At 41.6% G+C, this 57,671-nt stretch carries 55 protein-coding genes and 1 pseudogene (1 of these 56 running past the window's edge); 43 read left to right on the top strand and 13 right to left on the bottom strand.

Annotated elements, in window-relative coordinates; all coding sequences use genetic code 11:
- The 5 genes from M4D81_RS28375 to M4D81_RS28355 form a co-directional block, all read right to left on the bottom strand.
- Positions 1–994, bottom strand: the 5' portion of a protein-coding gene (locus M4D81_RS28375) for a P-loop NTPase family protein (RefSeq protein WP_260068875.1). 398 nt of this gene lie to the left of the window's left edge; only the first 994 of its 1,392 coding nucleotides appear in the window; its start codon is at positions 992–994; the stop codon falls past the left edge of the window.
- A 75-nt stretch (positions 995–1,069) separates the two neighbouring features.
- On the bottom strand, positions 1,070–1,978 hold the full coding sequence (locus M4D81_RS28370) for a hypothetical protein (RefSeq protein WP_260068874.1): 909 nt from the start codon (positions 1,976–1,978) through the stop codon (positions 1,070–1,072).
- A gap of 12 nt (positions 1,979–1,990) precedes the next feature.
- Positions 1,991–2,842, bottom strand: coding sequence for a 30S ribosomal protein S1 (locus M4D81_RS28365; protein ID WP_260068873.1), 852 nt, complete (start codon positions 2,840–2,842; stop codon positions 1,991–1,993).
- The gene (locus M4D81_RS28360; RefSeq protein ID WP_260068872.1) at positions 2,839–3,321 is read right to left on the bottom strand and encodes a hypothetical protein; all 483 of its coding nucleotides are present in this window, start codon (positions 3,319–3,321) and stop codon (positions 2,839–2,841) included. Before M4D81_RS28360 ends, M4D81_RS28365 begins: the two co-directional genes overlap by 4 nt.
- 104 nt (positions 3,322–3,425) lie before the next feature.
- Complete coding sequence (locus tag M4D81_RS28355; RefSeq protein ID WP_260068871.1) at positions 3,426–4,037, bottom strand: hypothetical protein; 612 nt, start codon at positions 4,035–4,037, stop codon at positions 3,426–3,428.
- A gap of 261 nt (positions 4,038–4,298) precedes the next feature.
- Between M4D81_RS28355 and M4D81_RS28350 the strand changes: the two genes are divergently transcribed.
- Entirely contained in the window at positions 4,299–4,607 is a 309-nt protein-coding gene (locus M4D81_RS28350; RefSeq protein WP_119851401.1) for a hypothetical protein, read from the top strand.
- A 15-nt stretch (positions 4,608–4,622) separates the two neighbouring features.
- Here M4D81_RS28350 and M4D81_RS28345 read toward each other — a convergent pair whose 3' ends face one another.
- Entirely contained in the window at positions 4,623–7,082 is a 2,460-nt protein-coding gene (locus M4D81_RS28345; protein WP_260068870.1) for a type IV secretory system conjugative DNA transfer family protein, read from the bottom strand.
- Positions 7,083–7,599: 517 nt separating this feature from the next.
- On the opposite strand from M4D81_RS28345, the gene M4D81_RS28340 reads away from it, so the two are divergent.
- Entirely contained in the window at positions 7,600–8,400 is an 801-nt protein-coding gene (locus M4D81_RS28340; RefSeq protein ID WP_260068869.1) for a helix-turn-helix domain-containing protein, read from the top strand.
- Between the two features lie 166 nt (positions 8,401–8,566).
- On the opposite strand, the gene M4D81_RS28335 is transcribed toward M4D81_RS28340, so the two are convergent.
- Together M4D81_RS28335 and M4D81_RS28330 are read right to left on the bottom strand one after the other, a co-directional pair.
- Positions 8,567–9,898 (bottom strand): FtsZ/tubulin family protein, encoded by a 1,332-nt coding sequence (locus tag M4D81_RS28335; protein ID WP_260068868.1) that lies wholly within the window; start codon positions 9,896–9,898, stop codon positions 8,567–8,569.
- Positions 9,899–9,901: 3 nt separating this feature from the next.
- Positions 9,902–10,225 carry a hypothetical protein gene (locus M4D81_RS28330; protein WP_260068867.1) on the bottom strand — a complete coding sequence of 108 codons (324 nt, stop codon included), beginning with the start codon at positions 10,223–10,225 and terminating at the stop codon, positions 9,902–9,904.
- A 664-nt stretch (positions 10,226–10,889) separates the two neighbouring features.
- Here M4D81_RS28330 and M4D81_RS28325 point away from each other — a divergent pair.
- From M4D81_RS28325 to M4D81_RS28210, 24 genes are all read left to right on the top strand, one after another.
- Positions 10,890–11,882 carry a replication-relaxation family protein gene (locus tag M4D81_RS28325; RefSeq protein ID WP_148246128.1) on the top strand — a complete coding sequence of 331 codons (993 nt, stop codon included), beginning with the start codon at positions 10,890–10,892 and terminating at the stop codon, positions 11,880–11,882.
- 114 nt (positions 11,883–11,996) lie between these two features.
- Positions 11,997–12,383 (top strand): hypothetical protein, encoded by a 387-nt coding sequence (locus tag M4D81_RS28320; protein WP_148246129.1) that lies wholly within the window; start codon positions 11,997–11,999, stop codon positions 12,381–12,383.
- A gap of 14 nt (positions 12,384–12,397) precedes the next feature.
- The gene (locus M4D81_RS28315) at positions 12,398–13,555 is read left to right on the top strand and encodes a conjugal transfer protein (protein WP_260068866.1); all 1,158 of its coding nucleotides are present in this window, start codon (positions 12,398–12,400) and stop codon (positions 13,553–13,555) included.
- Between the two features lie 19 nt (positions 13,556–13,574).
- Complete coding sequence (locus M4D81_RS28310; RefSeq protein ID WP_119851408.1) at positions 13,575–13,880, top strand: hypothetical protein; 306 nt, start codon at positions 13,575–13,577, stop codon at positions 13,878–13,880.
- On the top strand, positions 13,880–14,284 hold the full coding sequence (locus M4D81_RS28305) for a conjugal transfer protein (protein WP_260068865.1): 405 nt from the start codon (positions 13,880–13,882) through the stop codon (positions 14,282–14,284). The genes M4D81_RS28310 and M4D81_RS28305 overlap by 1 nt, the downstream gene beginning before the upstream one ends.
- 35 nt (positions 14,285–14,319) lie before the next feature.
- Positions 14,320–16,965: an ATP-binding protein gene (locus tag M4D81_RS28300; RefSeq protein WP_260068864.1), complete on the top strand. Its 2,646-nt coding sequence runs from the start codon at positions 14,320–14,322 to the stop codon at positions 16,963–16,965.
- Positions 16,940–19,642: a CD3337/EF1877 family mobilome membrane protein gene (locus tag M4D81_RS28295; RefSeq protein WP_260068863.1), complete on the top strand. Its 2,703-nt coding sequence runs from the start codon at positions 16,940–16,942 to the stop codon at positions 19,640–19,642. The genes M4D81_RS28300 and M4D81_RS28295 overlap by 26 nt, the downstream gene beginning before the upstream one ends.
- Before the next feature lie 18 nt (positions 19,643–19,660).
- Positions 19,661–21,496: a glucosaminidase domain-containing protein gene (locus M4D81_RS28290; protein ID WP_260068862.1), complete on the top strand. Its 1,836-nt coding sequence runs from the start codon at positions 19,661–19,663 to the stop codon at positions 21,494–21,496.
- On the top strand, positions 21,496–21,894 hold the full coding sequence (locus M4D81_RS28285) for a hypothetical protein (RefSeq protein WP_260068861.1): 399 nt from the start codon (positions 21,496–21,498) through the stop codon (positions 21,892–21,894). The genes M4D81_RS28290 and M4D81_RS28285 overlap by 1 nt, the downstream gene beginning before the upstream one ends.
- A 989-nt stretch (positions 21,895–22,883) precedes the next feature.
- Complete coding sequence (gene ltrA / locus M4D81_RS28280; protein ID WP_260068860.1) at positions 22,884–24,767, top strand: group II intron reverse transcriptase/maturase; 1,884 nt, start codon at positions 22,884–22,886, stop codon at positions 24,765–24,767.
- A 184-nt stretch (positions 24,768–24,951) separates the two neighbouring features.
- Positions 24,952–25,263, top strand: coding sequence for a DUF4258 domain-containing protein (locus M4D81_RS28275; protein ID WP_260068859.1), 312 nt, complete (start codon positions 24,952–24,954; stop codon positions 25,261–25,263).
- Positions 25,264–25,368: 105 nt separating this feature from the next.
- Positions 25,369–25,602, top strand: coding sequence for a hypothetical protein (locus M4D81_RS28270; RefSeq protein WP_244235591.1), 234 nt, complete (start codon positions 25,369–25,371; stop codon positions 25,600–25,602).
- Between the two features lie 234 nt (positions 25,603–25,836).
- Complete coding sequence (locus tag M4D81_RS28265; protein ID WP_260068858.1) at positions 25,837–26,031, top strand: hypothetical protein; 195 nt, start codon at positions 25,837–25,839, stop codon at positions 26,029–26,031.
- 76 nt (positions 26,032–26,107) lie between these two features.
- Positions 26,108–26,368, top strand: a complete 261-nt coding sequence (locus tag M4D81_RS28260) for a hypothetical protein (protein WP_244235592.1) — start codon at positions 26,108–26,110, stop codon at positions 26,366–26,368.
- Between the two features lie 15 nt (positions 26,369–26,383).
- Positions 26,384–26,728 carry a hypothetical protein gene (locus M4D81_RS28255; RefSeq protein ID WP_119851418.1) on the top strand — a complete coding sequence of 115 codons (345 nt, stop codon included), beginning with the start codon at positions 26,384–26,386 and terminating at the stop codon, positions 26,726–26,728.
- Between the two features lie 3 nt (positions 26,729–26,731).
- Positions 26,732–27,295, top strand: coding sequence for a hypothetical protein (locus M4D81_RS28250; protein ID WP_260068857.1), 564 nt, complete (start codon positions 26,732–26,734; stop codon positions 27,293–27,295).
- 282 nt (positions 27,296–27,577) lie between these two features.
- Positions 27,578–28,099: a JAB domain-containing protein gene (locus M4D81_RS28245; RefSeq protein ID WP_260068856.1), complete on the top strand. Its 522-nt coding sequence runs from the start codon at positions 27,578–27,580 to the stop codon at positions 28,097–28,099.
- 40 nt (positions 28,100–28,139) lie between these two features.
- Positions 28,140–28,289 (top strand): JAB domain-containing protein, encoded by a 150-nt coding sequence (locus M4D81_RS28240; RefSeq protein ID WP_260068855.1) that lies wholly within the window; start codon positions 28,140–28,142, stop codon positions 28,287–28,289.
- 175 nt (positions 28,290–28,464) lie between these two features.
- Positions 28,465–28,932: a hypothetical protein gene (locus M4D81_RS28235; RefSeq protein WP_260068854.1), complete on the top strand. Its 468-nt coding sequence runs from the start codon at positions 28,465–28,467 to the stop codon at positions 28,930–28,932.
- Between the two features lie 162 nt (positions 28,933–29,094).
- The gene (locus M4D81_RS28230; RefSeq protein WP_260068853.1) at positions 29,095–29,580 is read left to right on the top strand and encodes a BC1872 family protein; all 486 of its coding nucleotides are present in this window, start codon (positions 29,095–29,097) and stop codon (positions 29,578–29,580) included.
- Between the two features lie 9 nt (positions 29,581–29,589).
- A complete protein-coding gene (locus M4D81_RS28225) occupies positions 29,590–30,717 on the top strand; it encodes a hypothetical protein (RefSeq protein WP_260068852.1) in 1,128 nt (375 codons plus the stop codon).
- A gap of 60 nt (positions 30,718–30,777) precedes the next feature.
- Positions 30,778–31,902 carry a hypothetical protein gene (locus M4D81_RS28220; RefSeq protein ID WP_260068851.1) on the top strand — a complete coding sequence of 375 codons (1,125 nt, stop codon included), beginning with the start codon at positions 30,778–30,780 and terminating at the stop codon, positions 31,900–31,902.
- Complete coding sequence (locus tag M4D81_RS28215; RefSeq protein WP_162939252.1) at positions 31,865–32,023, top strand: hypothetical protein; 159 nt, start codon at positions 31,865–31,867, stop codon at positions 32,021–32,023. Before M4D81_RS28220 ends, M4D81_RS28215 begins: the two co-directional genes overlap by 38 nt.
- 566 nt (positions 32,024–32,589) lie before the next feature.
- Complete coding sequence (locus tag M4D81_RS28210; RefSeq protein WP_260068850.1) at positions 32,590–33,282, top strand: chemotaxis protein; 693 nt, start codon at positions 32,590–32,592, stop codon at positions 33,280–33,282.
- Positions 33,283–33,824: 542 nt separating this feature from the next.
- Here M4D81_RS28210 and M4D81_RS28205 read toward each other — a convergent pair.
- Positions 33,825–35,366: a hypothetical protein gene (locus M4D81_RS28205; protein WP_260068849.1), complete on the bottom strand. Its 1,542-nt coding sequence runs from the start codon at positions 35,364–35,366 to the stop codon at positions 33,825–33,827.
- 464 nt (positions 35,367–35,830) lie between these two features.
- On the opposite strand from M4D81_RS28205, the gene M4D81_RS28200 reads away from it, so the two are divergent.
- The 8 genes and pseudogenes from M4D81_RS28200 to M4D81_RS28170 all read left to right on the top strand — a co-directional run bounded on the left by M4D81_RS28200 (position 35,831) and on the right by M4D81_RS28170 (position 43,381).
- On the top strand, positions 35,831–36,925 hold the full coding sequence (locus tag M4D81_RS28200; protein ID WP_260068848.1) for a hypothetical protein: 1,095 nt from the start codon (positions 35,831–35,833) through the stop codon (positions 36,923–36,925).
- Positions 36,926–36,988: 63 nt separating this feature from the next.
- Positions 36,989–37,696, top strand: a complete 708-nt coding sequence (locus M4D81_RS28195; RefSeq protein ID WP_260068847.1) for a hypothetical protein — start codon at positions 36,989–36,991, stop codon at positions 37,694–37,696.
- 403 nt (positions 37,697–38,099) lie between these two features.
- A pseudogene (locus M4D81_RS34885) lies at positions 38,100–38,695 on the top strand (XF1762 family protein).
- Between the two features lie 69 nt (positions 38,696–38,764).
- Entirely contained in the window at positions 38,765–39,601 is an 837-nt protein-coding gene (locus M4D81_RS28190; RefSeq protein WP_260068846.1) for a hypothetical protein, read from the top strand.
- A gap of 233 nt (positions 39,602–39,834) precedes the next feature.
- A complete protein-coding gene (locus M4D81_RS28185; protein ID WP_260068845.1) occupies positions 39,835–40,671 on the top strand; it encodes a DNA adenine methylase in 837 nt (278 codons plus the stop codon).
- A gap of 32 nt (positions 40,672–40,703) precedes the next feature.
- On the top strand, positions 40,704–41,276 hold the full coding sequence (locus M4D81_RS28180) for a hypothetical protein (protein ID WP_260068844.1): 573 nt from the start codon (positions 40,704–40,706) through the stop codon (positions 41,274–41,276).
- A gap of 44 nt (positions 41,277–41,320) precedes the next feature.
- Positions 41,321–41,521, top strand: a complete 201-nt coding sequence (locus M4D81_RS28175; protein ID WP_260068843.1) for a hypothetical protein — start codon at positions 41,321–41,323, stop codon at positions 41,519–41,521.
- Between the two features lie 123 nt (positions 41,522–41,644).
- The gene (locus M4D81_RS28170; protein ID WP_260068842.1) at positions 41,645–43,381 is read left to right on the top strand and encodes a DNA cytosine methyltransferase; all 1,737 of its coding nucleotides are present in this window, start codon (positions 41,645–41,647) and stop codon (positions 43,379–43,381) included.
- A gap of 54 nt (positions 43,382–43,435) precedes the next feature.
- Here the strand turns inward: M4D81_RS28170 and M4D81_RS28165 are convergent, their stop codons facing one another.
- The 3 genes from M4D81_RS28165 to M4D81_RS28155 all read right to left on the bottom strand — a co-directional run bounded on the left by M4D81_RS28165 (position 43,436) and on the right by M4D81_RS28155 (position 48,157).
- Positions 43,436–43,984: an RsfA family transcriptional regulator gene (locus M4D81_RS28165; RefSeq protein ID WP_260068841.1), complete on the bottom strand. Its 549-nt coding sequence runs from the start codon at positions 43,982–43,984 to the stop codon at positions 43,436–43,438.
- A 561-nt stretch (positions 43,985–44,545) separates the two neighbouring features.
- The gene (locus tag M4D81_RS28160; protein WP_260068840.1) at positions 44,546–46,273 is read right to left on the bottom strand and encodes an ATP-dependent helicase; all 1,728 of its coding nucleotides are present in this window, start codon (positions 46,271–46,273) and stop codon (positions 44,546–44,548) included.
- 9 nt (positions 46,274–46,282) lie between these two features.
- Positions 46,283–48,157 carry an ATP-dependent nuclease gene (locus tag M4D81_RS28155; RefSeq protein ID WP_260068839.1) on the bottom strand — a complete coding sequence of 625 codons (1,875 nt, stop codon included), beginning with the start codon at positions 48,155–48,157 and terminating at the stop codon, positions 46,283–46,285.
- A 574-nt stretch (positions 48,158–48,731) separates the two neighbouring features.
- Between M4D81_RS28155 and M4D81_RS28150 the strand changes: the two genes are divergently transcribed.
- The 4 genes from M4D81_RS28150 (at position 48,732) to M4D81_RS28135 (ending at position 52,933) form a co-directional block, all read left to right on the top strand.
- Complete coding sequence (locus M4D81_RS28150; protein ID WP_260068838.1) at positions 48,732–49,019, top strand: hypothetical protein; 288 nt, start codon at positions 48,732–48,734, stop codon at positions 49,017–49,019.
- A gap of 21 nt (positions 49,020–49,040) precedes the next feature.
- Positions 49,041–50,909, top strand: coding sequence for a phosphoadenosine phosphosulfate reductase domain-containing protein (locus M4D81_RS28145; RefSeq protein WP_260068837.1), 1,869 nt, complete (start codon positions 49,041–49,043; stop codon positions 50,907–50,909).
- Positions 50,910–51,000: 91 nt separating this feature from the next.
- A complete protein-coding gene (locus M4D81_RS28140; RefSeq protein WP_260068836.1) occupies positions 51,001–52,725 on the top strand; it encodes an LPD1 domain-containing protein in 1,725 nt (574 codons plus the stop codon).
- A gap of 28 nt (positions 52,726–52,753) precedes the next feature.
- On the top strand, positions 52,754–52,933 hold the full coding sequence (locus tag M4D81_RS28135) for an aspartyl-phosphate phosphatase Spo0E family protein (RefSeq protein ID WP_148246156.1): 180 nt from the start codon (positions 52,754–52,756) through the stop codon (positions 52,931–52,933).
- Between the two features lie 208 nt (positions 52,934–53,141).
- Here the strand turns inward: M4D81_RS28135 and M4D81_RS28130 are convergent, their stop codons facing one another.
- The gene (locus M4D81_RS28130; protein ID WP_148246157.1) at positions 53,142–53,378 is read right to left on the bottom strand and encodes a hypothetical protein; all 237 of its coding nucleotides are present in this window, start codon (positions 53,376–53,378) and stop codon (positions 53,142–53,144) included.
- A gap of 220 nt (positions 53,379–53,598) precedes the next feature.
- Here M4D81_RS28130 and M4D81_RS28125 point away from each other — a divergent pair, with 220 nt between their 5' ends.
- The 5 genes from M4D81_RS28125 to M4D81_RS28105 all read left to right on the top strand — a co-directional run.
- On the top strand, positions 53,599–54,870 hold the full coding sequence (locus M4D81_RS28125) for a DNA polymerase IV (RefSeq protein ID WP_260068835.1): 1,272 nt from the start codon (positions 53,599–53,601) through the stop codon (positions 54,868–54,870).
- Positions 54,867–55,196 (top strand): YolD-like family protein, encoded by a 330-nt coding sequence (locus tag M4D81_RS28120; protein ID WP_260068834.1) that lies wholly within the window; start codon positions 54,867–54,869, stop codon positions 55,194–55,196. The genes M4D81_RS28125 and M4D81_RS28120 overlap by 4 nt, the downstream gene beginning before the upstream one ends.
- Before the next feature lie 342 nt (positions 55,197–55,538).
- The gene (locus M4D81_RS28115; protein ID WP_260068833.1) at positions 55,539–56,267 is read left to right on the top strand and encodes a copper amine oxidase N-terminal domain-containing protein; all 729 of its coding nucleotides are present in this window, start codon (positions 55,539–55,541) and stop codon (positions 56,265–56,267) included.
- Positions 56,268–56,382: 115 nt separating this feature from the next.
- On the top strand, positions 56,383–56,646 hold the full coding sequence (locus tag M4D81_RS28110; RefSeq protein WP_260068832.1) for a hypothetical protein: 264 nt from the start codon (positions 56,383–56,385) through the stop codon (positions 56,644–56,646).
- A gap of 194 nt (positions 56,647–56,840) precedes the next feature.
- Positions 56,841–57,671 (top strand): DNA/RNA non-specific endonuclease (locus tag M4D81_RS28105; RefSeq protein ID WP_260068831.1); only part of this gene is annotated, 831 nt, incomplete at its 3' end.

Here is a 57,671-nt window from a genome sequence, read left to right as displayed (position 1 = left end):
AAAGCTTTAGGTCCGTGACATTCTTGACATATCTTACTCCGTCGATTGTAAATGTTGGATTTTTGAGTGTTGTTGGATTTTCAATACCTTCATAGGCAGCTTCAATTTCTACAAAATCATTTGAATCATTTGCCTCTATCAGGAGAACAGGATAATTTTCATTCGCTAAATAGTTTGCAATCATAACAGAGGTATGCGTGCAGCCTACGCCAGGCTTCACGCCGATTACAGCGATGACTGCCGTTCCAACAAATCTTTCTTTTTTGCGTTTATTGCCATTACGCAATATAGGTGCAAAATCGATATCATCTGTTCGAATTACATCTGTGCTTTTTTTCTTCTGACTCTCAATAATCAACCGTTTCTTTTCTTCAATTTTCCCGAAGAGCTTAGAGCTAGTCTCGGAGATTTGTCTCCCTATTCCCCTAGCCTTTTCCCCAATCAAAAATGCCGGTTGATTATCCTGCTCAAATTCATCTGCTCCTATTTTCTTCTCTTCGTTATTTGGATCGGGTGTTTTCTCTACTTCTTCAGGTGACTCAAACAACAAGTCATTTATTTCACTTTCCGGATTGTATTCAACGTCCTGGTTTACCACCGTCATCTGTTCCGGAACAGGGACTGGTAATTTATGTCCTAATGCCTCTAAGAGCCGGAGCTCCACGATACCTGGCTCTAGGTCCATATAATTCAAACAGGTGACACCTTCATCGTGCAGGTTAGAAATTAACTCATCATCCTCACGATGATAAACCAACATAATTGATGAATCTGGTCGTTCAGAGCGCACTTTTTTAATCAGACGTATAAATGCTTCATCCGACCTTATTACATTTTCCATAAAAATAACTACATTCGCTTCGATGGACTCCCACTGAGGTATAAAGAAGTCTAAAGAATCGATTGTCCTTACTATTTTTCCGACCTCACTTAGCTCATCAGTGAGCCATTCTGCTTCATCCCGATCCGGGGTAGCTAAGAATATGCGATTCATTTCAACCCCCTGTTTAAGTCCGTATATTAATTAATTTATTAATTTATTAATATATAAGTATTGAATAGAGAAATTTCATCCAAGATTGTAATATTGCTTTCCTTCGTCTTTAAAAAAGAAGAAGCTGGTTTTAAGGTCCTTCTCAGTATCATATAAATCCTTATCAGTAATAAACCAGACCAAATTAGTAATGCCTTCTTGTAGCAGTAGCTTTTGTGCTAATTCTGCTTTTTCGTCTGAGGATAGCAACAGGACTAAAATCCCCCCATCTTCTCCTCCACTGATATAACTTTTATAGAACTGCGCCTGGTACCTAAGTGTTTTTAGCCACTTCTCATCATCTCGATGAGCCACCAAATAGAATATTATTTTCTTACCAGCCGGTGTTTGAAGTATGTAACGTGCCATTGGTATTTGCTGGTCATCTTCTAATTTCAATATCGGGTGGAATTCAAAATGAATCATATTGAAGTTTTCACGAAGTTGTATGTACAGCTCGTTTGTTACGATGTATTTCATTCGATACAGCATCGTAGTGGGACGAGCTGCTCGCGGATCTCTGTTTCCTAAGGCTATTCCGTACCTATACTTCAAGATATCAGCACCACTAGCTCCGAGTTCGTAAAAACTTTGCCGATTTTCGGTAGGGCTTGAGTAGGTTTTCCACTGAATACGTCTAATCAGCCCATACTTTAGTAATTTCCGAACTCTCTTTTTCACCGTTTCGTCTCGCTCTGCTTCTCCAAAGAAAATCTGTTGTAGTTGTATCAATGTTATCCAACGGTGAACGAATAAAAATTTGACGATTTCAATATCCCTGTCTGTAATCCAACCATTTTTTATTTTTTCTTCGATGTAATAAAACTCATGTCTTGTTAACTGATCCATCCCGGTGATATACGCATATGGATCATCCCATACAGGTTTAGGTTGGAGTGCCATCTCTCCCGTTGTATTTATCAACGGAGACACTTGAAATTCCATAACACACTCCCCTTAATAAATTTCATGAGGAAACTTACAGATTCTTGCTTTTATCCGTCTTCTCTCAGCATCGATGCTCTTTATCTTAACACTTACATGTTTTCCGATTAATTGTCCATGTGATGGCAACCTCTTCGGAAACCATGAAAGCACTTCAATGCCAGGAGCGATTTTTACAAAAATCCCAACATTTTCGACTACCCCTGTTATCTCACCAGCATAAAAATTATCGACTCCAAAATTTTCTCGAACACGATTCCATGGATCCTCTAATAATTCTTTTCGAGATACTTTTACTTGTTGATTCTCTCGATCGATCTTTGTAATTTTCACAGTGAGAGATGTTCCCAAGGGAACTAGGTTTTTAGCGGAGAATGTCCAATCATATTCGTAATCCTGTATTGCAAGTACACATGATACCCCTTTAACCAAAATATATAATCGGCTCTCTTCCCAACCCGATACTGTACCCGTAACAACATGGCCCTCTTCTGCAGTCTCCCAGAATTCTTCCTGCAATTCTTCAATTGCTTGAACACGTGAAAGCAAGACAATTCCCTTTTCTTCATCGAACACCTGATATTGATTAGGGTCCAATCCCATCTTTTGAACATCCAATACCATAAAATCAATTCGATGATCAATAAAGCCGACTAGTGAACGAAATTTATGCTTATCAAACTGATCTTCGAAGATCAATCCCTTAAGGCCGTTATTTAATCGAACAAGTGCACATTCCATTTTTTTACCATGCGGTTCATGTACCTCGACTCCACTTACCGTGCCCTGGTGAATTTGTTTACGTCGAAGAGAAGTACGATACTCTTGCATAGGATTGGACGATAGAGCTTGAAAAGTCGTCATGCTGATTCCTCCTTAACTTTTAAATAAAGTGTACAATTACGATCCGTCAAAAATCGGAATCCTATTAACTCCACTTCTCGACGTTTTCTGTCTATAACATGGATTGCTCTTCGTTTAAACATTTGATTAAAAAGTCCCTCCTCAAGTTCAGAAGACCAAACTACTTTATACAGTCCGCCTTTGGGTAGATGTCCAGATAAATCAATACTGATTTGAATTGAGAAGTTGCTTGTTCTGATATTGCTAACCTCTGCTTTCACTCCTAATTCCTGAGCTGCTACCCTTACCATCGGGTTTTTATTAGACCATTCCTCCAATAGTTGAGGATTTATCATATTAACCGTTTTAACAAATGCGTAGACTGGGACTGATTCATTCATCATTAGACAATTGTTATAGAACGATTCTATTTTCTCCACGTTACAATGAGGATGGGTTAGAACAAATTCCAATTCTTTAATAAGATGCTCATCAAACAATCTAAAACTCCTTTCTATAAGTTCTCCTTTCTACACACTCATATCAATTTATTAAATAATATATATATTAATATACAACTATTAATCAAAAAAATGAAGGACTATTATTTCACCCTCTTTAGATGGCTACCTTTCTCTTTAAATATCCGTTTTTCGGATTTTTTCACAAGTTGGATTTCTAGCTGGGGAAATCCATATCGGTCTGAATTTTGTACCACATCATACTGCAGCCCATCGTACAAAATAAACGAGTTTCCGTCGAAGGATTCACCTTGCTGGATTTGTTCTAAAACATATTCAATAATTTCTCTTGAATAAGGTATTTCTGCTGTAATAGTAATTTCCGGTAGATTATAAAATAGCTGAATTCCTCTGGTTAATAATTTATATGGTTCATCAGTCACGGGATTATTGATTGTAATGATTTTTATTTCATCATTTGATGGGAAAACGATTTTTGCAAGCTTCTCTTCTGGGTAAATCTCAAATTGTATTATGTGACCATTGAACTTCCAGATCTGATTGATATCAAAATCAAGCGAGTACATTTTATCCAATATTGAATGAAATAACTCCTCGTAATTACTTGTTACATTATCTAAATAAATATCAGGATAACCATAATGGTGAAGTCCATGGGTCCGAACATATATAATATTTCCTGCTAAATCGGTAGTAGTAACAGGTCTGATTGAAGGATCAAAAAAATGATACATATATCACCTACTCCTCCCCAATAAATTTCATCTTATATAATTATAGTATCAACCTTCAGTTCCACAAAATATTTTCAAGAACCTCTGTATTTATTTATTTGAGTTGGGTACAATGTACTAGATAGTTAATCTTTTTGTACTGTAATAACATTGGTTTTGAGGAAATATACACCCTTTGATTACGCTAATAGATATATGTTATTTACTTATATTGTGTGTTAATATATATAATAGTAACTTGAAAGGCTCGGTGAAATAATAATGACCTTTTCCTTTGATTTATCGTCACAATTAAAGCCTTATTTAGAAACAATGATTTCCAACTTACCCAATGCTCCAAAATTAGTTATGCAATCATTGTCAAAAAAGGATTACAACAAAGAAGATTTATCGCTTGAAAGCAGAGTCCGCCGCGGAGAACTCAACTATGCTTTAATTTGGATTGAAGCGCTTGGTTTTGTACAGTATAATGCTAGTGGTCGTCAAAAACTTTATAGTCTTACACCATTGGGTATCAAGGTATATGAAGAATTCAACGATTTGTTTCACACTCTAAACGAAGAGCAATAAAGAGTAGCAGACGGATTACTCCGTCTTGCTACTCTTTTTTTCATTGCGGGATATTTGAGCATCGTTTTTGATTTGCTGCGCTAGTTTTAATGCCTTGTCGTCTATGCTTGCCGGTCTAAAGGTTACTCCTCGTGGTGATACTATACTCCCGCCCTCTTCCCCATTTGATGTATTTTCAACAGGATGGCTACTATTGTTTACTGAATCCTGTTCATCCCATAGAGGGCTTCGAACTGTTGTAGGCTCATTAATTTCTGTCTTGGTCTCAATTTCACGAGCATTTGTATGAAGTTCTTTGCGATGTTGAGCTTTCTTCTTAATATTTTCCAATTTATCATTATTATCCTTCGTTTTTATATCATCCATTTCCCCCTCCCTTTTTTCATTTTCAACCTTTATAGTTTCTTGGACATCTTCAATCTCTTCATTAATTTCATCTTCTCCCTTAACCTCGAGTGGAGTGAACAATACTTTCGGAAGCGGGTAGATTAATCCAATGACAGGGTCTAATCTGACATTATTATGTACTCCTCTAAAGAGACATTCCGCCGGATCCCCGGTTTCCGGATTATAACCCTTTAGGCTAAGAATTTCTTTCGGCATAACCGTAAACCTTTTCTCTTCTTTGATTTGGGTTTTAAACCCTGTTGTAGACATTTCATCTGTTCCACTACTCTGGCCAATCTTATATTCCTCTCCTATCATCTCTGAATAGTATTTTGCATCATTTGGATCGAGACCAGCCATTATAAACTTCTGGACAGCATTCTGTTTTACCATTGCGCCTAGCCGCTTACTTACATCATCGAGTTGTTCATTACCCTGATGGATTACATTTACAAATACTTCAAACTCCCTTGCCATTTCCATGAATGTTGAGAATTCTTCATCCGCAAACATTTCAACTTCATCAATAGTCAATTGATGTGGCCGTACATTGCCATCCATATTTCTTCTGAACGTACTCGCACGCATAAGATTTAGAAATAAACGCCCTGCAGTATATGTTAGAGTTTGAAGTGTTCCATACGCTCCATTGAAAAGGATGATTTCTCCATTCTTCATTGCTTCATCTATGCTGAAAGTTGACTTTCCACAGAACATCTTTTGAATATATTTGTTCGACGTCAATTCAGAAAGATAATCATACAAGTTTGAATATGTCTGCATTGCATGCTCTTGCATTTTTGGGGATCCAGCCATATTACGCGTATATTCTCTAAGCAATGCAACTTGGCCCTCTTTACCAAGCAGAGTTATTTCGTGAAGCACTTCTACTCTAAAATCATCATTGATGGGTTGAATCAATCTGTCTAGTTCATTGTATGTTACTTCATTTCCGTAAACTAACTTTAAAGCTTTAACCCCGACACGAAAGAGCTGTGTGGCGCGGCTTTTAAAGTAAATTTGTGCATCTGGACCTAGATATGCATGAAATGCTGCAACATTTCGCTCGATCATCGGTTCAATATCTTCACTCTCTGGGACAAAAAACGGATTAAGACAATCTGAATTAACAATTAATGGATCCAACCTATAATATTTTCTTCCGATACGATCCAAAAAATTAGCCATTCGTTTTATCAAACTTCCTTTAGGATCTATAACTGTGCTTCCGATGTAATCATTTAAAAGATCCTGTGTAATTAAGTTGGTTGCAAATAAGGTTTTACCGGCACCCGTTCCGGCAATTATTTGCCCGTGTTGTGCCCTGTCGGAACGGTTTAGCTTCATGAGTTGACTTTGCCTTTCTTTCGTTGGACGAGTATAAAAGAGTTCTAATTCACATTGCTCCGAATAGTATCTGAGATGGCTTAAGCAGCCAGGTGTATTTAAATCAATACTGTCTAGCTCATTAATTTCTTCCCAAGAAAATTTGTTCTCCGGTTTCTCCTCTCCCCTCTCCATCTCATTATGACTATTAGAAGTTTTCTTGTGATCCTTTCGAGGTTTATTTTCTTCAGCTGCAGCAGACAGTTTACTGAATATTGTTGAACTGACTCTAATACGCAAGGTGTAATATAAAGTAGTAAAAATGGTTAAGATGAATAGTACAAGAGCAATCAAAAGCCCTATTTTTCTATCCGTATAAGCAAGTATCAATTGACCGATTGCAAGAATGCTTAGTGCATTGAGAAAGGTCTGAACAAGAGGTTTAGCATACTGATTTTGATATAGAGCCGGACACGAATATATCGAGTGACCCAAAAAACATGCTAGTATGATCGGAATTGCTCTAAATACTACTGGATCGTCTACTCCATAAATTACATCCTGGTATTTACCAACCAACCATAAAAAAATAAATAAGAGCAGGATTAATAGTGAAAAAGCTTGGATGTTCCAGATAGCATTCTTGTTAGCAGGGTCTAATGTAAACCTCCGGATTGCAATGTAAATATTCTTGAAAATAAAAGCCACCATATGCCCTATTGCTGAGAATATTCCGCCGATTACCATTCCTATATACTTCAATATGACACCACCTTGATTCATGTATATTATTTAATTAATATATTACAATAAATAAGCCATAAATCTACCATACATTTCTATAATTCTTTTAAGTTGATCGGGAATTATCGAAAACCTTTTAGTCTCCTTGGACTAATGTAGCTCTCTCCCTTACGCTGGGATATCTCCTACCATGATGTAGACCCTCTCCCACTGTCCAAAACACCCCTCCAATTGTGTGAGAGAGCCCCTCCATGTATAAATGTATGCTTTTATACTTTAATTTGTAGAAGTGTTATTAGTATATGGATACATCTCTCATTATATAGATATACACATCTTATCTCTAATGAATCTATCTCTATTAGTATTAATATATACGTCTCTCTTACTAATGGAGATATATACATGTGACCATCATGGTCTTCCCGATTCTATGGGAGTCGTATATAATTCTAGTAAGAGAAGCATATTGCAGCGCATAGATACATCTCTCAATAAATTTGGAGAGGGTCTCCAATAAGAAGGGAGGGTTATTGTGAACGAAAATGTCTTTGAAAAGGCCTACACGATCAAGGAATTCAGCGATGCTACCGGAGTCCCCCAAAACACTCTCCGGAATTGGGAAGAGAAGCTTGGGGATGCCTTTATGGTTCCCAGAGATCCGCATGACAACCGTTTTTACACTGACAGACACCTAGAATTAGTGCGGTTAATTCAAAAGTGGCGGGACTCAGAATACGAATTAAGCTTCACCCAGATAAAGCAGATGCTTCTCCATATGAATGCAGCTGGCTCTACCACCGGTATGTTTATGCCTCCAAGTGGGGGGGAAGAGGGTTCCAATTCACTTGTATCTGTCTCCCAGTCGAACTCCCAATCCTTACAACTACAAGAAGTTCAGCAACTTGTAGTAGACATGGAAGCACGAATGCAACAATTTTTTGGACATCTTGATCAAGTCTTAGTGAAACACGCTGAGACTACACAAGAATTCGTACGAAACGAAATCGAAACACTAAAAAATAGCCAGGCTAGTCGTGATGAAAGTTTAATTCAACAAATCGAATCAAAATTTCATGAAAAAATCCAAGAAGAACATAAAGAAATTGTTTCTAATGTAAATTCAATGAAAGACGAGTTTAAATCCCAGGTAGAAACTACAACAGCAAATAGCAAACAACAGTTAGAGGAGCTTATGGCAACCTCCAAGAGCCAGCTCCAACAGCAGTTGGAGGAGAATATGAAGAAATGGGCAGTAATCTCCCGAGAAGATTTAGAGAACTCAAATAGAAAAAAGAGGAAAGGCTTCCTTGGATTATTCGGACGTGGAGATTAGAAGAACCAGAAAAGCGCAGCGTAACGCAGCGCTTTTTTTATGGCCAAAAATCACGTAACGACGGCCTTTTTTTAGAGCAGAGGGCACTCGTTGAAAATTAACGACGCGTTACGCGTCGTTAATTTGAGGATAAAAGAATCCCCTCTCAATGAGAGGGGAGAAGGGATCAGAGCATAAAATCATCATCGTCTTTTGCATTGGATTTGCTGCCGGTATCTCCAAAGAGATCAAACTCACTATTAACTGGTTCCTTAGTCGTTGCTACCTCGTTTTTAGCAATTGTTTTGAATGCTGAAAGATCTAAGGCAGTCTTATTCTTGCGTTCATTCTTCTTCAATTCTAATTCTTGCTCTTCTCGGTCAATCTCTTCTAGCATCTTGGCGATCCGATCAGGCAGTGCGGAGCATACGACACCTGTGTAAAGAATGGCTTTGTTTCGCTCGCCCTCATTATGTTTCCCACGGCTTGTAATCGTTCCCCAATTACTATTGTCAATTAAGCCAGAATGGGGTTTCTCTGCATTAGCAATGAAGCGGCCGAACCGTTCTTCTAATGTTCTGAATTCAGAATCCGAAATAATCGGGTTCTTGTGTTTAGGATGAATAACAGCAACGAAACCATTAACAGCATCTAATTCATAATCAAAGTCATTTGCTGTTGGGGATTCTCTAAAACTCTTTTCGATAATCGAAGTTAAGCTATTCACTTCAAGAGAATCATCTTCGTATATATAGCATTTTCCTGATGAATAGTAGCCTGGAGTACTTAATACATCAAGCAGTTCATCCTCGTCAAAGGTCTTGCTTGAAGGGAGAGAGGTCAAAAAAGCTACTTCGGTTAATAAAGCTGCGAGAGTACTATTACCGTAATCTGTCCATTCCAACCTCGTTTCTGTATCACTAAAAATACCCTCAGTCATTGTAAATAGCTTCTCGTTATCCACGATTGTCACGGATCCACATGCATTTCTCTTAATCAATTCATCAATGTGTGACAATCCCCAGCGAGCATTCTTTTTAATTCCTCGTTTTTCCCATGATCCCGGTACTGACACAATAGCACCAAACGATGGTTTACCATTAAAGGGTTTTCGTACTCTACTCAAGTTACTTAGAATGATAGGGGCTGCGGCATTTCCCGTTCCTCCGCCCATGCCTGCAATAACAAATACAAAATCCGCATCAACTACATCAGAATTACTGAGTAGTGATAACACCTTATCTCGGTTATCCTTAATTGCTGCCTGTCCACGCTCAATATCCTTAACCGCCCCATTGTAGCCATCCAACTTAATGATATTCTGAATGATTTTAAGGTCAGAGAGGTCAGATTCAGAGGTGTTTAGAGCATATACATCGTGCCCTAGACGAGCGAGCTCATCCCCTTGACGGCCACCAAACTGTCCGCATGAAATAAAGCAAAACTTTAGCTTTTTCTTATTCCCATCATCCCGGCGCATAAACCCCTCAAGTGTAATAAAACCAAGATTCATTTCCATAACTTACTCCTCCTTGTTTGGGTTGAGTTTACTATTACGCAAGTACACTGCTAACTGCTTGCCTCTGATTTCGTCTGGAACGTACTTCTTTTGCCGGCGATCGAGTGGAGAGGGGTCAACATTTACAAACCCATTCGTCTCTAAAAGAAGAAGAGCTTTTTCAACGAGATACCGATCCCCAATTTTGCTTACAAGATGTGTCCAGGTAATTCCTCCATCAGCTCTGTGATTCCATATCTCAGCAAAAACACTTGTCATTTCTCGTGGAATCCTTCCTGCGATAAACTCCAAAACTTCCGTGGGATATTGAAGGTCTTGATCATTCAATTTCAATCACCCCTTTCACGCAACGTAACGATGCGTTATTCCACTCAATCAATCCAGATTAGCGTTAAATCAGGATACATTAACGCTGCGTTACGATGCACTAAATAGTTGAATGAAGAGATTATTCACGTTGCTTTACGCGTCGTTAATTATGTAATTCGGTATTGAAGGTCTTGTTTCCTGCATATCATCTAGTTTTATATAACCTAAAACCGAAGAGTTAACGATGCGTTACGCTACGTTATTATTATTTAGCAGGATATTGTTTCCTGTCAAGTTTATAGGGAGTTATTTTTCTTTCTGGAGACCCTCATTTGAGAGATTGAAATTATCGAATGGGTTCAATTACTATATTGTTGACGAGTGGGAATTAGTCTAGAAGGGGGGCCCAAGAGAATGACCTTTTTTTATATTTGATTGATTCATACATCGTGTTTATGACGTTTCCTTCATCGATCCTTTTATCAAGTTACAAGCTGTTCACCCATTAGTTCTTTTATCTATATTTCCACCACACTCTTCATTTAATGCTAAAACGTCTATATTTTTGCTGCATTATCATGTATAGTGCATGTTTATTGTTCCTAGTAATCCCCGACTAATACCCTAAAAAGGGTAAATTCAACCCAAACCCATTCATGGGTTTTGAAGGAGATGAGGTATAATGGCTGACCAGGGGAAATTTGATCGTAATGATCAAGCAGAAGAGGGAGGTAGAAAACGCAAAAGAGGCGCGAACGATTATTCTATAGGCGAAGCAATTGACCTCTTGAATGAAAGAGAGTGGCGCTTATTGGTAGACCTCTACAAATGTAGATGTATACCACAATCAGTTGTCGTCACAACATACTTTTTGGACTCGCCAGACTTGTACTATGAAGAGTATGAAAGTGTAGATAATCATGCCAAGGCTGCTTTCGAGGAAAAGAATAGAAAGAGAGCTGTTCTAAAAGCACGTCGAACATTCAAGCGATTAAAGGATCGTGGTTTGGTTGAAGGAACCTCAATAATTCCAGATGCTGTAGATTTACCAGTGGCCCGAAGAGGAAGGGTAACTGGGGAGACTTGGTACTATCTCTCGCAGAGGGGATTACGAGTTATCGAAAAAAGATTAGAAATACCTGATGATTCAAAATTATCTAAAGTTGAAGTGGATATGGAACGGGCGAAGAAAGAGCACTACTGGGAACTCGGCAAAATATATCTCGATTTGAGATATCGTTGGATGGTAAGTTTCAATGATCTGAAGCAGTTTATTGATTGGGATTGGTATCCATCTGAAAGTGTATGGGGAGACAATGGGGTGATAGAGGTGCGTCCGGATGCTATTTTGCGAATAGGGGAACAGTTGTTTTGTATCGAGTTAGACCGCTCGACAGAACCAATTCAGAGATCTCCATTCCATACTGAACAGGTATCCATACAAAAAAAACTAGAGAGATATAGGGATGTTATAAAAGCTTCGACAAATACTATTATTCGGAATTCCATTATTGCGTTTGTAATTCCAGATGCAGTCTATAAAACAAGACTACTTAATATTGGAAAAGCTGCTGATAAAGTTTTTGGTATAAACCATCGCGTACTAATAGGTCGAAATATTGAAGATATTTTAATAGCATACTCGGACCTTGCAGGAACATCCAACAATGAGTAGAGGGGGAGACCTTTACATTTTAGAGAAAATCCCACTCCAATTGTTGTATATTAATTAATATACTTATGTGTTATTATATTGATTAATTAATATATAAGTATCGGAGGTGATTATTTGAGCAAAAACAAAAAGGTGGTCTTGGTAAGTGTTGGTGTTCTATTACTCTTGATTGCCTCAGTAATTCTATTTCGGAGCCCCACCAAAGAAACCATACCGGAACCAACTTCTCAAGAAGTACATACAGAAGTTAGTGATCCTGTTGGATCAACAACTCACTCAGGCGAATACCAAGAATCCCATGAGAGAGTGGCTAAGGTAATTGATGATGCGAAACATGCCATTTCAGAGAGAGCACCAGGCTGGTGGGACAAAATTGAATCATGGTGGGGGTGGTTCCTAGGATTTAAGACAGAGCATGCCATTATCATTGCACTTGTCGCGTTCTTCTTAATTGGAATCGTCTTTAATCCAAAGAATCGTGATCAATCCCGACATCGATAGGAGGTGAAACAAAATTGGGACTGTTTACGAAGAAGAAAAAGAAAGATGAAGTGAATGATTCTTCACCAACGAAAGAATCCGAAGGACAAGCACCTGAAAAGAAGAAAACCGATAAGTCGATTAAGGAACGTGCACCAAAATCTAGAACCGGCTTAAAACTGCTCAGAACATGCGTCTGGGTTTTCATGTGCTTCATAATTTTTAAGGGCTGCATGTCGTTTGTCCAAGGGACTCGAGTAATTAACCAAACCGTTATAAACGGGAATACGGCTCCGATCATCGAAGAAAAGGTAAAAGGTTTCGCAGCGGACTTTGCAGCTGAATACTTCACCTGGAACACAGGCAACTTCTCTGAACGATCAACACGATTATCCGGATTCATATCTGGCATAGATTCCGATGCTGGTATTAAGGCGCTCGACATCAAAGGCTCGAGTCGAGTTCTTTCAACTGAAGTTTTCGATACAAAAAAACTAAGCGATAACCAAGTTGAGGTTACGGTGATGGTCCGTAGAGAAGTTGAACCTCTTATGGACCAAACCGCATCGCAGACTCCACAATCGAAAGATGATTCTACTCAAGAGGACGCGATCATACCATTGCCGGAAAATGAGAAATCAATTAAGAAGGTTTACATGGTAGTTCCTGTAACACTGGTTGAAGAAGGTATGGTAATCCGATCATATCCGCGGTTTGTCTCCGAGATGCCCAAGGCGGAATCCGTCGAAGCGGCATCGAACGGTCCTTCAATCTCTGATACTAGCACCATTGCTTTAGCAAAAGAACTAACCAGCAGCTTTCTTAATGCGTGGTATGAGGGAAACATTAGTCAGCTTCGATATTTTTACTCTAATGCAGACGATGCTCCCAAATCCCTAAATAAATCCGCCTTTGACTTTGATCGTGTCGAGAGCCTAAACATGTATAGAAATGAATCACAAAGTGGAGTAATGAAAATTCTGGCAACAGTCATAGTGAAAAGTGATATTGGAGAATCATTCACCAATGCATGGTCTTTCGAAGTAATTGAAAAAGATGGGCGCCTCTACATGCTTGATACTGCTCAAGAGGAAGACATTATCGGAACTGAAAATCAAGAACTGACGTCCGATCCGCAGCAGACAACGGATGAGGAAAACCCAGACCAACCCGCTTCCAATAATCAAGAATAACGAAGGGATGCTTTGATAAATGAGAAAATTAAATAAGGATCTGGTGATCCGCACCACATTGCTCTCGATAGCATTAATGTTAATGGCCACGCCGGCATTTGCTAGTGGCCCTGGACAAAAATTGGGGACTTGGCTTACATCAAATATTGGTGCAGTGATACCAGGAATCCTAATCACAATTGGTGCTTATCACATGATAAAGCGAGATTGGATGAAGCTCGTCAGTTTTATGGGAATCGCACTTATTGTGGCAGTACTGATGAACTGGGAAGACGTCAAAAAATTATCCAAATATTTCTTTGATGCAATCTTCGGGGGCATTTAATGAGCGAAAAGCAATCTGAATCTCCTCGGGTGACCGTATCGAACTACTCGAAGATATGGACATGGGATTGGGTTATATATGCTTTTGAAGGTAAGAAGTTACCCGTTCCGGCGAACGTAAGAGCGATCGGCACATTCTTCGCTTGTTTAGTGTTTTGGTTTATCGTAGGAAAAATCTTATTTTTTATCCCACCGGCCTACACATATGCTGTTTTACCGTTCGTCTCAGCGTGGCTGATTATGAAGCAGAAGCTTGATGGTAAGGCTCCACACAAATGGCTGCTATCTATGATTTTCCATTGGATTAGACCGAAACACCTTAGGAGATACAAATCGATCCAGCACAATAAACGATATTCCTATGGCAGTAAAGTGGTGTATCGCACTCAAAGGGAGCGCGGGTAATCCGCGCTCCCTTTGTTAATAAGGAGGGTAGGACATTGAGCGTCGAAGCTACAAAAAAAGCGAACAAAATCAACATCGAGTTTCCTATCGCTTACTTTGAAGGGAACCTAATATTTAACCATAACAAGCAGGTCTGGGCCATTTATGAGCTAGATCCCTTCGTATATGACCATCAAAGTGACCAACAAAAAATAGACCGTTTGATAGCACAAACTTCATTTTTAAGCATGTTAACGGATCAATTCCATATACTCTGGCTACCTAAAGCCCATGATATTGCGAAACATCATGAACGCCTCAGGCAACGAAACTCCGGGCCGCTTAAAAAATGGGGAAACCGGTATGTAACCGGACTTGAAGAGTATTTGAGCGAAGCCTATGATACCTCGGAAGGATCCAACAACGCAGAGTATCGTCCATATATCATTGTCTACATCCCCAAAAACGGTGATAAGGACCTAGTAGAGCAAATTGAGACCGCGTATACCGAAGTAAAAAAATTGTTTCTTCATCCTAAACGTTTTTTCGAACATATCTCCGGTCTCAATGAACCAGAGATCTTTGAACATGAATTTCAAGCTTATATGGTAAAAGAGAGGCAAATATATGATAGGATTTCACGACGAGTAAAAGTAAAACGTGGCACTCCCGCTACTTCAGAATGGTTAATTAAACGCAATTTCTGGTGGGGAATATCCGATCCTGTATTACGTTCGACAAAAGAAAAACCCTGGTCACCAAAGAAAAGGAAAGGGAAGCGGGGTGGGCTCGATACGTTTTTGTATGATTCTAGGCAGATCATTACCTTAACCGAAGCCGAAATTGACTGTGGCACGCATCCCCGCCGACTACAAATTAGCCAGCCGCATAATGGAGAGGATCAATCTGTCTACCATACGTACCTAACCGTTTCTGAACTACCAGATAATATGGACATGCCTGGAAGTGAATGGCTCTACAGTGCCGCCACGCTCCCATTTCCAGTTCAAATGAGCATCAAAGTAGAAGTTTTGGAAGCGCCAGAGGCAATCAAGAAGCTCCTTAAGAAAAAGACTGATATCGATAACCAGGTAAAGAATGTACAGGAGGCTGGAGCTGCAGTTCCGATTGAACTCGCAGAAAAGCAAGAGAAGGCCCTGTACCTCGAAGATGAGTATAAAAAACGGAAAAACCCTACATTCATAACACATGTTACATTCGGTCTTTTCCATACCGATGTCAATTTGCTTAAGAGCAATGCAAAAATATTGCAGGATCATTTTCGAGATTTCGGTAACATTCACGTCGAAATGCCTGCCGGGGATCAATGGCTGCTCTTCAATGATTTTATCCCTGGATCACCTCGCTATGTCTCTGATTATATTCAACGAATCCCTCCAGAAACTCTGGCTTCAGGAATGTTTGGAGCGACTCAGCAGCTGGGAGACAACATCGGAGTTTATATCGGTACGACGGGAACATTACAACAGCCTGTTTATGTCGATCTTCGGCATGCAAGCCAAATTAACCGCTCACCTTCCTTCACCATCAGTGGGACATTAGGTGGCGGTAAATCGGTTTTGCTTAATCTGTTAGGTTATATCAATGCGGCCTGTGGGGGAAAAACTTTGATCTTTGACCCCAAAGGCGAGCGATCCCATTGGCCAGAAATGCTCCCAGAACTAAAGGGGCAGATCCAGGTAGCTACCTTATCCGCTTCTCATGAAGACCAGGGAAAACTCGATCCTTTCGTGATGTTGCACAACATCGAAGACGCCAAAGAGGCAGCGATGGACATCCTATCTTATCTAGCCTCTGTGAAAAGTGACCGGGTTGAATATAGTTATATTTCTCAAGCTGTGACAAGAGTAGCATCTGAACCGAATCCGTATCTGAAAAAATGTATTGATGTTCTTCGTGAAATGGGAGAGACAAGACAGCCTGCAGCTGTTGTTGCTGAAGTTCTCGATAGTTTCAGTGACTTGTCATTTGCGAAGTTACTCTTTGGCAATGGAGAGCAAAAAACCATTAACCTGGACTATGCAATGAATATCTTACAGGTCCAAAATCTTAAGATGCCTCCAGTCGAAAAACCTCCAGAGAACTATTCACTGGTTGAGAAAATGTCCGTTGCTACTATGTATTCGATCGGCCGTTTCATGGATACCTTTATTTATTTTGATCGTTCGGTTTTCACGTTAGCCGAAATGGATGAAGCCTGGGCGATCCTACGGACTCAAATCGGTAAAGAAATGGCAGACCGAGTCATCCGTACAGGCCGTTCCCTAAATGGGGGGCTTGGAATTGCAACACAGAATCCTACCGATGTAGCCGGAGATCTTGCAGGGAACATAGGAATGAAGTTTGCCTTCCGTGACTCTGATACAACAAAGATTAAAAATACACTCTCCTATTACGGACTGGAACACACCCAAGAAAATATTGACCTTATTAAAAATCTTGATAATGGTCAATGTCTCATGCAAGACATCTACGGCCGTATAGGCGTACTTACAGTCGATGTTGTGTTTCAACGACTATTTGACTGTTTTGATACTCGTCCGCCAGAGGAAGAGAGTTCTGATCAAGAAGAAGAAAGTGAGTTCTCGATTCTGGAGAAGTTCCAAGAACATTACGAGCAGTTTTCTGCAGCGGGTGATGTAGGAGGGGAGCTTGATGAAGAATATCCAGACGAAGATTAGTCGACTCAAAATTAAGAAACCTCTTGTACTGCTTGGTATAGTCGTCTGTTTTCTATTGATTCTTGTTCTTCCTACCGTAGTAGAAGCGTCATCCATTGATGAAATGGTTCCTTCCGACAACAATAAAGAAGCTATTTACAACAAGTATGGGGCCACAAATTATTCATTTCAGACGCTTCTACCTGAGCGATCCTTTTGGCAAATCGGCCAGAAAGCATCGGACGGAATTGTAAGAGTCTATGATCATATTCTAAGCTTCTTCTTTCTCGTCCTTGTTCAGATCACGCGACTATTTACGTTCTTAGCTCATCAAGCATTTACGTTTTCTTTCATGGATCAGCTGATTGATGCCATTGAAAGCATTATTCAAAACATAACCGGAGTGAATGACGGTTTATTAGGAAACGGTTTATGGGGAAGTCTGTTCGGAATTTTTGCGTCCATTACGGTCCTATATATTTTGTTCAATATGATTCGTGGGCGTTATATGGACGGTTACCAATCCGCTGTTGGTTTTATAATGGCTGTCGTTATTTGCCTTGGGTTCTTTTCAAATGCTGGCACGATTATCAAATCCTTTAACAGTATTGGAAACGAAATGGGGGGATTGGTATATTCACTCCTTGCCAAAGCAACGGGACTCAATATGGACCCCAATGCCGGCGTTGGTATAATCTCCGAACAAGTATGGAATGAGCTGGTTGTCCGACCATATAGTATGCTTCAGTTTGATGATTCGGAGCTTCGAAAAAAAGACCCTCAGATGCTTAATGAGGTACTCGCTACGGCGCCTTTTTCGGAGGAACGTGAAGCGATTTTGCAGAAAGCGCAAAGTAAGTACCCAGCAATTGGTCGTGAGAGACCTTATGAACAAATGCTTATCCTTGTCTGCTACTATATATTTTCAATATTTACGCTAGGGTTATTCACCTTCTGGGCAATTCTTTCTGTTTTCTATCGTGTGAAACTACTGATTCATGCCGGCGTAATGGCCGTAACATTACTTGTCACTCTTCTTCCAGGTCGAGAAGCGGGATTCAACTCCATGAAGCAGCAGTTTATCAAGTTAATCGGTCTTTGTGTTATGACCACCTTTGTGATGTTCTTCCTTAGTTTATCCCTTGTATTTGGACATCAATCCTATGATGTAGTCTATCAAGCGGGAGCCGGCTGGTTTACTGCAATGATCGTAGAAGCTATCGTAGTTGTCGTGGTGTTCAAATACCGTAACGAGATTGGGGATGTCTTTAGTAAAGCTGCAGGTCATATCCCAATGCCAGCTCGCGCCAAATCTACAGTTGTTGACGCATTGCAGCGTAATGTAACAAGAACCTTGTACAGTAATGCGACGGGTAAAATTAGCAGTATGTTCAATCGCAAGGAACATGAAGGGGTTCCTAGTACATTTAAACCGGCTGCACTCAGTACTGCTGATAATAACATCAATGATGCTACCACTGCGAGCATGGTGCTCCGATACCAGAGGGAGAAGAAGGCTGCCGAGCAGCTATCTAACGATACTGGCGGCCAGCCTCAATACTCGCCATTCGTGCAAAAAGTAAATGAAAACCTACAAAATGGAAGCAAAAATCCATTTCGTGGCCTGGACAAGGAATGGAAGGAAGAAAAGACTCGGTTATCGTCTGTCAAAGCTGATGGCGGGGATATGCGAAATGCAATCCTTATGCAGGGCGTGAATGAGGACATGAATGACCAAGAGGTTGCAGCAACCTTGTATTCAAATGAAAATGCGATCCGAGAGGCAAGTACTTTCATGGTTAACCGCCCTAAACATGCTGTGAACCAAATGAATAGAGCAAAAACACTTAATCGAAACCGAAAGCTGGAGACCGCGGTGGACGATTTTGTCATGGTCCAACTTTTCCAACGCTACAAAACCGAGTACAAACAAGCCGTAGATACTTCTATCGAAACTGGCGAGCCGGTGCGTCATACAGATTTTGTTAAGAACATGGATGATGGATTCAAGAAAGCAGGCCTTAATACGACCAATAAAGTGAATACCACTATGCTGTCCAGGAAAGGCCGAATTTCAGTCGCTACACATTTTCAATCCATCCCTGAATACGGAACTCAAAAAGAGAAGCTGCTGAAAGCGAACGAGTCGTTCAGAAAGGTTGCTGTGCAAAATGGTGGGATCCCAGAAACACCTAAGTTTCAGCCTCATCCGTTACAGAATCCCGCAACCATTATAAAGAGCATGCCCCCGCTTCCTTCAGCTCAAATCAGAACTGGAGGAAAGATGGATTATGCTACGCAGATTAAGCTTCCTACTTCAATCACGGCTACACCTGTGACCGAACCAAAGTTGACCGTAAACAACGTGAAGTTCAGCAACCCGGCTCTCAAGAACAAAATTGAAACTTCACGGGCAAACCTCAAAAACAACATAACAACGGAAGACTTACAAGACATGCGGTTAGAAATCGACACCAACGCGAAAACAGCAGTCGTTATGAACCTAAGAAATAAGGTCTCCGGTGAAGTATCAGGTGGACTAGATGATATGCAAGCCTCCCTTGAAATCATGAAAAAGGCTCGCGGTCAATTAAATCGTGCGGAAGTGACGACAGCGAACCGGAGTATGGAAAAGTCAGTAGCCAATAAAGCCCAGAGCGGTAGAAAGCAGACCAGGGCTTATAGACAGCTTGACTAATTGGGGGAAAAAATTATCATGCAAGATTCTAAAGCTCTCATTGGCGATATCGTAAGTGGTAGATTAAACAAGGAGAACATGAAACAACGTCTCAAAGGCGAAGTCAAGCGGCGAATACTCAATAAAGCAATGCCTTTGCTTATTAAAAACCCTATATTCTGGATTATTCTCGCAGTCCTATTAGGTGTGCTCGCCTTTTTTATGATAATCGCTACGTTAGTCTCATCAACAACGGTAGTAGCTTCATCAGCATTTATAACTGAAAGAGTTGTTCCTCCTCAAATTTATTATCGTGATTTAGATAGAATACTAACAAGTGAGTTTGGGGAGCGAACAGATCCGGTCTTTGGAACAAAAGCCTTTCACAAGGGAATTGATTTTGGTTTACCTGTCGGAACACCGATCATCAGCTCGTTTGATGGTATTGTAACAACGGTAAGCTATCCATCTAGAAACTCATCGGAAAGCAATTACAATGCCGGCATATACGTGGCGATAAAAAGTTCAGATTCTGAACTAGCAACAACTACAAGGTATCTTCATTTGAGTGAGGCATTCGTCGAGCCCGGACAAGCTGTTCGCCGCGGGGAGATTATTGGTCTTTCGGGTAATACTGGGAAGTCTACCGGCCCTCATCTACACTACGAATGGATCCCGGATGGTGAGGAGCCAGTAGATCCTACCCCATTCATAATGTTGATGTCTAAGGCAACGGATACAGCCAGTAAAGAAGCATTCAAACTATTCAATAAGGTGAAGTGGACGAAGGAAAGCGGGGATTATGACTTTTTTTCAGACAAAATGATGTATTTAAGTGGTGTATATATGGAATTTCCCGCTCCGCCATTTAGTGATATTGGAACTGTGACGATACGGAATGTGCATTCTGGAACAAGTGATTCACGAACAGGTGAGGGGACGGATACTGAAACGCCGGAGGAAGCCCCCATAGTCACGGTCCCTCCAAACTTGGGTTCTTTGACACATCCCTTTTTCATGCAGTACGCTGCTGCCGCCCAGGCTGAAGAGCGGCGAAGCGGGGTTCCTGCAAGTATTACGCTTGCTCAAGCCGCGCTCGAGTCCGGATATGGGAATCGAAGTATTTGCAATAACGTTTTTGGTATTAAGGCACAGAAAGGGTATACCGGTCCAACTTGTTCAGCTCAAACTAAAGAAGAGTACGGCGGCAAAATCGTAACAATCATCGCATCATTTCGTGCCTATTCTAGTGTAGAGCAATCCTTCGCCGATCATTCCGCATTTCTTTTAAGAAACTCGCGCTATCGTTTTGCCTTAGCTCAAGACAATCCTTACGCCTTTGCAAACGAGTTACAGCGTGCCGGTTATGCTACAGATAGTCAGTATGCCAATAAGTTAAAGAGCATCATGCGAAGTCAAAACCTCATATCCCTTGACGCCAATGGAGGAATCGATCCAGCAACGGGACAGCCGTTTAACGATGTAGCATTTGTTGGCGGAGGTAGTGGGGGAGGAAGCAGCGGAGGCGTAGGTGGCGATGGTAACGTAACCCTTGTTTTCGGCATCCAGCAATATTTTGGCTACTATGCGAAGCAGGTGCATCGATCCACATCTACGGTTACTGACCCCAAAACGGGGAAAACCGAAACAACTGAAGTAGTTACTCGAACGGATTTAATCGATCCAACCTTTAATAAGCCGATAATAAATTCGGTTAATTACAACAATGTGGTAAACTATGGTAGTTACGGTGAGACTGAATCTCCTGATCTGTATGTAAAAGATCTGCCAGCCGCCATCATAGTAACTCTTTCAAGCGGTACCGATGAGGACCTATTCGTTTCTCACGTCCAATACGTTAGGGGGACATACTAATGAATGCACTTTTAGCTAAACAGCTGCATACCGAAACATATTTTATGTTGAATTTAGAAATCACCTTCACCGGTTTAAGACAATGGTTCCTCATGGCTGGAGAACAATACGACGATGTGCTCCTCTTTCAAGCCGTCCTGATGCCTGAAAAAGCAGCACCTGAAAAGAAAGCTGAATTTGCCCAACTGGTACTGTTCCGGCACGAAGATGTGTTTTTCCAGATGCACAGAGGATTGCCTACAGATGATCCGATCCATCAATTAATGCTACGGATATTAAACGTTCGCACTCTCTATGGGGAAGAAAATGCAGTGCTAGAGCTTTGGGAGACTTTAAACCGCGATCGGATGGAAGAGCAGCCGAAATACAGATCGATTCACGAATTCTTTAGTAGTTAATATCTGGGGCAATAGATAAGGCCAATACAGCCTTCCTATTGCCCCATTTCCTTTAATAGACTATAATTAAGGTATTACGATTAAATGGATTAATTTTCTTTGCTGCTATTTTTCAGCGAAGAGGGAGTATGTTGTCTTTATACGACAACACTAAATAATTGCCTTGATGCAAAAAGGACGGAGCAGACCTTGTATTGGTGTGCTTTATTTTTGCGTTCAGGGCTTTTTTTATTTCTATTTTTGAGAAGGGGGGTAATAGAGACGTGGATTAGTGCGCATTGTTCCCAGACAATCTGCTCAGAAATGAGCAATAAAACTGGGGGATTCATATGAATCTAACTCTACATCAGAGTAGGTGGGGGAGGTTCCCACTAAAGAATGAATGTTGGCATTCTTACCCTAATACTCCGACATGCCTGGTACATTTACTGGTACAAGGTATGAAGCTCGGTGAAGGCGCTGAAAACCAGACCTGAAAAGCGGTTAGGGAAGGTAAGCGGGGGGCCATAAAGTCACTATGCCTAATGCATTAGCGTGAATTCCTGTTTGACGGCTCGAAGTCTAAGACTCACCGAATAAAAGGGAGTCGCCCATTAACATGTGGGTCAATCGTAGAAGTACACTTAATCCTTGTACTTCTATACCACTTAAACTGAGTTGGTGATCCGCGTCCTCCAACAATGGACAAAAGATTGGTTGACGGGCTAGAGGGAGAGGCTAAGGTGAAAATGTAAGGCTACGATGTAGGGAACAATGGAAGTTCGGAAGAGGGTGTTAAGGGAAGTAAATCCCGATACCTCTAGATGTTAGGAAATGACCATCTAATCCGAATGGCGGCAGCCCGTAGTAGTCAGAGATGGGGAAAGCCCGTTACAAGGCGAAGGGGCATAGTCAGTTTTTATCTACATGATCACTCAATTTGTCGAGGAAGCCGTTGTGCGTACCTGACTAACGTCAACGATCTACAGGCCTCAAAGGAGGTGGTCACGTTGACTCAAAAATTCGACTATCCGAAGACAGAGCTAGAACTCCGGGACATACTAGACAAACTTTTCGCGGAAACAAGAGACAAGATTATTTCCAACGACCTACCGAGATTCAAGGGCTTGCTAGAAATTATATCATCAGAACCTAATATTTTATCTGCGATCCATAAAATCAAGGCCAATAAGGGTAGCCAAACTGCTGGGTCAGACGGGAAGAAAATGAGGGATTCAATTCTCGAAAGAGACTACCAAGAAATCATTCTTTTGGTTCGCGAAAATCTAACGAACTACTCTCCAAGACCTGTTAGAAGGGTTTGGATTCCCAAGCCGGGAAAAGAGGATAAGAGACCTCTTGGTATCCCAACAATTCTTGACCGAATCATCCAAGAATGTGTACGAGCAGTGATAGAACCTATTCTAGAAGCGCAGTTCTTCAGACATTCGTATGGGTTTCGTCCAATGCGTGACTCACACATGGCACTCGGTAAGATAACCAATACGGTACACACCACTGGTTATCACTGGATTATCGAAGGTGACATCAGCAAGTTTTTCGACAACGTAAACCACACCATATTGCTTAAAAAGCTTTGGCACATGGGGATACGGGATAGAAGAGTGCTGATGATTATCAAGTATATGTTAAAGGCCGGAATTATGGATGAACTCCAAGTCAATGACCTGGGAACTCCACAAGGAGGAATCATCTCACCACTACTCGCCAACGTATATCTTGATAAACTTGATCAATGGATCGTGAGGGAATGGGAAGAGAAGAAGACGAGACATCATTACAAACGCCATGACAAACGCATCGAGATGCTTCGTAAAAATTCAAATCTTAAACCTGCTTATCTTATAAGGTACGCTGATGATTGGGTTCTTATTACGAGCTCCAAGAGCAACGCCGAAAAATGGAAGAAGCGTATATCATACTATCTCGAAGTCAACCTCAAACTAAAATTATCTGAGGAAAAGACTTTGATAACCAATATACGCAAAAAGCCAATAAACTTCGTTGGATTTAACTACAAGGTAGTAAAAGGAAACTCCCTTACAGGATGGGTTCCTAGAATTAGACCCAACCCAGAAAGGCTAAAATCGAAGGTTTACGAGATATTAAACGATATTAAGAACCTTGGTAAAGGACATCCAAAGCAAACGGAATTCCATTATCAACTAGTTCGCAATTTAACCATCATAAACTCGAAGATTAGGGGAGTTATTCAATACTACCGGGTCGCAACATGGGTTCACATTGATCTCAGTAAATACGCACAACTACTAAGTAGAGCAGGGTATATGAAGTTAAGGAGATACGGAGGATCGTTAACTCCTGCAAATATGGTAGACAATCTCGTTTCTGTACACAGTCAGTACAAATCTAGAATCCCAAGTATACGGCATCAGAATATGACCGTCGGGCTGACGAATCTAAGATTTGCCACATGGCAACGTGCACCATTTAAGAAACAAGAGGAAACTCCGTATTCAAAGGAAGGTAGGAAAATCTACTACGAACGTACTCAAAAGAAACCCTTACAAGTACGAGCGGATGAACTTCTGAGTATATCACTCCTGAATCTGATTGGTACACATCTGACCAATACCAGATACAATTTCGAATACTTCATGAATCGCCCTTATGCGTTTAATCGAGATAAAGGGAAGTGTCGTATTTGTGGAAGATTAGTTGAGCCATACAATGTCCACATACACCACACCAATCCCAACCTAGAACTATCCCATGTTAACCGTGTAAATAATTTAGCCACACTACATGAGGAGTGCCACAGGATGATACACTCATCCTCCAACTTCGAACATTTAGGTGGCCGAATCTGGAGAAAAATTCTGTACTTTAGAGAAATATTGAGCGAGATGTAGATAAGGATCTGATGGAGCGCCGTGTGCGGTGAAAGTCGCATGCACGGTGTGAAGCGGGGGAAAAGGGTGCCATAACGGGTAATGCCGATGCCGTCCCTTACCTATCGCTACCCATAAGGAAAACTGGCCACATGAATTAGAGTGTTTCCGGAAGGCCGTGAACGGAAGTGTCGATGGATACATCATGGAAATCGCCGATCATTATTTAAATGATCGTCTCGAAAATGAGGAGTACGAAGATCGTACATACACACAAATCGATATCGCCGTTGCGATCTTTAACGGGAAAATAATTGAAGGATATTCGAGCGAAGACAATCGAAAAAGGCCATCCCGCTCCATGAAACTAGTTACCCCAAGCCGTTTAATTCTCGGTAAGGATCTTCAGGGGAATTGGTTTATCATTGTAGTTGGATTACTTTCGAGCAAGCATTTCAGGGTGATTACTTGTTACCCACCTGGAAGGCGTTATCTTCCTTATATCGAGACTGATTAATCACCAATTTTTTTGGGGAAATCAAGTTCCGTGATACAATAAGGTCAGAAGGAGGCGTTGTGTATGACGACTCATTGTGACCGTTGCAAAGGGGAGTACGTAAATATGTTAACCACAAAGTCCCAAGTTTTTGAAGGTGGTAAGTTAACCGTATCCGACATTCCCGCTAGGAAATGCCAATGTGAAGTATTGACACAGGTTCCTGATGGTGTAATTGTCGATGGTTATAAGATGCTGCTAGAGAAACATGGAATTATCGGTGATGTAACGGTTTCGTTGGCCAAGCTCAAGGAGCATTTTACACCAATGGATTTTATCAACCCGCACATCAGCACGTGACCTGGAGACATAAAAAGAAAAGTCCCGAGTAGAGTCTAACGTTGAAAAAGCGTGATTCTCTCGGGGCTTTTTTTATTTATAAGATCATAAAAACGAAGGGTTTGATTCTAGTGCCGACTAAAAGTACAGATAAGACCAAAGTGTTGTTAATCGTTTGCTATGTCATCGGGATATGCCTGACGATAGACCGATTGATTTTTGGGTAACGATCCATCGTGAAAGGGGTTAATAGACATGAATGTATTTCAGTACCGATTTAATGGGGGGACGCTGATTGTCACGAACATTCGTGATGAAGATGCCAACTTCATGCAGACGATCGAGAAATACATCGATCTTCTCAATCAGTACAAGGTATACGGTACCGTTGAAGTTACTTTGGGAAATCTGAGACGAAGACTCAATTCAAAGTTAACTTCAATTGCCTAATGCAAACCAAACAAGGCGATAAAGAGAGCGACGACTTAATACGCTCTTTTTTTGTTGCCAAAAGGAGGCCATAAAGATGATTAAAAAGGTTTCGATTCAGCTTAACCGAAGCCTGATTTGCGGTGGGGTAGCAGTCGTTGAGAAGAATGGCATCGATGCTTGTATTTTCTTCGATGTTGTCAAATCCACCCCCATCAAAGTAATTGTCGGCAACCGTGGTAAAGAAGTGCCTGAACATGAAGCAGATGAATACGAACATGCCCTTCTGGAACTGTTCGTAAGACATAATGTACCGCTTCAAATTGGCACATATTCTGTTTACAACGACGTGCTATAGAGAGGAGTAATAGAGTTGCGATTATCCAGCCGTAAACCCATCTGTCTGCTCATGAATCTTGGAGGTTTCGAAACCCGTATGGATGAGCTGCTGACCAAGGCATTCTGCTTAGGAGAAGAAGTATTCTCGTTAACAGGCGAGGGGATCGTTCCTCTCCCAGCTCAAAGTGCCATTGTCCCTGTGAACGTAATGTCCCTTTCTTCAGGTGAGTTGCACGTCTGGTCCTCCTTGGTCAACGAGCAGTTGCAGGAGCGGGAGATGAATGTTGCGAATGTCGTCATCCTCGCTGCTGGTCGTAAATACTGTGGCGTATTGCCCCTAGGAACGATCATCTTTGAAGGCCTTCGGATTGGAGCGTGAGCGATGAAGCTGCAGAGTATCGCATTTAAATGGCATGCGGACGCACCACTGGAAACCGTAGCTCCCATATTACAGCTAGCAGGTTTCACACTGGGTAGGCAAAACATCTGGTCCCGCTCCGTGGGCCATCATAAGCTGGAAATTGAGGCCCGTGTACGGATGAATAGCCCTGATCGGTCTTATTTCTGGATCCGTTGGCTAAATGCAAGGGGTATCGTCGATAAGGGACCAATGGAGCGCCTGATAAGCGATTGGTTTTTTACAGTCAATAGTCATATTCCGATAACGGTCAACTGGCTACAAGTTAAAGTTTCGACTTCTGATTTTAAACCACCTTTATTTGGCTTTTATGAAAGCGTCCCTAACATTTGGGTGAAATCAGAAAAACAGATCCGATTTTCGTTCTATCCTATCCTTGATCATTATTACTTTGAGGTTAGAAACAGCGATATCCGGAAATCAATTCCGCATAATCATTTTTCATTATGGATTGATGAACTGAAACATAATTTACTTGGGCATCATCGTCCAGACGATCAGATCTGCCTTGATCTGAACGTGGGGTAATAGAAATTTTGATCAAGCCGGATCCATTGAATCGGCTTAAGTGATGGGTACGCTTAGGCGTCTGCCCAGGGAGCCATAAAAATACCATTATCGTAAGGAGGGAGCCCCTCTGCTGCAACTTTGGCGGGGGTGTATACCCTCAGTTGCGGTAAGGGCGATTAAAGATGAATAACAAGGTGAACCTTTATAAACTACAATGGATGTACAACCGCCGGGCACAAATGAAAAAGTATACTGTTATCGGTAAACTTTTGTCACGCTAGAGCGGGAGGTGCATTTAATATGTCAATTTCTATTTTAAATGAATCGGCAGTTAGGGAAGCGAAAAACGTCTATTTTCATTCGTGTGACGCCGGCCGTCTCTCTGCAAAAGATTTACTGACGGTTATCCTGGAACCGATTGTAAGAGAGCGATCCATCTCAGCCATGGTGGACGATATTCTGCAGAATGGATTGTCCCATCTGGGCACGCTATCCGAATTTGAATTATCTGTCCTGTTCGGTCTGGATGAAAAGCAGAGTTTTCAGTTGATGTCGGTTTTTGAATTGGCTAAACGAATGAATGCTCCAATTATAAAAGATGAATTAATAATTCGAAGTCCTGTAGATGTGAAAGACGTCCTTCAGGATCTTAAATATTTGGACCGTGAACATTTCGTCACGATCTATCTGAATGCCAAAAACCATATGATTGGTCGTGAGACCATTTCTGTGGGTAGTCTAGATGCCTCCATTGCACACCCAAGAGAGATATTCAAAGGGGCGATTCGTAAAGGGGCAGCAAAGGTATATATTTGCCCATAACCATCCAAGCGGAATACCGGACCCTAGCCCTGAGGACATCATGATTACTCAACGGTTGGCTGAGGTGGGTATCATTGTTGGTATTGAGGTGATGGACCATATCATTATTGGTGGCGATAAATACTACAGTTTTCAAGAACACGGCACATTCCCAGTTCCCAGGGAAATAGGCTTGTCGGAATCTTTATGATGATTGAATCCGTTGTTGAGATATCCGGCTTTAAACTGCATAAGATGGGTGCGCTGAGTGCAACTATTGTTACTTAGAATGAAAAAGGAGGGGCTTTGAAGCTCGTCCCTTTTTATTATGGGATAAAGATTGTAACCCTCTTTCCGCAGGGATGAGGGTTATGGGAGGGATATTCATGCAATATGAGCAAATCGATTTATTTGAGTATCTAGAGGAGATGGAGTTCTCAGAGAATCAAGATTCTCTTGAGACAGATGTTTCATTCCCTTCACCTTGGACAACAGGAATTCAGGACTTCATGGACAGGGCCAGGACATTTGGAAAGAGACAGTTACTGGCGATCCGTACGGCTGCTGCGTGGTTCATCAAGGCAGCCCCTCTTCTGTTCATGTTTCAATACGTAAATGTGTATACGGTGAAACGAGTCTTTAAGGAAGAAGTGGGCAATTACGACTTATACCAATGTTGTGAGTCTGTACTGACCAGCCGTTGGAACGCAGAGGCGATCTCTCTACATTTAAAGCGACAGTACCAAATCAGCCATTGTTGGGGATCCCTCGGTAAAGATCACTGGGCACAGGAGATAGCAGTGCTTGCTGAGGCACGTAGAATGTACGGCCAAATCATACGAAAGTCAGCATAAACTCTGCAATAAATAATCATTGACTGTGAACAGGAAGCAGCATCGTGCCCCGCTTCCTGGGGAGCAGTATAGTCTTTGAGTCAGTAGAAATAGGCTCATCATAAAAGGAGGGAGACCCTACGGTTGTGGGAGGGTTTTCCTCCGCAATCAAACGGGCAAAACATGATCAATCATTTACATGGTGAAGGTCTCAAAAACTTAACGGTAGATACTATGAGAAAGGTTCGGCTGGAGCTTGAACCATTGCTTCGTCGTTGGGACAACATGTGTCCTGAAGACCAGGATCATTACATCGCAACCGAAGTTATGGAATGGACCCTCGGTAGCGGGGAAAATGCAGGCTTGTATATTACTGAAGCTGCTGAGCTATTGCGAGTTGAAGACTTTAAGCCAACAGAGTGCTTGACGACCGCTCATTATTTATTTGAGTTCTTTCTCATTCCCGACAAAGTATCCATTCAACCATGCGGCTCCGCAGCCGGATTGTTTTGGATGGTTTATTTTAAAGATGCCTACATCGCGGCGGGTAAAAAGCTGCAGCAGGCGCTGTGTAAGTCATGCATTGTAATGAGGCATGCGATCACGTTGACAAAGGAGAAACCGGTTCAAGGCGGGATGATGCAGCCCATTAACCGTGTTCTACCATAGGAGGCGCCCATGTCTACAATTCATTTCTTGGCAAAAGCGGAGGCAAAGGAACGGCTATTCTTCCGAAAATACGGAAAACCCGGTTACCAGGTACATACGGTGACTGGCAGAGCAAATACAATTGAACGCGTTACTGAAAAGTACGTATACATCAAGACATCCAGCGGGAACGAAGCGAATCGTATTCCCCGGGAACGTCTGAGAAAAGCCCTAGCTATTCTGTTTCACCAAAGAGTAATCACCTTAAAAGAATTGATCCGGATTCAAAAGTTTTCAAGCGCACTTGCTGCTTTAATCCGGATCATTATGATCGATATCTGTAAGGTACTTCGAACGCCAGCCGGCGTTCGTCTTTCTTTAAAGGGATTGCGATACATTTACTCTGGAATCAGCAAAGGGAAACGTGATGTGAGGATCGTAAAACAGAACGGCGGTTTGTTCGTCTTGATTAACTACTTTACCGTTCGATCGGACACCGCAGCAACCTGGAAGGATAACCTTCGCGAGCTGGGATTTGATTATAAATGCGTCATGCTCGATCCGGGGGAGAAGACCCTTCATGAAGCTAAGCGGAAAGGGAAAACAGTGAAACCGCTCGACCTAGATGAATATGCGGAGTTCGTGAAGCAACACAGTGATATCATCTATCAATTTTTAACGATCGATAAGATTGGGGATCCGGAAACAACACAGGCGAATACGCTTTATTTGGAGCGGGCAGTTGGCCGAAAGCCAATTCCGGTATATCATGTTCAGAATTCGCTGGCCGTGCTGCAGGATTACATCGATCAAGGCTATGAGGTCATTGCCATTGGCGGTTCCGTCTTTGTTGGTCGTAAGCGTCGTGCACAGCTGTTCGATGACATTTTCAAACGCTTCGGTGATATAGCGAATTTCCACGCACTTGGTGTAGGTTCTACGGAATTACTGCTTCAATATCCATGGTTTTCAGCGGATGCTTCATCCTGGCTGAACGGACGGATATTCGGTAAGCTACTCTCTCTTCACGGGACGGTTAGGGCACCAATCTGGATGACCTCGGAGGAATCACTAGCCTTTAACGTCCGAATATTTTCTAGCCTGGAGGATCGATATGATGATATGCAAATAAGCATAGATTTATTGCCACCTCGCTAACCTCCCGCTACAATAGAGTGGACAAGCGTTCATAGTATAAAAGAATGAGTGGTGACATGGATGTCGCATAAAGATACGAAAAACAATTATCACAGTTTTCTTGGGGACTTAAAGGCAACCTTCGATCCGATCTTTCGTAATGCGAGGACACAAGACTCTTCGGATTGGAGAAAAAAAGCTTGGAGTGGTCCCTTGAAATCCTACATAGGGATGTTCAAAGCAGCCGGCACACTTGGAAAACTGGGTGGGGTTGTAGCTCCGCTTATCGGTCCAACTTTGGTGGTAATTGGCGGAATACTAGCCTCCATACCAGTTTGGCTGATTATTGTTCTCCCACTTCTGCTTTTGTTCGGTGTATATTGGATTTTTGTTATTCAACATACAAAAAAAATGGCTACGATGGGGGATCCTCTTTTCCATATCGGTGCATTTAAGGAAAAAAGGCCATTGGAATATAAGCTATGGAAACCTTTCTTGGATAGAAACGGTCCTACATTTGAAGGTCTGTATGATTTTATGATACCGATCTTCAACCCCAACAATGGAGAGGACTTAAAGAGTATTATTGAATACACGAAAGGTCACGTTGCGGCTGTACAAACAGAGAAGGACGAATATCGGACTGCACGTGATTTCTTGAAGAGTGAGGTTGAAAGGTACGAACGGGCTGTTGGATACTTGGTCGATTTGGTTAAAGCTATTAATAAATCACTTTACCGGTACGCCAATGATTGCATGAACTTTTATGAACTGGATTTTGTTTGTGCTTATACGATATATCGAGTGGAAGAGGATAAAATCAGAAAAATCCATGATAAAGGCACAACCGGTGCAAGTCCTTCCGAAATCACTCTAACCGAAGAGAATGCGAGAAAATATGCGGCTGTATACGTTGCAATGCTTCCCAGTGAAGAAGATGGATTTTCCTATAATAATCCATTTCCTGGTCGGACGGTTGCAGCCTATCGTATGAAAATCTATGGGGAGACTTGGATCTGGAACTTTCATTTTGACGATTCCAACGACAAGGCATTGAGTCTGACTCTATCAAATGATATTATAGAGATACGTGAAGTATATCGTCTCGTACAGGCGTTCTGTCTATTATTACAAAAACGAGAGATCGAAGGCAAGGAGGGGATCCAAGATGGTAATGCCAAAAGTCAAAGAGCCAACGAAAATTAATTTCGTGTCCCAAAAAGATATCGAGGATAAAAATCGCAACCAACGCGAGGAAGTCTTAAGGATTCTCGACGATTTAAAGGCTGCACAGCAAGAAGCTGCGGCGGCGTCTGAAAAAAGTTAATAAATAAAGTTACCAGACCTTGGTGTATGCCAAGGTCTTTTTTCATTTTTTTTCATAGTTTAGATCAAGTAGATTCGGGCAGACTGATTGCTAATAGAGAATTCATTAGGTGGTGATCAGTGAAATATGCCGAATCGAAAAGTCGTGCCTTTTGTGACGAAGCCGAAAAAGGTTAAGTTTAAGTCTCAAGATGAAATCACCAGGGAAAATCGAAAAAAGAGAGAAGAGACTATTAAAAGGTTGGAAGAACGAAAGCGATAAACCCGTTTTCCTTTTTCGTTTTTGAATCTAGATCCCTAGGAGGCTTCGCGCACCAAGGGGTTTTTTATTTCTGAGATCTGATTGTTCAAAGAAAATAAATGAGGAGGACGTAGCCCTACCGAAGGCGCGGGAGCGTTCTTTTATTGAACTAACGGGCAGGATAGATCAGTCACGATAGCTCTAAAAGGCAGACCGACAAGTTTTGCGGCAGCCGTTGTTAATTAAGGTAGGATTGTACTTATGCTTGCCAAATAGGAAATACTTTAATTATATGGATAGGTAATGTTGATGAAGGGGAGCCTCTTATGAAAATCGCTTTAGGGTTTGTACACGGCATTGGGAAGCAAAAAGAAGAATTTCACGAAACGATGGCGGGAGCAATACGTGTAAGGCTATCCGAGATTTGCCCAGAGATCGAATTGATTAGCGAAGGCATTTATTGGGCAGATATTACCGATCGTATTGAGGATGAGCTTAAAGAGAAGCTCGCACCTAACAGTTTACACTGGGACGAGCATATTGATGCTCGCGGGTTCGCAATAAGCTTTTTAGGAGATGCAATCGCCTATCAGCCACTTCCCCATAAAGAAGGGGATGATGAAACGAACTACATCTATAACGCAATCCACTTGCGCTTTTACGAGAAGCTTCAGGAGCTGGCGCAGTGTGCGGGGCCCAACGCTCCGCTGTGTATTATTAGCCACAGTTTGGGTACGATCATCGCGAGTAACTTCTTGTACGACCTTCAAAACGAGAGGCTCCCAAGTGGCCCGCTTTCTTCAATTAGTGAGAATCAATCTTCACTCGTCCGCGGTGATACCGTCACACATTTTTACACGATGGGTAGTCCGATTGCAATTTGGACAATGAGGTATAAGGATTTTGGCCGGCCTATTGCATTTCCCTCACCAGCTCTTAAGGAAGCGGGGCTTCCTTATGGCGAATGGGTTAATTTCTATGAAAAGATGACGTTATCGCTTACCCTCTCAAGGGCTTAAGTGCGCAGTATGATACATCTGTGACCGAAGATGTAGAAGTCAGAAATCCTGGGTTCCTGGCCAGCACCCCTCTAAACTCACATGGCGGGTATTATCGTTCGAAGACGGTGATTGATCGGATAGCAAAATCGCTAGCTGATCTGTACAACCAAACAAGCCAGTTATCGAATCAGTAACGCAATACTTGTTACTCTAGGCTCTAAATACATTCGTACCAAATAAAACAGCAGCAGTATTGGACTTTATTTTCTTGTCCATGGCTGCTACTGTTTTTGATGTCGGGGACTAATAAATTGGAGTAATACCTCATCGGAGAGAACCATGAATCGAATTGACCAAGCACAGCCCGCGCTGCTCTTGCTTGGCGCCATATTTCCCATCAGCGCGCCAAGCGTGGTTTTAATGGAGTGATAATACAAAAAGTATTCACTGATGCGACGAACGCTGATTTCTTCTTACACCCTTGACTACTCGGCTCGTTTTTTCGCTTCAAAAACACATGTCAAAGGTTTGAATCTCACGTGACACCGAGGTGCTTTAGTTTAGGCCTGTGTGATCATCCAGATGCCAATGAGCAAAAAGGCGGCATGGATAGCGACAACAAAGCCGACGGCATAGTTGGTCACACGAAGCAATGGGGTGCGGACATCCAGACGCCCTTGGAAGATCTGAAGGAGATGTTTGATTTGCTCTTTGATGCGATCGATTCGCTCTTTCAGGTCGCCAGCAAGAGCAAAGATCGCCTTTTTCACATCCTCTGCCTCATCCTCGATTTTAGAAAGGGTATCATTTAGAGTGAAAATGAGCTCGTTGATGTTATCCCCTTGTTTTAACAAACTTTTCGATTGCTTTTTAAGATTGTCTATTTGTTTAGGCAAACGTTTGGGATTCGTTGCCAAATCTGCGATATGTGTTCCCGATACCGCTAATTTGTCGCTAACTTCCTTCAGTCTTTCCTTAATATCGTCGTATTTCCCTGTTAACGTACCTAACGTGTTTAACCACTGGTCTTTAAAATCCCTTACTTCCTGCAGGGTATGCTCAACGTTTGAAAGATCGCCAAATACCGTGGAATCACGAGAGGGTATAGCAACAATCCCCCATTGACCTTCACGAATCCCAATCCCAGCAAGCTTTCGAGGCACTACGATTTTTCTATCAAGCTTCCCTCTTTTTACTTTCTTAGGCAAAGTGAAAAACCAACAAAAGGGATTATACCAAGGGCAGCCACCGCCTCCGCCTCCGCCTAAAATCGGAAGGGTGATGTCTTGTGGAGGAATGCTTATCGAGCCCAATGCTCCACGGCCAATTTTTAGTTTTTCAAGAAATTGCACAATTGGGAGAAGCGCCTGCGCCATAAGCCCGAATGCGACAACATGAGGAGTAAGAGCTCCTGCTGCTGGCCCAGCAATAATCCCCGTCATAATAAAGATGGCTCCGATGGGTACGATCATGGTGTCTAACATCTTAGAAACTGCAGGAACTGTTTCGTTTCCGATCTGTGCCATACTCTCTCTGGCATCGATGAGACTGCGGACCATACCCTCATCCGTTTTCGGATTGGTCGCCCTTAGCACTATAGCATCGGCATAATTAATGACTTCTTCAGGTGTCAGTTGTTTTGCCAAGAAGTCACGTAATTCCGCCTCCGATTCAAACAACTGCTCCTCTGACACTTTTAGCTTATTCACAACGGCTTCTGGGATAAGATCTATATTCACCAACGCTTTTAGAACATCTGACGATATCCAGAAGGGCGACTGGTAAACATCGAGAGCGAAATCGCGAACAGCTGAAACGGCTTCGGGAATCGTTTTAGTGGTGAGGAGGCTGATAAGTGTTTTTAGTTTGGCCAGCGTCTCCTCGATGTCCTGGATGATCCGATTGACAAAATCGTCGAGATGCGTCTTTGCTTGCTCGAGCTCGTCAAAAATTTTGGTTAAAACGCCGATTATTTCAAGGATAATCTGATTAATTCGCTTTGCAAGACGATCAAGAAATGCGACGACCTTTGTACGCGCAATGAACAAGAGCACAATTACAACAACTGCATAAAGACTCAGCAATCCGCCAATGATTAGCATAATAAAACTCTCCATTTCAGGTTTAATTGGCCATAGTATAACCCCAGGAGGTGTTGTTATTCCTGCCAATCGGATCCGTAAAAACGCCTCAACAACAACAATTATCCATAATGATAGCTTTTTGTATCCATTTATCTCACTGCTTACACTGACCATAAATAGCCCATCGCAATGTAAAATTGGGAATAAGCGGATTCCAAATTACGGTAATGGGCTCATTTACATTTTTCTAAGCACTACACTACATTAGACGATAAAGCCCCATTAAGCTAACGGGCAGGTTTCTTTAACGAATCCATGATTAATATGGTAATATTAGGAGGTCTAAATTACTTTTAGTGGCTAACGGAGAACTATAGCTCCACAATCAACAGCGGCGGCCAGCCAACGATCAGGCTGCTTTTTCTCAACTAACGGGCATTTTAGTGGAAATGAGAACAGAGAAAAACTTTCGGAGGGTTATTATGGAAAATGGTAACTTGTTGAGTTGCATTGACGAATACTATGGAGATCTCATAGAAGAACTTACATTCCTGCGATATGATGAGGAAAAGTTGGTGTTTTTCCATCCTTGGCTAGAAAAACAAACTGTTGCAATCGACATTAAAAAGGTTGGTTTGGACCCTAATAATGTTGATCAATTTAAACACTTATTTAATCTTTACGATTACAAAGCTGACAATCCTGGAATGTGGTATTACCCAAGAAAAGGATTCTTCTTAAAGAATTATTGTGAACTTTTAGTGTCATACTCGCCAATTCACACTAGAAACGGCTTTAAATTTGATCATTCATTCTCAATTGGTAATACAGAAATAAGGTTTGGGATACCAAGCCCAACATATAAGTTTATTTTTAATCATCTCTTGTATGATAGTGCTTCTAATGGAACATGGGATTCATTTTATACCGTGTCGATTAATAACGTAGAATTCGAAGAAGTGGAGAGGTTGATTGAACAGGCTTTATATTATATTTCAAGAATTTATGCTCCTTTACAGAATGATTATCCTGAGATTATAACTTTTTATGGTGATGATTGGAATGGTGTTAATCATTTTGATGCTAATGAAAATAATGAATTAACTTATCAAAAGCATAAATATGATGAAGTGTTTATGTTTTATAACGAAGGACGAAGGAAGAAAGATCCGTTATCATTATACAGGGTGTTAGAGTATTTTTTTATTCCAAACAGAAAAAGTGAATTTGAAACAATCAGCGAGTCATATGTTGCTACTGAAGACTTAGACGCTATGATTTTGGAAATAACAAAGATTTTCAAAACTCAGGAAGACAACTTACTAAGTATTCTTTTGGAAAAAATAAAAACTCATGACCTTGTGGAGTACGCGTTTCACAACGGTCTCATTCGATTGAATACTTTGGATGACTTTTCGGCACATTTATATAAATTTAGAAATAGTATTGTTCATTCAAAAAAAGAAACTCGGAATGAATTCATATTACCGGGGCCATTATCATCTGAACTGTCAGACAAATGGTTAAATATACTTGAGAAGTTATCTAGAAGGTGTATCCATAAATTTATTCAATAATTCAAAAATTCACTCGTTTTGCCAAATTTAAAAGGGTACCCCCTGTTTGGAGGTGAGGTGTAATTGATCGAGTCCTTTATTAATCAAACAATCTCGGTTTTGCAAAAATCAAATGTACGTTTTCACGAACCCGAAGTTCGAAAATTAACGTTTGATTATGGTGAAAAGACCAGGATATTAACTACTGGGTATAGTGAAGTATTCTTTAATAAATCGGATCTTTCTTATAATCCCTTAGCTCAGTTGCTTCTTTTCTTTGGAGTATTTGATGCACATATCGATATAAAAAAACCCGAATTTGAGGATAAAAGATTCGAGCAAAAGTACTCTCTATTACCAGAAAACAATGACGAAGATATTGTTTTAAAGCAAGTTTATCGTATTCTAACACTACTTCGAAATATAGCGGTTCATAACAAAAGCGCCCTATCTTTTAATGATGAGATCATCTCATGTAAGAAAGGAGAAAAGGAATTACAGATAAGTCGGGAAGGACTCGAACTGACATATACCGTAATATGTATGCTAGTAATTCAACGATCCAGCAATGTTGAGTATTACCTAGGACTATTACGACAATACTACGACGACATAAATGAAAATATAATAGTCTTGAAGGATAAAAATGGTGAAAGACTACCGGAACTCTCGAACGGGATCCGATTAAAAAGACACGTTCGTGTCCAGCTTGAGAACCCTGTGTATGAACTCGGCGAAGCATATTTAAAAATTACCCCCCGGAAATTTCAATCCAAAACTGGGAGGGCTTAGATTATTATATTGATGATGGAGAGTATATAATTCCTGAAGAAGCATTAGATACGGAGGATAGACTCCTTATTTCAGATTTGTATCTTTGGAAAAAAATCAACTAGATTTACACCAGGATTGAATCTACGCTATAATATTGATATTACTTAAGTTTTTTTATTTTCCATGCCGTTAATTTCGGCGAGGAAGGGTCAGCAGTCAACTAGCTGCTTAAAAATGATTTGCACTTAGAGGAGACGTAAAAGTGTACGGGATACGTACGCTTTTTTTGCGTCTTCTTTTTTTTGTGCAAAAAAGGAGGAGAGAGGAAAATTGAGTCATATCACACCTTCATCAAGAAAGTACGAACAATTCTATTGGGTATTCGTAAACGAGGATTTGAAGCGGTATATGGTTCTTTCAGATGAGGAGTTGGACAGTGCAGATTCTCCGCTGGGAGTTAATGAACGAAGGATTTGACGTCATATGGGACTCTGCCCTTAGCCGTAAACAGGCGACCCGTTACATGAAATGTCTTTATCCGGATTGGAGGAAGTTCGAATTGGTTCCAGTGCCGGTGACCTTTAAAGAAGCATGTAACTTCATTGACATGTATCATCGTCATCATCCAGCTCCACAAGATATGAAATTCGCGCTTGGCTTCAGCAATGGACGTAGCTTAATTGGTGTCCTTACTGCCGGCCGGCCCGTGTCCCGCTTCCGAGACAACGGTCAGACGCTAGAAGTTACCCGTTTATGCGTCCAACGAGCCTATAAAAACATCTGTAGTAAGTTGTATGCAGTTGCTGCACGTGTAGCAAAGGAAATGGGTACCACTCCCTCATTACTTACACACTGATAGAAGAAGCGGGATCCTCACTACGAGCAGCAGGATTCCGATTCGATGGAATAAGTCCAGGAGGGAGTTGGCGGAGCCATGGCCGTAGACGACAAGATCGTCCTCCTACAGGGCCCAAGAAGATTTGGGTTATGGACCTTCGAACTTGCAAGGAGAAATAAAGAAAAGGAGGGATTGTTCTGAACCGAATTGCCCTGATCACAGAATCATCAACCCGGCAAACTAGTCCGATGCCGGCTTTTACATTCTTTCAAGGATCGCGCAGCCGCTGGGTCAATAACGTCATTCGTTATATGGAGGTTCGTAATTTCCCACATGAAAACATTTTCTTTCTAAGCGTATTTGGGCAGCGTATTTTCAAGTACCAGGAGCTCGTTGAGCCGTACCCTGTCCAGAAATGGCACCCACGCAAAGATGAATGTGTGGCATTTGCGGAGAAGATCGTAGCCTTTATTCAAAAGATTCACCCGCTTCCCTTCGTGGAGATCCATACCGGCAAAACAATATCCGACCCGTTAAAGCAATTATTCAATGCAAATGGGATCGAATATCGCGTTTACGGCGACGGAGTACCGCTTGGAGCAAAGCCATCATGGTACGCGGAGTTGATTGAGGACGAGCTTACCCGGATCAGACTCAAGGAAATAGAACGAGAGAAAATGATTGTGTCGTCTTTGCTTCAATTCCAGTCACCAATTGACGCAAGTAAACTGATTGATCAGTTCGAGAACAGAGCTCATTTGTATGGCATTGAGGCCAACTTGGAGGAACTGAAAAAACTGATCGGCAGCTATCGACAAAAGAAAAAGGATGCGAACAAAGCATATGAGGCTTTTAAAGCCATTATGGAGAGAGAGGATATCACTGGCGAACTAACCCGCTTCCTGGAGTCTATACAATCCTTAGCGGAGCTTCATTGTCATGCTGATTTTGAGCACTTTAAGAGCAAGTTCGGCCAGAGTGTAGCAAAATTAAGGTTGTACTTGATCAAACACAATTACGCTTTGATGGCTGAAAACAATGTTTTTGCTGCACTGCAGCGTATGCAAATCGCACTTCTTAAATAGTAGGAGAAGTTATGATGACGAAGAGAAGAAGGCGCCCCCATACTCTCTAATTTCAGGTGTGAATGAAGGAGCGGGTATTTTCCCGTTTTGCGGTTCATTGTAGCCCCCTTCTGCGAGCTCCCTATCGGGATAAGTAGCACTTACGCTTCTCTAATCGAGGTAACGTAAGAGGACAGAGAGAGTCCTGCCTATTTCCGAATCGATAAACCGACTTCGGAAAATAGGAGAGATGGATGATGGCGTTGAATGGAACTGTAGTACAGTCTGGGTTGAGATATTTCGGAGGCAAAGCTAAGTTGGCACGGTCTATTATTCCTTATCTTCCAGATCATCATTGTTGGGTTGATCTGTTCGGTGGAGCTGCAAACATGACCATCGCGCGGGAGCAGCCTAGTAAGGTCGAAATATTCAATGATAAGGACGGAGACCTCGTCAATTTTTACATGGTTCTGCGGAAACATAAAGAGAAACTGTTGGAAGACTTAGCTTCTTTACCGACAAGTCGTTATTTATACGAGACATGGCTTCGGGAAGAAATGCCCAAGGATCCCTATGAGCGAGCAGTCCGGTATTTCTATCTGCTGAGACAAAGCATCATCCCCATGCCAAATCAACCGAGCGGTTGGCGCGCTGGGAAAGTTAAAAATGCGGCTGCCGATTATCAATCCTCGATTGCCAAATTGGATGCATTTGAGAAGCGTTTTCGAAAGGTCATGATAGAATGCTTAGACTTTCGAGAAATCATTAAGCGTTATGATGGTCCGGATGTTTTCTTTTTTGTTGATCCGCCTTATGTTGGCCGCGAGAATTGCTATAAAGGTGGATTCCGAGAAGAGGATCATGCAGAGCTTGCCGAAATGCTCAAACATATCGAAGGTAAATGTCTTGTCACCTACTATGGTGACCCGCTTGTACTTGAGCTATATAAAGATTGGAATTATGTGACCATAGAAGCGAAGGTCGGTGCCGTCGTAAAGGCGTCGCTTGGCCAAAAACGCAGGGTAGAGACGGAATATCTGTTCATGAACTACGTTCCAAAACGTTCTGAACAGCAGATTTCGTTTTTTTAATTTGGAGCGATATAGAAGGAGGCAAACCTGAAATGATAGAACAACGATTGTTTAATTGCGTACTTGTGGACGAAGGACTTATAGAAAAAGTGTATTCCGACTTTGATTTCCATCGTTTTGTGAGAATTTGCAGTGACCAAACCAAGCATTATTTAACGAAACACGGGTCGGAGAAGGATGGCAAATCGGAGCTTACGACGGAAACTGGCTATCTTCATTTAACTTCGGTCATTCCGGGTGATCCGGAATCCGAAGTCTACATTTGGTCTTATCCTTTTGATGGCGAGTCGAGTGTTGAGGACTTTTTCAAAGAACTAGAAAATGAAAATGTCTCGCTGGACCGAGGCAGCGCCGACGTTTACGTGATGGCGTTGAACAATGGTAAAGAAGTTGAGCGGGGTTTTATCTACAAAGTCATAAGGGAGCAACCAGGTCTACTTGAAGTGATGGACGAGATCAACGATCGAGCCACGTCGACATTAGAAACAAACTGGAGTGAGGTAAAACGGATATCCGCTAAGCAGTATTTAGCCATTTCGAGCCTTTACAAAGAAGCAGAACCAGACATCCAACGAATTTCGGAAATCACGGCCAGCATCTTGTGAAAATCTCGACTAAAATGAGGGAGCAAAAGAGAGGAGAGATCCATTTGAAGATTTCCGATACAGCAATCAAAGCTTTTAATGCGGGAATTCGGCCGTCATTCAATCCGGCTGTCAACGTCCGTGATAAACGCGGGACACAAGAGGAGCATGCTACCCTCCGTTGTATTCAGAGAGCCAAATACGGTGTCTTCGGTGGTAAAGTGTCCCGCAAAGACGTTGCAGAATATACCTATTGTCTGGAGTAAGAGAGAGACAGGAAGACTGTTCACGGTATAGGATCAAACCAATACATCGAATGCTTTAACCCTCTGCACTGGGGATATCAATTTCCTCCCCAGTGCAGACGGGGAGGAGCAGGAGGAATAAGGATGGTCGTTTGTGTAAGTAAACCTAAAGTTAAAACGGAACACACCGTGGCTCATTTATTTGGCGGCGCCGGCGGTGGTTCGCTTGGTTTTGCTCAAGCCCGCGGGGATTATATGGGGTTTGTAGGACGTTTCCGAACGCTCTGCAGCATAGATTCTGACCCGGTGGTATGCCAAAATTATGAGATGATCACCGGCAGTAAGGCTGTTTGCATGGATTTGTTTTCAAGAGAACAATACATCGATTTTTACGGACAAGAGCCTCCGGAAAATTGGTACGAGGCTACGCCAGGCGATCTGTGGGATGCATTCGGATGGGAAGTGCCCGATGTTATCTTTACATCTCCTCCCTGTAAAGGGTTCTCAGGGCTTCTGCCTGAGAAGTCTGCAAAAACAAAGAAATATCAGGCCCTCAATGAGTTAACAATTCGTGGACTTGAAATCGCGCTTAGAGCCTGCCTCGAGTATGGTGGCAATCTACCTGCTCTAATCCTTTTAGAGAATGTTCCTAGAATCATGACCAGAGGGAAAAAAATCCTCGATCGAATTAAAAAAATGCTGAAGTCTTTTGGCTATCTATCGAGTGATAATACCCATGATTGTGGGGAGCTAGGTGGCCTGGGAGAACGGAGAAAGCGGTATTTATTGATAGCAAGAAATGAACAGCGTATGAGTAACTTCGTTTACCAGCCGCCGCGGAAGCCGTTAAAAACGATTGGCGAAGTTCTTGGAGAACTGCCATTGCCAGGTGATACCCTCGCAGGCGGCCCGCTTCATCGCCTTCCAAAGCTTGAGTGGAAGACATGGATGCGGCTAGCCCTGATCCCCGCCGGCGGGGATTGGAGAGATTTGAATCAGTTGGATTGGTGGAACTACCGCATTGAACACGAGCCTCGTAGAGGAGCCTGGGCAGTCGAAGATTGGAACGATATTGCACGAACGGTTACAGGTGGAGCTGGTCCCGGACGAAGTAATGGGGCTACAGCGGTGTCGGACCCTCGGATGGGCTTGAACGAAAATAGCACTCATCGTTCCATTTACCGAATATCCCAATGGGATGAGTCATCTCAAACCGTAACAGGGGCTGTGGGACCAAATAATGGTGCCGTTTGCGTTAATGATCCGCGGTTAAAAGAACGTAAGGGGAGACACCCTGGCGTTTACCAGGTCGTTCGATCAGATGAACCCTCGCCGTGTGTAACCGGAACGCGGTTCGGAAGCGGGGCCTTGGCGTTTTCGGATCCACGTTGTAAAACCAATCTGCACCCTGATAGCTATGGCATACAGCGATGGGATGATACCGCAAAAACCGTTCGATCCGCAAATCGAATTATGCAGTCTGCAGCGAGCGTTTCGGATCCGCGAAACACTTTATCTCCTAATGCCGAGGTTTCGGAAAAAGGAAGCATTTTTCCTGCGGATCAAGATCGAGGGGTGTATCTCATCATTGCAGAAGATGGTACGTGGCATCGTCCTCTTACAACGTTTGAACTAGCTATGCTTCAATCTTTTCCAGCTAGACTTCCTAACGGCTTGCCTTTTCAACTTACTGGCTGCAGCGATGCAAAGGCAAGGGAGTATATAGGGAATGCCGTTCCTCCAGAAGCATCTAAAGCAATGGGAACTACGTTCCTCGTAGCCTTGATGGCAGCTTCTGTAGATGCCGGCTTTACACTCAGTTATGAGGCAGTTTGGGTTCGTCAAGAATCTGAACAACTGCCTGAAGCCATTGTTCATTAAGAAGTTCCTGATCGAATCGAGACGGGAGCACTTAATCACTCAAAAAACCTGCCTTTAACCGGCAGGTTTTTCTTTTGGTACATTTTTTTCAAACAATCCTAATTGCTCAGCTCTCCTTATAATTTGCATTAAGTTTTGCATATCTTCTGACGGAGATCCTGATACAAGAGACTTGGCCGATTCGTGGTTCTCAACTTGTAGCGTGAGATGAGAAACTTGCTTCGTTAAGTCATCGATTGTTTCCCTCATTCTTTCATACTCCCGCTTCAACATAGTAAGAGTCTCAATAAGTGGATCAAACGGAGAAACGGAATGTTGATATACTGTATGAAGATCCATACCGTGAGTGATAGTTGATACAATGCTTTTTCTAAGGTGCTTCTTTTTAGATTTACTTTTCAATTTAGCTGATTTTATCTGCTTATCGAATTTTTTCCTTACAGTGCTGTTCCAACGGAAACCACATGCTGCTGGAGTGCGCTTTAGCCTTAATGCTACCTCTTCAAATGCCTTGAGTTGAGTATTACCATTCTCTATGTGTTCTAAAACTGTTTGGGCTAGTAATAGGTCGTCGTCAAAGTTCCATTCATCTTTCCTTCTCATGAATACCTCCAAGTGATGATCTATTCATATGTTTATCCACATAATTAAGTATTTATTCTTCACATTAATAATCAAGGATCCTTTACGTTACCAATGTTGCTTCAATATGCCTTTCATAATATGGAAAGTGCGATATACATACACCATTTTACGTAACGCTGCGTTACGCGTCGTTATTTTCAGACGGGGAAACGTTCCTTATTGAAGGTTTATTTAAAGGAAGATCATAGTTGGAGTGGCGCTTAAGTCCGGAAACGAAGGGAGTTTATTTATGTGATATTCTAGCGTATAAAAAAAACGGCTGCAATGACTGACAACCAGTCTTGCATGCCGTTTCAATTCTTAGCATGAAACTCCTGAGTACGATGAACATATCTCCGTGAATGATCCACTGTTAAGGACGGAAAGGGAGGCATTCTGTTTACCACGCCATCTGATCGCATGATCTCTCACCGTGTGTATCCGGAACACGTTCAGCAGCGGCACGTTGAAAGTAATTCCATAAAACTGAATACCCTCTACCGTAATAAATGACAAGTCGTTTGTTGGTGTATTACATTATTATACTTCATGAATTTCACAATTCCCAAAAAGTAATGTTGCTTTCTCCTGGTCCATTCCTGCTGACTTCGGGATTGCTACTACCAACTGCCACTTTGGTCGGGACATTGCAACATAAAGTAAACGCTTCTTCTCATCGGGCATTTGATTGGGACGACAAAAGTCATTAATAGAGAGGTTTTGACCAGTACTGTTAGCACTAAGAACTAGCATTACTGAGTCGAATGTTTTTCCCTTTACTTTATGGATTGTCGTTACTTTTGAATAATTGCTTGGCTGTTTATATAGTTCGTTTACTCTTCTTTTATGATAAGGACTAAACTTTCCTGCTTTTAATGTAAACGAAGGCGCTTCAGACAAACCCAGTATTCTCTGACATAGGTTTTCCAACTCTGCCGTCCAGTCCAATAAAGAAATATCATAGTCAGGAACGTTCTTAATAAGTGTAAGAATCTGAGCTTTCAGCGCATAGTTTTGCTTATTATCATCATAAAATAATTTCTTCTTCAGTTCATCTCCTGCGATTGTCGTGTCAAGGAGTAGCGGGACAAATTTGTACAACCTGTTTATTGCTGCTTTTATGTCCCCATTATCAAGCTCCGATTTAGAAAGTATAAATTGCAATGGAGAGAAGGGTGAGTCCTTCCAATAATCATCAAATTGGAGTGTCGCATTAAGTGATTCCAACAATGATTTTCCTCTTACAAGAACTTTCTTCTCGTCAAAGCCCGAAGAAATTTCCTGATATTTTGTAAGTAATCGGTCATATTCTTCAAAGTAAATTAAATGTAAAGGCATATCGCCTTCATTTTGGAGTTTCTGCCCGATAAGGTTATTGTGTTCTTGCATTCTAAATAAGCTATAGGCGTTAACAATAGGCTGTACTGATCTTTTGCAAGTAGACAGTTCTAAAGGTGTCCACTTTCCGGAAGCAATTTTCTCTAAAAACAAATCTGGTCGTGCCTCCCTCCATTCGTAAAGAGATTGATACGGATCCCCAATTAATTCAATATTTTCAAGGCCGTTTTCGATGAGCTTTTCCAATATCAGGTGTTGGATTTCGGAAGTATCCTGAGCTTCATCAATGATGATATAAGGAAATCTTAAACTTAACAATCTAACAATTTCAGGATTAGTAGATATGATCTTGTAGGCAATGTATAACGAATCAGAGTTCTTAAGAAGTCCATTATTAAATTGAATTCTTTTAATTTCATGGCAATAACGGTTAAATCTATTTTTGTCTTCCGGATTAAGGTTTAATGAATGACCATCGTAAACAAATTGGTCATCATGTGTAATATCAATTTTCGATGGACTATATCTGAACTGAATGGGAACATTTCCAAATTTAAATCGATGTAAAGGTAAGTTATCAAGCCAAGTATTATCTTCAATGATAACTGGTCTATTAGTATAACCTAATACTTTTTGATAATGGGGCAAAGTTATATATTGATTTATAAAGCTATCAAGTGTTGAGACGAGATGAGGATGACTTAGTGATTTCCCTGAAAATGAATAATATTTCTCATTAATTTCGTCTTTTGCTACGTTTGTAAATGATAAGCAAGCGATACCCGAATAGCTTTGTCTCCAGTTGCATGCAAGCTTATTTAGCTTATATGCAACTGAAGTAGTTTTACCGCTTCCGGGACATGCATTTACAATAATTCTACCTCGACTTGATAAATACCGCCGGCGTTCATCATTAGTCTCAAATTCCATATTGAAAACCTACCTCAAATGTGCAAATGCATTTTTTATATAAGAAGGTATCGTAAAATGCTGCATCACATCAGTTTTATTAGTAATAAGGTAATGTGCAAAATCTTGAGCAAATTCGGATTTTGACGGGAGACACTTCCAAGTTAGTAATGCAACATTCATTCTTTCAATTTCATTTAGTTCACTGGAGCACTGATCTAAGTAGGTACGAATACTGCCTAGTTTTTCATTTTCAATATCAACTAGATATTTAAATAAAGTATTAATAAACACCTCACTTTTTCTAGCCGCGACATTAGAAAAAGCTATTTCAAATTCAAATGTTTTATATCCTGCAAATATACCAATTGTATCCTGATGATTTTTGAATGAATTTAAATTTCCGATTCTACTACTTATGGAACTTCGAGAGATATTTTCCCTCAATTCATTAAGTTTTCTATAGTTGTCTAACAACAAGTTTTCGAACGAATATTCTGAGTGTTTGGATTCAGTATATCTATCGTCATCTGTGAGTACAGCTACTTTTTTATTTATTCTTTTAGCTTCATTTGTTGAATTGAATAGAAGGAGAAAAGGGTAAAAGGATGTTCCAGTTTGTACGAGTTCTATATCCTTTTCTTCAAATTTAAAATTCTCTAGTTCTGCGAAGGCTGATAGTAGAAGTTCTTCAGAAATGCCCTCTACTAAGATTAAAGATTTTGCATAGAACAGCTGAGACTTAGTTACGTCTAAATATCTTTCTAACATTTTTCTTCTAGTGAGAAAGTCTGCGTTTCTCAACACTTTATTGTTTTGTGATAAGTTCTCTTGCTCTCTATCGTTAAAAATTTGGCCGATACTTACGGTCTTATTGCCGTCAACGATAAATAACTTATCTAGATCGGATTTAGAAGTTAAGGTTGGCGAATGAGTTGTGATAAACAATTGACAACTATCGCTACAAATTTGTTGTTTCAAAAAATTGTACAGGTTTAATTGTAACTGAGGGTGTAAGTGAGCCTCGGGCTCCTCGATTAAGAGGGCATAATGAATGGTATTATCTCTATTTACCCGATCGCTCATATCACTTAATACAGTAGCAATGTAAATTAAATTATTATATCCTAGACTGTTTTGATAAAGGCTCAACCCTGAATTCCCAACGTTAGGATTTGAAAAGGGGAGATATGGTTTTATTACATTGACTATATAATCGATTTTAGACTGTTCAATATGTAAATCTATTTGTGAAATAGTAGAATAAATTTGAGCAAGATTATTGTTAATATTAGTCTTAGTTGAACCTACTTCTACCTTCTGCAATAAATTGGTATTTGCCTGTTCAAGAATAGCCTTATACTCTTCTTCAGTTTGGTTAGCCTCTACACTCCGCTTGATAACCCTGCCTAAAATATTCTTCTTCGCTGAAAGCAAGTCGCTAGTACTGTCTCTAAGAGCCCCTAAATAGTAATGTTGGAATATTTCAAATGTGCTAGAGCTAGCTCTTTGACCCGGATTTGCTCCAGTGAAGTATTCAAATTTAGGGTGCTTGTCTCGCCTTTTTTCATAACTAATTGTAATTGAGGCGAAATCTTCATTAGGGTCGAGAACTATGTATTCGTATAGGGCCCCTTTTTGAATATCCGTTAGCCCTCTAAATTCATACGTGATCTTGATGGTGCTTGCGGAATCACCGGTTTGAAGGTTTGTTGCAAAGTCTTCGTTTTTGACAAATAGTTCTTTTATTGGCTCGCCTAAATTATAAAGTAACCGAATGGCATCGATTATTGTCGATTTTGATGATCCATTTTCGCCAATTATGATATTTATATCTGGGTTAAAAGACAAATCCATTGTTTGGATTCCTCTGAAGTTTTCAATAATCATTCGTGAAAGATACATATATACCACCCTCAAAGTATTTGATTTTCCAAATTCGACAAAATGAAAGGATTTCCCTTCTTTCTTGTCTAATATTGTTATTTAATAAGGTATTTCGAAATGGGAATACACTAGGCTAATATCGACTAGAGCAGCCACTTCAAAAAATGAAACCTCAATTTAAGTCCCAACGTTTACACTGAGGAAAGGAGGAAAAAAACAGATGGAATACAGACTTAGAAAACTTGTGTTAGTAGTCATAGCTATGGCATGTTTTGTTATGATCTTGCCTACAATAGTTGCATATTTATCCGATGCTTTCACTTATATGTCAAATAGTTTAATGAACTGGGACGGCCCAACAATTAATCGTTAATTACGGTCTTATTTACAACGTATTTATCCAGCTTTATAATAAAAATATTAAGATTTATCTTTGTATTTTCTTTGCCGTTGTTTATTCGGTAAAGATGGTGAATAGCTGGTTACAGCTAATAAAAATCGGATTGAAACAGGAAGGCTATAAAGCATACGCGCTACACGTATGCCTTTAGGGCCTTCTTTTTTTATGTCCAAAAATAAGGAGGAAATAGAGATGAGCAGCTTGGAGACAGTATTTGAAAAAGACGGTTTGAGGATGCTGCGAGTTTATAAGGATTACCGGTTGACCTTATGTCTTCCCAATGTAAACCAAATTACTGCATTGGAGAGCCGTATCGATTCAGAACAATTCGATACGATTGAGGAAGCAGTAGATTTCATCAAGAATAAGGAGCTGTATTGCCGTAACTCTTACTCGTTACATCTGATAGTCAGGGCATATGACATCGTTGACGAGCACTACATCCGGATTTATTACAACATTCATGGGTCTGGATGCTAAAGAGGGAGGGGAATAGAAATCATGGAGACATATGAACGAGTCGAAAACACCACTAAGGTTGGTATCCAAAACCGCCTAAAAGACTATAATTCGGTCATCTTGGACATGTGGGATTACTTCGAGTCTGCCGGATTCGCATTTCATGGAGTCATTCGGGACTGGACCGGCGTTTTTCATAATGGAGCCTACTACGCAGTCCACCATTTCGTAAAGGATCGGCCGGATCAGGATTGCATTGCTCCCGACAGTGGTTACTCATGGAAGGATATTTTTAGAAGCGATTCTGCTGCAGGAGCGCTTTTTTTGTTCCTGGAGAAGTCGGGGTTCCGGTTAAGAATGCCTGAACAAGCAGCCATTGACGCGTTGGTGGCCTCTACAGTATGTGATGACTCGGATATGTTCAGAACCGCGCTGTATCCGTCGATGAATGACTGGAGTCTTATGAGTCCGAAGCATAAGTTCCAGGTTTACGGAGTTCATACAACGTGCGCTTTATTCATTGAAATATACTCTCTTGATATCCCTCCATACGGTGCGAGTAAAATCCCGCTCCCGTTTCCGGAGGATCGCTGCCAACCATCTTTTGATTTTTGGGATTTGGTACCTAACGAACCGAAGAAGCGATCCAAACGAGTAATTGAGGGGGAGACCTTGGATTACCTTGAAAAGGTTGATGACGAGTTGCTGGCCGTCACCAGGGCGAAAATCAAAAAGATTTATGACGAACATTCCATCATCGGCCTATTAAATTCTGGGGGCGTTGACTCTAGACTTACGCTGCAGCTGATGATTGAACATGCAATAAAGAATCCGGATCCATCGAAACGCATCATGGTCATTTCTGCTGACACGTTGGTAGAAAATCCAGGCGTCAAAAAAGTTATTCATGATCTCCGGGAAGCTTTACATAAAGCTTTCTCATGGATTGAGTACCATATCGTCGAGCCACGTGAGGATAACACCCTCCTGGTATGCATTATCGGCAAGGGATATCAGGCCCCGTCAGTAACCTTTAAGTATTGTGTCCGCCGCTTAAAAATTGAGCCGGCGCGTGAGTTTCTTGAAGCGGTATTCCTAGCAGATGGAGCGGATGATACGGTACTCGTGTTGGGTTCCAGAGATAATGAAAGTGTACAAAGAAGACGCAGCCTCTCTAAGCACTTTGGTGGGGATTTCTACGGACACCACCCGGTCGGCAATATTCGCACAGCATCGCCGGTTAGAGATTGGACAAAGCAGGAAGTCGTGACGTATTTAGCTTTTAACAGAGCACCATGGAAAGGAGCTCGCAATACAGAGTTATTGGCGTTTTACGGAAATGCAGCGGGTAGTGAATGTCCACTCGGCGCGGCCGTCGTTAATGATAATGAGGCCATGATGCAGTGTGGTAAATCGGCTAGGATGGGATGTTATCTTTGTACCATAGCCCAGGACAAGAGCATGGGGAATTTAATCTCGACTCATCCGGAATACGAAAAGTACTATCAGTTCCGGCGAATTCTGAAAGCCATCGGTCAGGACATTCGTTATGGTGGCATTACCGGATTTCAACGCATCGGAAAGTCTAAAATCGGAAGCGGGATCGGTGACTTGACGATCGATTGTCGAACCCAGATCCTGCAGGCGATGGCTAGATTCGATATTGAATGGCGTAAGAGTGAAATCATTACGGCCTATCAGATGGTTCTAGAACGTGAAACTGTCGAAGGCTTTCCTGTAACTGAAAGGTTCCGTAAAGCGATCTACCGGTTAATCGGTGTTTCTGGTCCATTCCAGCGATTGCTCGGGCACTCTGTGTTTGATCCGTATGGAACAGGGGTCGATCAATGTTCGGAGGAAGATGCAGAAGCTATAAAGCGGGCGCTTGTTAAAAGAAGAGCGATGATTTGAAGATAAACGAATGACTGCCCATTGTTTTCTCTACGTCCTGGCGGACGGTAAAATACCTCCGCCTTGCGCGGAGGAGCATGGAGGTATAAATATGTCTAAACAATCAGTTATGTCACTGTTTGATTACTTCTTATACGATCAGGACTTTCAAGTTTCTATGCCGCATGAAGTCGAACTGGATCCACTTCCGTCGTCATCCAGCAGTAAGAAACAATACGCCTACGATTGTGGCGAGGAATTGCGCGGAGCACGGAAGCATCTTACGGCCGGTCTGGCCAGATTTTCACCAGAGTGGCAGACCGCGATTGAAGATGACCCTATCCAGGCATACCATCAAGTCTGCAAAGATGGGATGATCGACTCATTAAGTGTTGAAACATTCCAGGAGGAGGGTTACACATCTGAAGCTGCCCTAGTGATTAAGCTCATTTGGGGCCGCGTTAGCCAACGTCCTGCCGATGATCCACTGCAAAGAAGATACTTTATTCAAGCAGTGAATGAACTGAGAACGTTATTTAAAGACGCAAAGACGATAGACTCTGTTCAAGAGGCCGTGACAATACTACGCGAGAATGTTCGCAATGCATATTATTCGCAATCCGAGTATCAAGTAAAGAAAAATCCGGATCTTTTGACATATAGCTATTGGCTATCACTCGGAGATCGATTTTTATCCCTTTTCATTTCAAAGTCACGCACTGTTGCTGGCTACCGAAAGATTTATCAGAGGGCTTTCGATTCGGAGGAAGGACGAGACTGGAACTGGGCAAAGCCCAAGGAACGAAGCAGTAGTCGGCAAAATAATAAAGCATTTTGGGAACGTAAGGTGCCCGAAGAGGTTATCCGTTTATCGGAGAATCCCTCGGGGGTTGCGAAGCCAGATGATTTCATTGAATATTATGGATTTCGCGGCATTCAGTTCGGCAATTGGGTCGATGATGCTGCCGGCCGATATCACGTTTTATGTTCAGGGAATGCATGGGCCGATCTCGCTTCGATTTTGAAGCTTCCCCCAAAAACCATTTCATTTTATGGCGCCTTAGGGCTTGCCTTTGGAGCACGAGGGAGTGGTAAAGCAGCTGCACATTTTGAAGTTGCTACCAACGTCATGAACTTGACTAAGTATCGCGGCGGTGGGGCTCAGTGCCATGAATGGGCTCATGCCTTGGATCAGAATTTATATTCTTACTCCCATCAGTTTACGAATGGTAAGCGGGCTTTATTATCCGGAACCGATGCAGGCCCCCATCTTCCAGTTGAGGTAAAAGAGACATTCGCAGCGTTGATCAAGGTCATAAAAGAAGGTACTGGTAGGCGGCTTGTTCGCGTTCCTGATCCGCTCCCTCTTCCAGAAAATCATTATTACCAAAGCGTTAAGGGAGAATTAGCTAAGAATAACTACGATGTGAGCGCCGCACTTCAGTCCTTGGTGGGCCGATATCGTATAAAGAAAAATATGTGGATGGACATAGGCATTCTTTATTGTAACTTACTGAAGGAAGCGGGAAAGGAAGTTCCAAACAACTTCTACATCCCTTCAGATGAAAGCCTGTTTTATTCCGATGCTAAAAGTCGAGGAGCCTACTGGCGTAGCAATCATGAACTCTTTGCTAGGGCATTCGAGGCATGGATTGAAGATGAATTATCCGAGGCCGGAATGACTAATTCGTACTTAGTATATGGCACTCAGTTTGGTGGACCATACCCGACCGGTGAGGAAAGGCAGTTGATTAATGCTGCTTTCCGTAAATGGTGGGAAGTAATGCTGCAGCTTGGTATTTTCACAAGTGACCATTTTTGGCGGAATGCGCATTGATATAACACTAATACCGGGAGGAATCGGAATGACCAGGACCTTGAAAGAAGTGGAAAGAGATATTGAGCGAAAACGAGGAATACTGAATAAAGCGGGGAAACGCTTAGGGCTTCATTCCGCTTATGTTCTGAGAAAATCACAGGAACTTGATTGTTTGATAAATGAATATACAGCAATGTCAATGGATCGTCGAAATCGAAATAAATAAAAATAACTGAAAAGAACAGGCGGATGAGATCCCGCTTGTTCTTTTCACATTTTCGTACGTCTTGGTTTTTCGAGCTATTGATGGGTCAGGTAGGCCCAGCATTATTCGTTCAATGTTCTTCTGATGTACGTGCAAATACTCGCTTGTCCCAGCAAAGAACATCCGTCCTTATGCTCCACGCTCTGTCCTATATCCCCCCTAACAAGTGCTACTTTATGCGGGTTATCCCCGAAGGCTGGTCCCAATGGTTTTTCGATTTTTCAACCGCTAATGGATCGATATTATCCCATACCAGAATGTATTTGTTCCCATCCTCATCTATTGCCAAAGCCGTGTACATTTTCCCCTCATCAGTTGGATAAGGATCCTGTGTCGTAATTAACAACTTTCCTTCCCATTCGATGACTGTGGAGTTATGAACATTTATTTCGTTGAATCTTCGCATGATAATACCCCCTTATAATTCTCTACCTTCGTAATGCGGTCTGTTTTCTTCGTTAGAGCCCAGCTGCTTTATTTAACAATATCCTAAATGGTTGTATAGCACAGCCGAACAAAATAGGAACATCATCTGAAAGTTTCCCTTTTTTTCTCATTGATAAAGGAACTGTTGTTCGCATATAATACAAACAAATGTTCCTGTTTTATCGAAGGAGGAATATGCGTTGAAATCATCCAAACGTGTGGTGATGCTTGGTGACTGCCAGTCTTTTTATGCCTCAGTTGAAAAGGCTGAACATCCTGAATATAAGGATCGGCCTTTGGTGGTCGCTGGGGATCCGGAACGTCGTTCAGGAATTGTGTTAGCAGCATGTCCTCTTGCTAAAGCAAAGGGAATTACAACAGCAGAACGACTTGGGGAAGCAGTGGCAAAATGCCCAGACCTTGTAGTGATCAAGCCGCGAATGCAGCGATACATCGACGTATCCATGCTGATAACGGACATCTACAAAAGCTATACGGACTTGGTCGAGCCTTACAGTATTGACGAGCAATTTCTTGATGTAACAGGATCAATGCATCTTTTTGCGGATACTCCAGAAGAAATGGCACGGATCATCCAGGCTCACGTTCAGGCAGTCACGGGGGTCTATACTCGGTTCGGGTTAGCCGAAAACAAGATCCTTGCCAAGACGGCCTGTGATAATTACGCTAAGAAGAACTCATCCGGCATATTCACCCTGACCAAAGAAATGCTGCCTGAAACACTTTGGATACGGCCAGTCAGTGACATGTTTATGGCTGGGAGCAGGATGACGAGACATTTCATTACTATGGGCCTCCCGACGATCGGACACGTCGCACAGACACCTCTTGGGAAGCTTAAGCAAATGATGCGGCGAAAATTCGGGAAAAACTCCGACATCCAAGCTGAAATGTATTGGCGCATCGCAAATGGTATCGACGACAGCCCGGTCCGGCCAGGGACTCACCAAGTAGCTCCTAAATCAGTCGGCCACATGATGACCTTGCCACGGGATTATGCTCAACTGGAGGAAATCAAGGTCGTGCTATTGGAACTGACGGAGCTGGTCTGCCAACGATGCAGAGCCCTCAGTTTCATGGGTCATGTTGTGTCTGTCGGTTGTATGGGGGCAGACTTTGACCGTCCTACGGGGTTTAGCAGACAAATGAAGATGGAGGATCCCTCCAATATCACCATGCAAGTATATCGCTGGGCCTGTAGGCTACTGGAAGAACATTGGGATGGGCTACCAATACGTCGTGTGGGGATCAGCCTAACGCAGCTCACTCAGGATAATGAATATCAGTTGTCGCTTTTTGATACTGGACGTGAAAGACAGAAGGCGCTTGAGCGGACAACCGATGCGCTGAAACTGAAATATGGAAATTCAATCTTGATTAGGGCAGTTTCAATGACGGCAGCCGGGCAGGCGCTCGATCGATCGGCTAAGATAGGAGGACACTATAAATGACGAAATTAGACGGTAACGGATTATGGGAGTCTAGCCGGATGATGCTTCCAGAACATAAGGAAACAATCATCCGCAGGCAGCTGGAAGAGGGGAGGAAGGATAAGTCGGTACTTGATTCACAGGAAATGGAATTGATCGAGCAAGCGCTGGCTGAGTCATTTCATACGCATCGTAAAATTAATGTGCGCTTGTTTGACGAATATGAGGACCAGGAACTGACCGGAACAGTCTCGGTAATTCATACATACCGACGTGAAATCAAGCTGGCGACCGGAATAGGTAGATGGGAATGGATCAAGATTGATGATATTGTCTCTGCGTACTAACAATAAGAGCCTGCCAGACATTACCCCGGCAGGCTCTTATTGTTTATCTATATCTTGTGTACTCACTTCGAATCCATTGTCCAAAGAAAATAAAGAATTAGACTGCCACCGCCTCATTAAGCTAACGGGCAGTTTAGCTTAATAACTCATCCTGCGCGGGGCACGAAGAAGAGAGCTATACAATCGCTTTTTTAGGCATATGGATGAGTAGTAGTGACCTAATGAATAAATTGCTGTTACTCAACTAAAGGGTAAATCAGTGGATAAATTTACCTGTATTAATAATTGCTAATACATGTAAAATTTATTGGTAGTATGAATATTTAAGAGTGAGGAGTAAATATGGAAATCATTATTTTGAAAAAACCAATTTTGTGGGTTGTTTTTATATCATTATTAAGTGGCGCTTTAATGATTGGTCCAAAGAGCACTTATGCCGCAATTGATGATTATGATGCATATGGCGGAGTAAACGGTTTGCTTTCTGAGGGTAGACTATATGCCCCTCTCCGTAGTATGGCGATGAATTATCAATTCAGATACGATGAACAACTTGATACATATTTTGATGTAAAAATAACTTGGAATCAGAAGACAAAAACTGCTTCACTAACTAAAGGCGGGAAGACTTTTAATGCTACTGTTGGTAATGGAGTATTGTTGAAGAATGGCTCGGTGTATGTACAATTTAAAGCTTTAAGTAACTTCTTCTATCCGAACGATTATATCAAATGGGATAAATCTACTTTGACGGGAAATTCTGAGCACATTACGGTATATGCTCGTCCATTGACAGATAATCAAGCATTGACTCTTGCAACAAATGCGATGTCCAAAAAGAAATACTGGATTCAATTTCATAAAAATAACGTAGAAATAGGTCTTCCTGAGTCAGAGTATATTCAATGGAATAAAAGTCTTACTAAATTTAAAGCGGTCTTTCATTCAGATGGGATTGTTGGCGACTATAACTATAGCTACAGTATTGAAGCTGAGATGACTAAGAAGGCTAATAATTGGACTATTACTTCATTTAATTATTCCGATGGTACAAGGATATATTATCCTTAATCATTACCTGGTCAACCGCTAGCCTGGTCATTAGTGGATAGGCATTAAACTCATTGATGGTGATGTCCTAAAGATAGACAACTTACTCGATTACGTGATAAGGTTTAGTTAAATCGTGAAGCGCGCGTACAAGAGAGCCGTATGGGAAAGCATCCCTACGGCTTTTTTAATTTTTGATGAGCGTTGGAATTATAAAGAAGGTTTTGATGTTGCAAAAGAAAACGATAGAATATTGGTTGTTCGGGGCAGGGCTGATATCGAATCGCCACTAAGCGAAATATTGAATGATGAAATGCCCAAGTATAGGAAATGTAGTACTGGAATAATTGACATGTCTATTCCAATCCAGGCAAAAGAAGAGATTGAAAAAAATGATTAAGCTAACGGGAAACTATAGCTTAATGATGACCCGAAGGCAGCCGACGACTAAGATCGGCTGCCTTCGCTGCGCTAACGGGGGCAGGGTAATACAATAGGATATTAGTCTTTTATGGTAAGATTATAGAACAAGAAAAGATAGTTAAAGTCGTCGTTTTTAGAATGAACAGTATGAAATTATAGGAGAGTCCTAAAATGAAAAAGAAAATGAACTATTTAATCTTAATTTTAACGATCATCTTTATGGTTGGTTGTACCAACGTAGAAGATACATCCAATACAGATGTAGAAACAGATTCACAAGAAATAACCACAGATACAACAACTAAGAATAGTAAAAAAAAAGAAGCTGTCAAAGCGGTTGTTGATGAACCAGTAGGAGAGGAAACATCAACACAACCAAATAACGAATTGTTTTTAGGATACAAGCTTATCGAAGTCGATGGTGGTGATTTGTCTGGGCATCGTGAACCTAACGTTGTTGTTGACATTGGATACGGAGACCGTGAATATTGGGCATTTACTAATGAATATGGGCAATTAGTGCGTGTTATTGCTGATGAAATTATTCTACAAGACGACCGTAACGAACCTGTACTATCGTCTGGCAGATACTACCCTGATGAGGCAAAGGTTCCTGGTGTCGAAAGTGACGTTTTAGATGAAGGACATATCATTGCTGATTCTCTCGGAGGGGTATCGAATGCATATAATATTACCCCACAAGATAGCACACTCAACCGACATGGTGATCAGGCTTATATGGAAGATGCGATACGCAAAGTAGGTGGAGCCACTAATTTTGAAGCGATTGTCACATATCCGAATACAGAAACCCAAATTCCTTCAAGTTACCAGTACACCTATACGTTAAAGGGTAACAAAATCGTTGATACATTTGACAATGTGAACCCTGATGAAGTAAATGTATCACTCGGATTAACAGGTAGTGAGCCTTCTGACTCAACTAGTTCAAATAAAAACGCTGACATTTCTAGTGTTGATACAAACGGTAATGGACAGGTG

Source organism: Paenibacillus sp. p3-SID867, from assembly GCF_025142895.1.
Taxonomy (GTDB): domain Bacteria; phylum Bacillota; class Bacilli; order Paenibacillales; family Paenibacillaceae; genus Paenibacillus_AQ.
The sequence above is the reverse complement of the archived record's forward strand: the minus strand, read 5'-3'. Positions and strand labels throughout refer to the sequence as shown.

What these genes read in the sequence shown, in the direction of transcription:
- M4D81_RS28135 (WP_148246156.1), top strand. Translation starts at nt 52,754, where the DNA reads ATGACCAGGACCTTGAAAGAAGTGGAAAGAGATATTGAGCGAAAACGA.
- M4D81_RS28285 (WP_260068861.1), top strand. Translation starts at nt 21,496, where the DNA reads ATGAATGCACTTTTAGCTAAACAGCTGCATACCGAAACATATTTTATG.
- M4D81_RS28165 (WP_260068841.1), bottom strand. Translation starts at nt 43,984, where the DNA reads ATGAGAAGGAAAGATGAATGGAACTTTGACGACGACCTATTACTAGCC.
- M4D81_RS28355 (WP_260068871.1), bottom strand. Translation starts at nt 4,037, where the DNA reads ATGTATCATTTTTTTGATCCTTCAATCAGACCTGTTACTACTACCGAT.
- M4D81_RS28225 (WP_260068852.1), top strand. Translation starts at nt 29,590, where the DNA reads ATGTCTACAATTCATTTCTTGGCAAAAGCGGAGGCAAAGGAACGGCTA.
- M4D81_RS28185 (WP_260068845.1), top strand. Translation starts at nt 39,835, where the DNA reads ATGATGGCGTTGAATGGAACTGTAGTACAGTCTGGGTTGAGATATTTC.
- M4D81_RS28220 (WP_260068851.1), top strand. Translation starts at nt 30,778, where the DNA reads ATGTCGCATAAAGATACGAAAAACAATTATCACAGTTTTCTTGGGGAC.
- M4D81_RS28260 (WP_244235592.1), top strand. Translation starts at nt 26,108, where the DNA reads ATGATTAAAAAGGTTTCGATTCAGCTTAACCGAAGCCTGATTTGCGGT.
- M4D81_RS28150 (WP_260068838.1), top strand. Translation starts at nt 48,732, where the DNA reads ATGAGCAGCTTGGAGACAGTATTTGAAAAAGACGGTTTGAGGATGCTG.
- M4D81_RS28250 (WP_260068857.1), top strand. Translation starts at nt 26,732, where the DNA reads ATGAAGCTGCAGAGTATCGCATTTAAATGGCATGCGGACGCACCACTG.
- M4D81_RS28370 (WP_260068874.1), bottom strand. Translation starts at nt 1,978, where the DNA reads ATGGAATTTCAAGTGTCTCCGTTGATAAATACAACGGGAGAGATGGCA.
- M4D81_RS28160 (WP_260068840.1), bottom strand. Translation starts at nt 46,273, where the DNA reads ATGGAATTTGAGACTAATGATGAACGCCGGCGGTATTTATCAAGTCGA.
- M4D81_RS28115 (WP_260068833.1), top strand. Translation starts at nt 55,539, where the DNA reads ATGGAAATCATTATTTTGAAAAAACCAATTTTGTGGGTTGTTTTTATA.
- M4D81_RS28200 (WP_260068848.1), top strand. Translation starts at nt 35,831, where the DNA reads ATGGAAAATGGTAACTTGTTGAGTTGCATTGACGAATACTATGGAGAT.
- M4D81_RS28270 (WP_244235591.1), top strand. Translation starts at nt 25,369, where the DNA reads ATGTTAACCACAAAGTCCCAAGTTTTTGAAGGTGGTAAGTTAACCGTA.
- M4D81_RS28145 (WP_260068837.1), top strand. Translation starts at nt 49,041, where the DNA reads ATGGAGACATATGAACGAGTCGAAAACACCACTAAGGTTGGTATCCAA.
- M4D81_RS28155 (WP_260068839.1), bottom strand. Translation starts at nt 48,157, where the DNA reads ATGTATCTTTCACGAATGATTATTGAAAACTTCAGAGGAATCCAAACA.
- M4D81_RS28210 (WP_260068850.1), top strand. Translation starts at nt 32,590, where the DNA reads ATGAAAATCGCTTTAGGGTTTGTACACGGCATTGGGAAGCAAAAAGAA.
- M4D81_RS28275 (WP_260068859.1), top strand. Translation starts at nt 24,952, where the DNA reads ATGGAAATCGCCGATCATTATTTAAATGATCGTCTCGAAAATGAGGAG.
- M4D81_RS28170 (WP_260068842.1), top strand. Translation starts at nt 41,645, where the DNA reads ATGGTCGTTTGTGTAAGTAAACCTAAAGTTAAAACGGAACACACCGTG.
- M4D81_RS28365 (WP_260068873.1), bottom strand. Translation starts at nt 2,842, where the DNA reads ATGACGACTTTTCAAGCTCTATCGTCCAATCCTATGCAAGAGTATCGT.
- M4D81_RS28350 (WP_119851401.1), top strand. Translation starts at nt 4,299, where the DNA reads ATGACCTTTTCCTTTGATTTATCGTCACAATTAAAGCCTTATTTAGAA.
- M4D81_RS28140 (WP_260068836.1), top strand. Translation starts at nt 51,001, where the DNA reads ATGTCTAAACAATCAGTTATGTCACTGTTTGATTACTTCTTATACGAT.
- M4D81_RS28240 (WP_260068855.1), top strand. Translation starts at nt 28,140, where the DNA reads ATGATTACTCAACGGTTGGCTGAGGTGGGTATCATTGTTGGTATTGAG.
- M4D81_RS28305 (WP_260068865.1), top strand. Translation starts at nt 13,880, where the DNA reads ATGAGCGAAAAGCAATCTGAATCTCCTCGGGTGACCGTATCGAACTAC.
- M4D81_RS28235 (WP_260068854.1), top strand. Translation starts at nt 28,465, where the DNA reads ATGCAATATGAGCAAATCGATTTATTTGAGTATCTAGAGGAGATGGAG.
- M4D81_RS28310 (WP_119851408.1), top strand. Translation starts at nt 13,575, where the DNA reads ATGAGAAAATTAAATAAGGATCTGGTGATCCGCACCACATTGCTCTCG.
- M4D81_RS28265 (WP_260068858.1), top strand. Translation starts at nt 25,837, where the DNA reads ATGAATGTATTTCAGTACCGATTTAATGGGGGGACGCTGATTGTCACG.
- M4D81_RS28130 (WP_148246157.1), bottom strand. Translation starts at nt 53,378, where the DNA reads ATGCGAAGATTCAACGAAATAAATGTTCATAACTCCACAGTCATCGAA.
- M4D81_RS28120 (WP_260068834.1), top strand. Translation starts at nt 54,867, where the DNA reads ATGACGAAATTAGACGGTAACGGATTATGGGAGTCTAGCCGGATGATG.
- M4D81_RS28245 (WP_260068856.1), top strand. Translation starts at nt 27,578, where the DNA reads ATGTCAATTTCTATTTTAAATGAATCGGCAGTTAGGGAAGCGAAAAAC.
- M4D81_RS28190 (WP_260068846.1), top strand. Translation starts at nt 38,765, where the DNA reads ATGCCGGCTTTTACATTCTTTCAAGGATCGCGCAGCCGCTGGGTCAAT.
- M4D81_RS28230 (WP_260068853.1), top strand. Translation starts at nt 29,095, where the DNA reads ATGATCAATCATTTACATGGTGAAGGTCTCAAAAACTTAACGGTAGAT.
- M4D81_RS28325 (WP_148246128.1), top strand. Translation starts at nt 10,890, where the DNA reads ATGGCTGACCAGGGGAAATTTGATCGTAATGATCAAGCAGAAGAGGGA.
- M4D81_RS28180 (WP_260068844.1), top strand. Translation starts at nt 40,704, where the DNA reads ATGATAGAACAACGATTGTTTAATTGCGTACTTGTGGACGAAGGACTT.
- M4D81_RS28335 (WP_260068868.1), bottom strand. Translation starts at nt 9,898, where the DNA reads ATGGAAATGAATCTTGGTTTTATTACACTTGAGGGGTTTATGCGCCGG.
- M4D81_RS28290 (WP_260068862.1), top strand. Translation starts at nt 19,661, where the DNA reads ATGCAAGATTCTAAAGCTCTCATTGGCGATATCGTAAGTGGTAGATTA.
- M4D81_RS28295 (WP_260068863.1), top strand. Translation starts at nt 16,940, where the DNA reads ATGAAGAATATCCAGACGAAGATTAGTCGACTCAAAATTAAGAAACCT.
- M4D81_RS28205 (WP_260068849.1), bottom strand. Translation starts at nt 35,366, where the DNA reads ATGCTAATCATTGGCGGATTGCTGAGTCTTTATGCAGTTGTTGTAATT.
- M4D81_RS28215 (WP_162939252.1), top strand. Translation starts at nt 31,865, where the DNA reads ATGGTAATGCCAAAAGTCAAAGAGCCAACGAAAATTAATTTCGTGTCC.